48 protein-coding genes, 2 tRNA genes, 3 rRNA genes and 1 riboswitch (2 of these 54 running past the window's edge) are annotated in these 57,671 nt (G+C 40.8%); of the genes, 11 read left to right on the forward strand and 42 right to left on the reverse strand.

Translation table 11 applies throughout. The features are described from left to right. From dnaE to ACJ7Z2_RS10270, 4 genes are all read right to left on the reverse strand, one after another. Window positions 1–413, reverse strand: the beginning of a protein-coding gene (gene dnaE / locus ACJ7Z2_RS10255) for a DNA polymerase III subunit alpha (RefSeq protein WP_409500230.1). It extends 3,064 nt beyond the left edge of the window; 413 of the gene's 3,477 nt are visible here — the first part of the coding sequence; the start codon lies at window positions 411–413; its stop codon lies off the left edge, out of view. 147 nt (window positions 414–560) lie between these two features. Continuing rightward, window positions 561–1,658, reverse strand: coding sequence for an LPS export ABC transporter permease LptG (gene lptG / locus ACJ7Z2_RS10260; RefSeq protein WP_409500231.1), 1,098 nt, complete (start codon window positions 1,656–1,658; stop codon window positions 561–563). After that, a complete protein-coding gene (gene lptF, locus ACJ7Z2_RS10265) occupies window positions 1,658–2,767 on the reverse strand; it encodes an LPS export ABC transporter permease LptF (RefSeq protein ID WP_409500232.1) in 1,110 nt (369 codons plus the stop codon). The genes lptG and lptF overlap by 1 nt, the downstream gene beginning before the upstream one ends. Window positions 2,768–2,940: 173 nt before the next feature. After that, window positions 2,941–3,738 (reverse strand): hypothetical protein, encoded by a 798-nt coding sequence (locus tag ACJ7Z2_RS10270; RefSeq protein ID WP_409501142.1) that lies wholly within the window; start codon window positions 3,736–3,738, stop codon window positions 2,941–2,943. A gap of 244 nt (window positions 3,739–3,982) precedes the next feature. Here ACJ7Z2_RS10270 and pepA point away from each other — a divergent pair, with 244 nt between their 5' ends. The 3 genes from pepA (at window position 3,983) to rho (ending at window position 8,048) form a co-directional block, all read left to right on the forward strand. Next, complete coding sequence (gene pepA, locus ACJ7Z2_RS10275; protein ID WP_409500233.1) at window positions 3,983–5,479, forward strand: leucyl aminopeptidase; 1,497 nt, start codon at window positions 3,983–3,985, stop codon at window positions 5,477–5,479. A 173-nt stretch (window positions 5,480–5,652) separates the two neighbouring features. Next, window positions 5,653–6,600, forward strand: coding sequence for a cysteine synthase A (gene cysK, locus ACJ7Z2_RS10280; RefSeq protein ID WP_409500234.1), 948 nt, complete (start codon window positions 5,653–5,655; stop codon window positions 6,598–6,600). Between the two features lie 185 nt (window positions 6,601–6,785). Further along, a complete protein-coding gene (gene rho / locus ACJ7Z2_RS10285) occupies window positions 6,786–8,048 on the forward strand; it encodes a transcription termination factor Rho (RefSeq protein ID WP_126301779.1) in 1,263 nt (420 codons plus the stop codon). Window positions 8,049–8,092: 44 nt separating this feature from the next. Here rho and napF read toward each other — a convergent pair whose 3' ends face one another. From napF to ACJ7Z2_RS10345, 12 genes are all read right to left on the reverse strand, one after another. Then, window positions 8,093–8,611, reverse strand: coding sequence for a ferredoxin-type protein NapF (napF, locus tag ACJ7Z2_RS10290; protein ID WP_409500235.1), 519 nt, complete (start codon window positions 8,609–8,611; stop codon window positions 8,093–8,095). Window positions 8,612–8,615: 4 nt separating this feature from the next. After that, window positions 8,616–9,215: a Tat proofreading chaperone DmsD gene (gene dmsD, locus ACJ7Z2_RS10295; protein ID WP_409500236.1), complete on the reverse strand. Its 600-nt coding sequence runs from the start codon at window positions 9,213–9,215 to the stop codon at window positions 8,616–8,618. Between the two features lie 50 nt (window positions 9,216–9,265). After that, window positions 9,266–10,102 carry a DmsC/YnfH family molybdoenzyme membrane anchor subunit gene (locus ACJ7Z2_RS10300; RefSeq protein WP_409500237.1) on the reverse strand — a complete coding sequence of 279 codons (837 nt, stop codon included), beginning with the start codon at window positions 10,100–10,102 and terminating at the stop codon, window positions 9,266–9,268. Window position 10,103: 1 nt separating this feature from the next. Then, a complete protein-coding gene (locus ACJ7Z2_RS10305; protein WP_409500238.1) occupies window positions 10,104–10,721 on the reverse strand; it encodes a DMSO/selenate family reductase complex B subunit in 618 nt (205 codons plus the stop codon). A 9-nt stretch (window positions 10,722–10,730) separates the two neighbouring features. Further along, entirely contained in the window at window positions 10,731–13,154 is a 2,424-nt protein-coding gene (locus ACJ7Z2_RS10310; protein WP_409500239.1) for a DMSO/selenate family reductase complex A subunit, read from the reverse strand. Window positions 13,155–13,365: 211 nt separating this feature from the next. Continuing rightward, the gene (locus ACJ7Z2_RS10315) at window positions 13,366–14,550 is read right to left on the reverse strand and encodes an aspartate aminotransferase family protein (protein WP_409500240.1); all 1,185 of its coding nucleotides are present in this window, start codon (window positions 14,548–14,550) and stop codon (window positions 13,366–13,368) included. 12 nt (window positions 14,551–14,562) lie between these two features. Beyond that, on the reverse strand, window positions 14,563–15,417 hold the full coding sequence (gene argB, locus ACJ7Z2_RS10320; RefSeq protein ID WP_409500241.1) for an acetylglutamate kinase: 855 nt from the start codon (window positions 15,415–15,417) through the stop codon (window positions 14,563–14,565). A 141-nt stretch (window positions 15,418–15,558) separates the two neighbouring features. Next, window positions 15,559–16,500 (reverse strand): N-acetyl-gamma-glutamyl-phosphate reductase, encoded by a 942-nt coding sequence (gene argC / locus ACJ7Z2_RS10325; protein WP_409500242.1) that lies wholly within the window; start codon window positions 16,498–16,500, stop codon window positions 15,559–15,561. A gap of 142 nt (window positions 16,501–16,642) precedes the next feature. Then, entirely contained in the window at window positions 16,643–17,260 is a 618-nt protein-coding gene (locus ACJ7Z2_RS10330) for a glutathione S-transferase family protein (RefSeq protein WP_409500243.1), read from the reverse strand. A gap of 83 nt (window positions 17,261–17,343) precedes the next feature. Continuing rightward, a complete protein-coding gene (locus tag ACJ7Z2_RS10335) occupies window positions 17,344–18,468 on the reverse strand; it encodes an NADH-dependent flavin oxidoreductase (protein ID WP_409500244.1) in 1,125 nt (374 codons plus the stop codon). Window positions 18,469–18,533: 65 nt separating this feature from the next. Next, a complete protein-coding gene (locus tag ACJ7Z2_RS10340; protein WP_409500245.1) occupies window positions 18,534–19,208 on the reverse strand; it encodes a nitroreductase in 675 nt (224 codons plus the stop codon). Between the two features lie 19 nt (window positions 19,209–19,227). Then, window positions 19,228–19,659 carry an organic hydroperoxide resistance protein gene (locus ACJ7Z2_RS10345; RefSeq protein ID WP_409500246.1) on the reverse strand — a complete coding sequence of 144 codons (432 nt, stop codon included), beginning with the start codon at window positions 19,657–19,659 and terminating at the stop codon, window positions 19,228–19,230. A 114-nt stretch (window positions 19,660–19,773) separates the two neighbouring features. Here ACJ7Z2_RS10345 and ACJ7Z2_RS10350 point away from each other — a divergent pair, with 114 nt between their 5' ends. Then, window positions 19,774–20,625 carry an AraC family transcriptional regulator gene (locus tag ACJ7Z2_RS10350; RefSeq protein ID WP_409500247.1) on the forward strand — a complete coding sequence of 284 codons (852 nt, stop codon included), beginning with the start codon at window positions 19,774–19,776 and terminating at the stop codon, window positions 20,623–20,625. Between the two features lie 78 nt (window positions 20,626–20,703). On the opposite strand, the gene deoD is transcribed toward ACJ7Z2_RS10350, so the two are convergent. The 3 genes from deoD to ACJ7Z2_RS10365 form a co-directional block, all read right to left on the reverse strand. Next, complete coding sequence (deoD, locus tag ACJ7Z2_RS10355; protein WP_154704573.1) at window positions 20,704–21,420, reverse strand: purine-nucleoside phosphorylase; 717 nt, start codon at window positions 21,418–21,420, stop codon at window positions 20,704–20,706. A gap of 20 nt (window positions 21,421–21,440) precedes the next feature. After that, window positions 21,441–22,217, reverse strand: a complete 777-nt coding sequence (gene deoC / locus ACJ7Z2_RS10360) for a deoxyribose-phosphate aldolase (protein ID WP_409500248.1) — start codon at window positions 22,215–22,217, stop codon at window positions 21,441–21,443. 141 nt (window positions 22,218–22,358) lie between these two features. Further along, complete coding sequence (locus ACJ7Z2_RS10365) at window positions 22,359–23,621, reverse strand: NupC/NupG family nucleoside CNT transporter (RefSeq protein WP_154704575.1); 1,263 nt, start codon at window positions 23,619–23,621, stop codon at window positions 22,359–22,361. A gap of 177 nt (window positions 23,622–23,798) precedes the next feature. Here ACJ7Z2_RS10365 and msrA point away from each other — a divergent pair, with 177 nt between their 5' ends. Continuing rightward, window positions 23,799–24,305 carry a peptide-methionine (S)-S-oxide reductase MsrA gene (gene msrA, locus ACJ7Z2_RS10370; protein WP_409500249.1) on the forward strand — a complete coding sequence of 169 codons (507 nt, stop codon included), beginning with the start codon at window positions 23,799–23,801 and terminating at the stop codon, window positions 24,303–24,305. A gap of 40 nt (window positions 24,306–24,345) precedes the next feature. Here the strand turns inward: msrA and ACJ7Z2_RS10375 are convergent, their stop codons facing one another. The 10 genes from ACJ7Z2_RS10375 to ACJ7Z2_RS10420 are packed head-to-tail and all read right to left on the reverse strand — an operon-like array spanning window position 24,346 to window position 34,342. Beyond that, window positions 24,346–25,146, reverse strand: coding sequence for a glycosyltransferase family 2 protein (locus ACJ7Z2_RS10375; RefSeq protein ID WP_409500250.1), 801 nt, complete (start codon window positions 25,144–25,146; stop codon window positions 24,346–24,348). Beyond that, window positions 25,146–26,030, reverse strand: coding sequence for a glycosyltransferase family 2 protein (locus tag ACJ7Z2_RS10380; protein WP_409500251.1), 885 nt, complete (start codon window positions 26,028–26,030; stop codon window positions 25,146–25,148). Before ACJ7Z2_RS10380 ends, ACJ7Z2_RS10375 begins: the two co-directional genes overlap by 1 nt. Then, window positions 26,023–27,210 (reverse strand): hypothetical protein, encoded by a 1,188-nt coding sequence (locus ACJ7Z2_RS10385; protein ID WP_126301758.1) that lies wholly within the window; start codon window positions 27,208–27,210, stop codon window positions 26,023–26,025. Before ACJ7Z2_RS10385 ends, ACJ7Z2_RS10380 begins: the two co-directional genes overlap by 8 nt. Window positions 27,211–27,220: 10 nt before the next feature. After that, complete coding sequence (locus ACJ7Z2_RS10390) at window positions 27,221–28,006, reverse strand: glycosyltransferase family 25 protein (protein ID WP_126301757.1); 786 nt, start codon at window positions 28,004–28,006, stop codon at window positions 27,221–27,223. Between the two features lies 1 nt (window position 28,007). Continuing rightward, complete coding sequence (locus ACJ7Z2_RS10395; RefSeq protein WP_409500252.1) at window positions 28,008–28,946, reverse strand: glycosyltransferase family 52; 939 nt, start codon at window positions 28,944–28,946, stop codon at window positions 28,008–28,010. Further along, window positions 28,943–30,148, reverse strand: coding sequence for a flippase (locus ACJ7Z2_RS10400; RefSeq protein WP_409500253.1), 1,206 nt, complete (start codon window positions 30,146–30,148; stop codon window positions 28,943–28,945). The genes ACJ7Z2_RS10395 and ACJ7Z2_RS10400 overlap by 4 nt, the downstream gene beginning before the upstream one ends. Before the next feature lie 9 nt (window positions 30,149–30,157). Next, a complete protein-coding gene (gene neuC / locus ACJ7Z2_RS10405) occupies window positions 30,158–31,342 on the reverse strand; it encodes a UDP-N-acetylglucosamine 2-epimerase (RefSeq protein ID WP_409500254.1) in 1,185 nt (394 codons plus the stop codon). Beyond that, the gene (locus ACJ7Z2_RS10410; protein ID WP_409500255.1) at window positions 31,342–32,601 is read right to left on the reverse strand and encodes a cytidylyltransferase domain-containing protein; all 1,260 of its coding nucleotides are present in this window, start codon (window positions 32,599–32,601) and stop codon (window positions 31,342–31,344) included. Before ACJ7Z2_RS10410 ends, neuC begins: the two co-directional genes overlap by 1 nt. Before the next feature lie 59 nt (window positions 32,602–32,660). Then, window positions 32,661–33,698: an N-acetylneuraminate synthase gene (gene neuB / locus ACJ7Z2_RS10415; RefSeq protein ID WP_409500256.1), complete on the reverse strand. Its 1,038-nt coding sequence runs from the start codon at window positions 33,696–33,698 to the stop codon at window positions 32,661–32,663. After that, window positions 33,698–34,342 (reverse strand): acetyltransferase, encoded by a 645-nt coding sequence (locus ACJ7Z2_RS10420; protein WP_409500257.1) that lies wholly within the window; start codon window positions 34,340–34,342, stop codon window positions 33,698–33,700. The genes neuB and ACJ7Z2_RS10420 overlap by 1 nt, the downstream gene beginning before the upstream one ends. A 125-nt stretch (window positions 34,343–34,467) precedes the next feature. Between ACJ7Z2_RS10420 and ACJ7Z2_RS10425 the strand changes: the two genes are divergently transcribed. Beyond that, entirely contained in the window at window positions 34,468–35,211 is a 744-nt protein-coding gene (locus tag ACJ7Z2_RS10425; RefSeq protein ID WP_409500258.1) for a YdcF family protein, read from the forward strand. Between the two features lie 76 nt (window positions 35,212–35,287). Here the strand turns inward: ACJ7Z2_RS10425 and priA are convergent, their stop codons facing one another. From priA to ACJ7Z2_RS10440, 3 genes are all read right to left on the reverse strand, one after another. Beyond that, window positions 35,288–37,486, reverse strand: coding sequence for a primosomal protein N' (gene priA / locus ACJ7Z2_RS10430; RefSeq protein WP_409501143.1), 2,199 nt, complete (start codon window positions 37,484–37,486; stop codon window positions 35,288–35,290). Between the two features lie 75 nt (window positions 37,487–37,561). After that, window positions 37,562–38,461, reverse strand: coding sequence for an EamA family transporter RarD (rarD, locus tag ACJ7Z2_RS10435; protein WP_409500259.1), 900 nt, complete (start codon window positions 38,459–38,461; stop codon window positions 37,562–37,564). A 148-nt stretch (window positions 38,462–38,609) separates the two neighbouring features. Continuing rightward, window positions 38,610–39,827 (reverse strand): pyridoxal phosphate-dependent aminotransferase, encoded by a 1,218-nt coding sequence (locus ACJ7Z2_RS10440; RefSeq protein WP_409500260.1) that lies wholly within the window; start codon window positions 39,825–39,827, stop codon window positions 38,610–38,612. Window positions 39,828–40,014: 187 nt separating this feature from the next. Between ACJ7Z2_RS10440 and ACJ7Z2_RS10445 the strand changes: the two genes are divergently transcribed. After that, window positions 40,015–41,310, forward strand: a complete 1,296-nt coding sequence (locus tag ACJ7Z2_RS10445) for an isochorismate synthase MenF (protein WP_409500261.1) — start codon at window positions 40,015–40,017, stop codon at window positions 41,308–41,310. Window positions 41,311–41,371: 61 nt separating this feature from the next. Here ACJ7Z2_RS10445 and ACJ7Z2_RS10450 read toward each other — a convergent pair whose 3' ends face one another. Genes ACJ7Z2_RS10450 through queC form a run of 3 tightly spaced genes read right to left on the reverse strand, consistent with a single transcriptional unit; the run spans window position 41,372 to window position 43,081 of the window. Then, window positions 41,372–41,998: a 7-carboxy-7-deazaguanine synthase QueE gene (locus ACJ7Z2_RS10450; RefSeq protein WP_154704590.1), complete on the reverse strand. Its 627-nt coding sequence runs from the start codon at window positions 41,996–41,998 to the stop codon at window positions 41,372–41,374. Next, the gene (queD, locus tag ACJ7Z2_RS10455; RefSeq protein WP_154704591.1) at window positions 41,998–42,420 is read right to left on the reverse strand and encodes a 6-carboxytetrahydropterin synthase QueD; all 423 of its coding nucleotides are present in this window, start codon (window positions 42,418–42,420) and stop codon (window positions 41,998–42,000) included. The genes ACJ7Z2_RS10450 and queD overlap by 1 nt, the downstream gene beginning before the upstream one ends. Next, window positions 42,413–43,081, reverse strand: a complete 669-nt coding sequence (gene queC, locus ACJ7Z2_RS10460; protein WP_409500262.1) for a 7-cyano-7-deazaguanine synthase QueC — start codon at window positions 43,079–43,081, stop codon at window positions 42,413–42,415. The genes queD and queC overlap by 8 nt, the downstream gene beginning before the upstream one ends. A 3-nt stretch (window positions 43,082–43,084) precedes the next feature. Then, window positions 43,085–43,129, reverse strand: a riboswitch (PreQ1 riboswitch). Between the two features lie 123 nt (window positions 43,130–43,252). Between queC and ubiK the strand changes: the two genes are divergently transcribed. Next, window positions 43,253–43,501 (forward strand): ubiquinone biosynthesis accessory factor UbiK, encoded by a 249-nt coding sequence (gene ubiK / locus ACJ7Z2_RS10465; protein ID WP_409500263.1) that lies wholly within the window; start codon window positions 43,253–43,255, stop codon window positions 43,499–43,501. A 32-nt stretch (window positions 43,502–43,533) separates the two neighbouring features. Continuing rightward, complete coding sequence (pgi, locus tag ACJ7Z2_RS10470) at window positions 43,534–45,174, forward strand: glucose-6-phosphate isomerase (protein WP_409500264.1); 1,641 nt, start codon at window positions 43,534–43,536, stop codon at window positions 45,172–45,174. A gap of 395 nt (window positions 45,175–45,569) precedes the next feature. On the opposite strand, the gene rrf is transcribed toward pgi, so the two are convergent. The 6 genes from rrf to recD form a co-directional block, all read right to left on the reverse strand. After that, a 5S ribosomal RNA gene (gene rrf / locus ACJ7Z2_RS10475) occupies window positions 45,570–45,685 on the reverse strand. 123 nt (window positions 45,686–45,808) lie between these two features. Continuing rightward, window positions 45,809–48,706, reverse strand: a 23S ribosomal RNA gene (locus ACJ7Z2_RS10480). Window positions 48,707–49,030: 324 nt separating this feature from the next. Next, a tRNA-Ala gene (locus ACJ7Z2_RS10485) sits at window positions 49,031–49,106 on the reverse strand. Window positions 49,107–49,162: 56 nt separating this feature from the next. Further along, a tRNA-Ile gene (locus ACJ7Z2_RS10490) sits at window positions 49,163–49,239 on the reverse strand. 75 nt (window positions 49,240–49,314) lie between these two features. Beyond that, window positions 49,315–50,854, reverse strand: a 16S ribosomal RNA gene (locus ACJ7Z2_RS10495). The 16S, 23S and 5S rRNA genes sit together here with 2 tRNA genes alongside, the layout of an rRNA operon. Before the next feature lie 352 nt (window positions 50,855–51,206). Beyond that, complete coding sequence (recD, locus tag ACJ7Z2_RS10500; protein ID WP_409501144.1) at window positions 51,207–53,168, reverse strand: exodeoxyribonuclease V subunit alpha; 1,962 nt, start codon at window positions 53,166–53,168, stop codon at window positions 51,207–51,209. A 129-nt stretch (window positions 53,169–53,297) separates the two neighbouring features. Between recD and alr the strand changes: the two genes are divergently transcribed. Further along, a complete protein-coding gene (alr, locus tag ACJ7Z2_RS10505; RefSeq protein WP_409500265.1) occupies window positions 53,298–54,422 on the forward strand; it encodes an alanine racemase in 1,125 nt (374 codons plus the stop codon). A 62-nt stretch (window positions 54,423–54,484) separates the two neighbouring features. On the opposite strand, the gene sodA is transcribed toward alr, so the two are convergent. Further along, window positions 54,485–55,126: a superoxide dismutase [Mn] gene (sodA, locus tag ACJ7Z2_RS10510; protein ID WP_409500266.1), complete on the reverse strand. Its 642-nt coding sequence runs from the start codon at window positions 55,124–55,126 to the stop codon at window positions 54,485–54,487. A 442-nt stretch (window positions 55,127–55,568) separates the two neighbouring features. On the opposite strand from sodA, the gene thrA reads away from it, so the two are divergent. Continuing rightward, window positions 55,569–57,671 carry the 5' portion of a bifunctional aspartate kinase/homoserine dehydrogenase I gene (gene thrA, locus ACJ7Z2_RS10515; RefSeq protein ID WP_409500267.1) on the forward strand. 354 nt of this gene lie beyond the right edge of the window, so only the first 2,103 of its 2,457 coding nucleotides appear in the window; the start codon lies at window positions 55,569–55,571; the stop codon falls past the right edge of the window.

Here is a 57,671-nt window from a genome sequence, read left to right on the forward strand (position 1 = left end):
ACATCGCCCATTCGCCCGCCAGAAAGAATGATGATGCCTTCATTCAGCTCTGCTAACCATTCACGTTCCACCATCGGAAATTCCACATAGCCTTGCTGATAGGCTTTGGATAAAATTTGGGTAATATTATGGTAGCCTTTGTTGTTCTTCGCCAGTAATGTCAGCTCAAAATAATCTTCATTGCCGCTCTCGGTTCTAACATAAACATCCGCCCCGATAATCGGCTTAATCCCTGCTCCCAATGCTTCGCCATAGAATTTCACCAACCCGCAAAAGTTAGTAAAATCGGTCAAGCCCATCGCCACCATATTATTGGCAACCGCCGTTTTGACTAACGATTTGACCTTGGCTAAACCATTAATCATTGAGAAATCACTGTGAACTTTTAAATGAACAAAACGACAATCTGACATAGGAATATAATCTAAGTAAAGCAGTTCCCCTCTTTAGCAAAGAGGGGTTAGGGGAGATTTGGCAGAAATAATTTTACGCTCATAAGAAAATTAACATCGAAATCAAATCTCCCCCAGCCCCTCTTTATCTAAAGAGGGGAGTAAAAATCAATCACGTTTTTTGCTTAACAGCCACCAAACGATGATCAAACATAGTAGGCTTGGAATTAATGCTCCGACCGGCACAGGTAACCAAGTGGCAATTAAGCTTAAGTTACCAAACACAATATTTGCTACATAGAACATAAAGCCGGCAACGATACCAATCACAATTTTCGCCCCCATCGTACTGCTACGAAGTGGTCCGAAAATAAAGGAGATCGCAAGTAGCATCATCACCGCCATGGAGATTGGTTGGAATACTTTTCGCCAGAAAGTGATCTCAAAACGTTTTGGATCTTGTCCAGTGTCTTTTAAAAAACCGACATAATCCGCCAGCCCTGAAATCGAGAGCGATTCCGGTTTGAGTGAAACAATACCTAACTTGCTTGGGGTTAAGCTGGTTTGCCAAACTTGATCGGGCTGTTTGGCTTGTTGGATCTGATTTTCTCCAACACTCGATTTTTCTACTTTAGAGAGTACCCAACCTTTCTCATCGCTGTAATTCGCCACCCCAGCTTTTAAGATAGATTGTAATTCACGCTTATTATCGCCTTCGCCAAATTCATAAACCAGTACATTACTCAAACTTTTTTCGTTATTGATACGATTAATGTAGATAAACGAATTACCATCTTTTGCCCAAAATCCGTCTTTTGTGGCAAGCATTGAGCCACCACTTTGAGCAATCGAACGCATATTACGGGCAAATTGTTCGGTTTGTGGTACGCCCCATTCGCCGATAATCATCGTGAAGATAACCAATGGTAAGGCGGTTTTCATTACCGCTAAGCCAATGCGGAAACGGGAAAAACCGGAGGCTTGCATCACCACCAATTCACTGCGGCTCGCTAGATTGCCTAAGCCGAGTAATGAGCCAAGTAAAGCTGCAATCGGGAAAAAGGTTTCGACATCTCGTGGAATAGTTAAAAAAGTATAGTATGCCGCTTTTAAGCCATCGTAAGAGCCACGTCCTACATCACGAAACTCTTCCACAAATTTAATAATCGCCCCAAGCCCAATCAACATAAACAGGGTTAAAAAAATCGCGGATAAAATCGTTTTGCCGATATAGCGTTCTAAAATATTCATTGAGAAAAATTGCATTATGCCACCGCCTTATTGGTTAATTTTTTCCCACCAAATTGATAGCGTAACTTAGACATAAATTTACTATCCCACGCATTTAAAATAATACCTAAAGCTAAGAAGGCAACTGACACCAACGGCATTAACACTTCCGCATTCAACTTGCCTGATGCCCCTGACGATTTTAGCGAGCTTTGGAGTAAAAAGTAAATCAAATATAACAATAACGCCGGTAGTAGTTTGGCAAAACGTCCTTGACGAGGGTTTACACTACTCATCGGCACCGCCAATAACGCCATTAACGGCACGGCTAAAATTAAGGCTAGTCGCCAATGAAGCTCGGCTTTTGCTTCAGGCGTTTTGGTTTCGATTAACTTTTTGAAATCGGCTCGTTGCACCAATTTCTCATCAGACTCAACGTCTTGGTAGCCTAAATAAGCAGAATAATTCTCAAAATGCGAAATACGGAAATCGGCACTTTGTGGTGTGCCTTCAAAACGCTTGCTCTCCGCCAAGGTTAAGACTTGATCGCCATTTGGCAAACCTTGCAGCGTGCCGGATTCAGCAACCACCACAGAAGGTTTGTTTTTCTTCTGCTGTTCCGGCTGGAAAACGTAAATATCATTTAGGCTGTTATTTTCAATTTTATCAATAAATAACACATAGCCACCGGCAGACATAAATTGTCCGGCTGAAAGAGCCGCAAAACGTGGATTGGCTTTCGCTTCCGCTAACATTTCACTCTGTTTATTAATTGCCCAAGGCGTAAGCCAAAACACGTTATAAACCGCTAATGCAGTGGTAAAAATCGAGAGAAACATCGCCACTTTAACCAATAGCCCTTGCCCGATACCACAAGCCCGCATTACGGTAATTTCACTTTCGGCATAAAACCGCCCGAGGGTTAATAACAAGGCGATAAACAGCGAAAGCGGCAGCATTAATTGTGCCATTGTCGGCATACCTAAGCCTAATAGGCTCACCACTAAATCTGCCGGCACTTTACCACTCACAGCAGAGCTTAGAACACGCACTAATTGCTGACAAAAAAAGATCAGCAATAAGATAAACAATATCGCTAATTGGCTTTTAAATATCTCTTTGGTTAAATATCGGCTTAAGATCACGTTTTTTCTCTATAACATTTACAAATCTGAATACCGCTAAACACAAGCGGTCTATTTTTGTTAATTTTTTGCAAAGAGCGCAAAATAACTTATTCGAATCGCTAATAATACCTTTTTCATACAAAAAAATCACCTATAGAAAATATCACGCACGGCAAAACCGTGCGTAAGTATTATTGTTTTTTCGATTTTTTCGATGATGTTGCTTTATGAGCTTCAAGAATTAATTTCTTACCTTGGCTATCTTCAATTTCAATCTTAGGAGGTGCTTCCGTATTTTGATGAAGGATAGCTATAATATTTTCACCTTGTGCAATATCTTCAAAGTTTCCTTTCACACGTAACTTAGCCGCCTCAACACTAGTGTCAAATACTAAGAATGTACCTAATGCGGTAACTCTAATATTTTTAAGCCCTATATTGTCCTTCGTTACCGTTTTATATTGAGGTGCTTTTTTCCCTTTTGCAGCCATAATCTTCTCTTGATTAGTCGCAATATTAAGAATATTTTGAACTTTAGTCGCTTCTGCTGTAGATTGTGCCTGTTCTGTTAAATTTGGTTCTCCATCAAAAATAACATCCCCAACAAATTGCACCTCTTTAGGCTCATTTTGCAATAATGGTGCAACGTCTTTAGCTGAAACAACCAAAAATAACCGTTCACCTATTTTTTCAAAACGGACATCAATATTGGTTAATTGTGATTCAATTTGTTCATTAATTGTCTTGATCGCAGTTTCTGTCTCATTTTGAAGCGATATTTTACGTGTAATATCAACATCATAAGTAATAAAACCAACTTTTAAACGTTGTGATAACTGCTGAAGTAAATTGCCCACATTTCCATCATAAGAAAGACGTAACTTTGCCTGCTCATAGCGACTAATTTGAGCATCATCATTAGCGAAAATAGTGTTTTGAGTCCCTAAGCCGATTAGACCAACAACAAACGTTTTGCCCCAAAAGCGCATCATTTTTATCTCCAATTATTCTCTTAAATCTAAAAAACTCTTTTAGTATTTTAGTATAAAGTAAGCAAACTAAAAGAAAAACCAGTAAAATTATCTATACGACCGCAAAAACATTCAATATTTGCAAATAAAAAGTAAATTATTTTAAATAATGATTTACATCAGGGTATATCTATATTTTACTTATCATTGATGATTATGTTGGCATTATAAAATCTGTAGCAATAAAAATTAAGGAGGAAAAATGGAATTTAGTGTCAAAAACGGCAGTGTTGAGAAACAAAGAACCGCCTGTTTGGTTGTTGGTGTCTATGAACCCCGCCGATTATGTTCTGCCGCAGAACAGCTTGATAAATTAAGTAACGGCTATATCAGCACATTACTGAGAAGAGGAGATTTAGAAGGCAAAGCAGGGCAAACCTTACTCTTGCATAATGTGCCGAATGTACTCGCTGATCGAGTATTATTAGTCGGCTGTGGAAAAGAGCGTGAATTAACTGAACGCCAATACAAACAAATTATTCAAAAAAGTGTACAAACTATTAATGAAACCGGCTCAATGGAAGCTGTCAGCTTTTTAACCGAACTGCACGTTAAAGGTAGAACACCTTATTGGAATGTGCGATTTGCGGTAGAGGCAATCCAAGAACAACTATATGCCTATAACGATTTCAAAAGCATCAAACCTGAAGTTCGCCGTGAATTACGCCGTGTGATTTTTAATGTCGCACACCGTAAAGATCTTCCTGATGCCGAACGAGCTTTAGAACACGGAAAAGCCGTAGCATTTGGAATCAGCCACGCTAAAAATGTAGCAAATTGTCCGCCTAATGTGTGTAATCCTCGCTATTTAGCCGAATTGGCTAAGGGTTTAGCCTCCGACTATCCTGCCATTTCAACTACCATTATTGATGAAAAACAGATGGCAGAATTGGGAATGAATGCTTACTTAGCGGTTTCCAGAGCCTCTGAAAATGAGGCCTTTCTTTCAGTGATTGAATATAAAGGCAACCCGAATGCTGAGGCGAAGCCGATTATCTTAGTCGGCAAAGGAATGACCTTTGACTCTGGCGGTTTATCCATTAAACCTGCGGAGGCGATGGACGAAATGAAATACGATATGTGCGGAGCTGCTACTGTTTACGGTACAATCAAAGCAATTGCCGAGATGAAATTACCACTCAATGTTATCGGCTTACTCGCCGGCTGTGAAAATGCGGTTGATGGCAAAGCCTATCGACCGGGGGATATTCTCACTACAATGTCTGGTTTAACCGTTGAGGTACTCAACACCGATGCAGAAGGACGTTTAGTGCTATGTGATGCTCTCAGCTATGTAGAACGTTTTGAACCGGAATTAGTGATTGATATTGCTACCCTAACTGGTGCTTGCATGATTGCCTTAGGTAATCATAACAGCGGGCTGATATCACCTCATAACGGTTTAGCAAACGAACTCTTAGCTGCCGCAGAGCAAGCCGATGACAAAGCGTGGCGTTTACCTTTAGGGGAAGAATATCAAGAACAGTTAAAATCTAACTTTGCTGATCTTGCTAATATCGGCGGACGTTTAGGCGGAGCCTGTACTGCCGGTCAATTCCTCTCTAACTTTACCAAGAAATATACTTGGGCACATTTAGATATTGCCGGCACGGCTTGGAAATCTGGGGCAGCCAAAGGGGCGACCGGCAGACCGGTATCCTTACTAACACAATTTTTGATCAATAAAGCCCACGTCTAACCCTCACAAGAGGTCTGATTTTATCGAGTTTTTGCAAAAATAAAATCAGACCGATCCTCTTCATACGACCCTATATTCTTTTTAGTTATATCAAATAAATTCCAGCTACTAGAAAAGCGATTAAAAATAAGTATGATAAATCCCAATCTCAATACTTATTAAGGAATATCACTATGACTATCTATGCAGACAACTCATACTCTATCGGCAATACCCCACTGGTGCGTTTAAAGAATTTTGGCAACGGCAATATTGTGGTGAAAGTGGAAGGTCGTAACCCGAGCTTTAGCGTGAAATGCCGTATTGGAGCCAATATGGTTTGGCAGGCAGAGAAAGACGGTATTCTCACCAAAGACAAAGAAATTGTAGATGCTACCAGTGGTAACACCGGTATTGCCCTTGCTTATGTGGCAGCCGCTCGTGGGTATAAATTAACTTTAACGATGCCTGAAACGATGAGTACCGAGCGTAAACGCTTATTGCGTGGCTTAGGGGTAAATTTAGTATTAACCGAAGGGGCAAAAGGAATGAAAGGAGCGATTGCGAAAGCCGAAGAAATCGCGGCTTCCGACCCAGATCGCTATGTTACCTTAAAACAGTTTGAAAACCCGGCAAACCCGGCAATCCACCAACAAACTACCGGCCCTGAAATTTGGGAAGCAACTGAAGGTAAAATTGATGTATTAGTAGCAGGCGTAGGAACAGGTGGTACTATTACCGGTGTTTCCCGTGCAATTAAGCAAGATAAAGGCAAGCAAATTATTTCAATGGCGGTAGAACCGAGTGAATCGCCGGTCATTACGCAAACTTTAAACGGTGAAGAAGTCAAACCGGGCCCGCACAAAATTCAAGGTATTGGAGCTGGTTTTATTCCAAAAAACTTAGATTTATCACTGATTGACCGTGTTGAACAAGTTTCAAGCGAAGAAGCGATTACAACCGCACGCCGTTTAATGGCAGAAGAAGGGATTTTAGGCGGTATTTCATCAGGAGCAGCCGTTGCCGCAGCAGATCGCATCGCTAAATTACCGGAATTTGCCGATAAATTAATTGTAGTAATTCTGCCTTCAGCCTCAGAGCGTTATTTAAGTACGCTACTATTTGAAGGGATTGAAGCGTAATATTAAATTAATATAAAAATGCCGACTGATGTCGGCATTTTTATTGGAAACAAGCGGTCATTTTTTATAAAAAATTTGCAATTTGTCTTCTATTGGGTTATTCTTCGCCACATCTTTACGGTTTGCCGTATCTAATCAATATCAACAAATCCAATCTTAGTTAATCACAATTTTACATTCAAATTATGCATCTTACTCAACTTAAAAATACCCCTGTTTCAGAGCTTGTGGAAATGGGTGAAAATCAAATGGGCTTAGAAAATCTGGCTCGTTTGCGTAAACAAGACATTGTATTCGCTATTCTTAAACAACACGCAAAAAGCGGTGAAGACATCTTCGGACAAGGCGTGCTTGAAATTCTGCCGGATGGTTTCGGTTTCCTCCGCTCATCGGATAGCTCATACTTAGCCGGCCCTGATGATATTTATGTTTCACCAAGCCAAATCCGCCGTTTTAACTTACAAACCGGTGATAAAGTAGAAGGGAAAATCCGCCCGCCAAAAGAAGGTGAACGTTATTTTGCCCTATTAAAAGTCGATTCAGTTAATGATGACAAACCGGAAGCCTCTCGCAGTAAAATTCTCTTTGAAAACTTAACCCCTCTGCACGCCAATTCTCGCTTAAAAATGGAGCGTGGCAATGGATCAAAAGAAGATTTAACCGCTCGTATTTTAGATTTAGCCGCCCCAATCGGTAAAGGTCAGCGAGCGTTAATTGTTGCCCCGCCAAAAGCTGGTAAAACCGTGTTACTGCAAAATATTGCACAAAGCATCACCCATAATCATCCTGAATGTGAGCTTATCGTATTATTAATTGATGAGCGTCCGGAAGAAGTAACAGAGATGCAACGCACCGTACGTGGTGAAGTAATTGCCTCAACCTTTGATGAGCCTGCAACCCGACACGTTCAAGTTGCAGAAATGGTAATCGAGAAAGCAAAACGTTCGGTAGAGCATAAAAAAGATGTGGTAATTTTATTAGACTCCATCACACGTCTTGCTCGTGCTTACAACACCGTTACCCCGGTTTCCGGCAAAATTCTTTCCGGTGGTGTGGATGCAAACGCCTTGCACCGTCCAAAACGTTTCTTCGGTGCAGCTCGTAACGTGGAAGAAGGTGGTAGCTTAACCATTATCGCAACCGCACTTGTGGATACCGGCTCAAAAATGGACGAAGTGATTTTCGAGGAGTTCAAAGGTACGGGTAATATGGAATTACACCTCTCTCGCCGTATTGCAGAACGCCGCATCTTCCCTGCGATTGACTTCAACCGCTCAGGTACTCGTAAAGATGACCTCTTAATGGCAGCAGACGAACTCCAAAAAACTTGGATGTTACGCAAAGTCCTCAACCCAATGGATGAAGTAGATGCTATCGAATGGCTAATCGACAAATTAATGATGGCAAAAACCAACGAAGAGTTTTTTGAGATTATGAAACGTTCGTAGAACATAAAAAAATCAGCACTCTTTAGTGCTGATTTTCTTTTTGGTTAAACTAATTGAATGGCTGACAAAAAGCAACTTATCTTACATTCCCCACAGCCATTACATAATTCATCATTAACTGCTAAGTTTTCAGAAATAGCTTTCTGCGGGCATTTGTCTTGACACATAGTGCAAAACTGATTTTGTTTAACTAAGCATTTGCTAGAGAAATTTGGACGAAGCTCTGTATCTTGTTTAAATACGCTATTTAACGCATTGGTTGAACAACTTTCGGCGCATTTTCCACATAAATTACAACTCATATAATCTAGCTCTAAAACAGCTTTTTGTTGCTGAATTTGAATTAAATTATATGGGCAGACCTGAGTGCAATCACCACAGCCAGTACAAACAGCCAGAAATAGATGTTCTTCTGCAGCAAAAGGCGGACGATGAGCTAAACGAATATTGTGTTCTTTTTGCCCTTTATCTACAGAGTGAAAGAGTGTGCGTAGTAGCCCTCGCCTTGAAATCTGTTTATGATTTAAATAAGCCTCATAATATTGTTCATTTCTAGGTTGCATATTCTTACCGATAGAATTGAGATTGGATAACCTCTATGTTCGTCTGCTCTTGCCAAAAAAGTAATGTATCTTTGGCAAGTAGTGCCAGACCTTGATAAAAAGGATAATCTTGTTGAACACTTAATAAATCTAAATATCGATAAGCCCAATTTAATAGATAGCCTTCTAAATATTCAGCTAACAGTTCTGGCTTATTTTCAGCTAAATAGGCGGATAACATTAACATCAATCCAAAATGGTCTTCAGGTTCATTTGTACCAAGTGAAAAGATAATCCGATGCTTTTGCAAAAATGCTCTTAAATTTAATAACGATTCACCAAAAATAACTGATTCTTTATCTAAATAAACAGAACTCCAAGGTGGTGCAGCCAGTTCATTTGGACCGATAAACAATACTTGATAATCTCTAGGAAGATTTTGTTTTAGCCCTTTAGCTATTAAATCTTGCGTTTCTGAATGCTGAATAAACCATTGCTGTTGCCAATCAGGAGCAGAAAATAGAGATAATACAGTTTGAGACTGCTGTTCATTTGGCGAATAATAAAATAGTGTTCCCAATAATCTTCCACTTAAGGAAATCCACTCTAATAATGCTTTATCCATACCACCTCGAATATAAAAATTCTTAAAGGGCGAATAGTCCGCCCTTTATTTTATCCTGAAACTGCTATTCCAACAGTCATATGTAAGCCGTAAAATACTGTTCTACTAATCATTTCACCAAATAGCACCATTATAACTACTAGTCCCAGAAATACGGTATTTTTACTCTTAAATAACAAAACACCTGCTAAACCTAGTAAGCATAATCGTACTGTGTGCATAATGGCATAATCCGGCACTAATGCTGTTGCTTGCATAGCTGAACTGTGGATTTGGCTTAAATTGAAGCCTTGATAAATAACCACAATAGCTGCTAAAAATATGGCAATAAAATAAATCCAAGAACAGTAGTAAAGTGAATATTCTTGATGAGGATTACTTTTTAATAATGCATACCCTAACGCACTACCACCAATAACAACTGTTAAATAAAAGTGCCACGAGGTAAATACGGTATTCCAAGTTGGTACTGTGCTGATATGATAGAGATTATTCATCATATACATAAAGAGTAAGCCGATACAAGCGGTCAAAATTAGCCAGATTTTTGCAATTCCTCTTGGCATCTTACCTAACATTGCTAATAGCCAATACAAAGCGGCTAACGCAAAGAAAGCAGCTCCGCTTGCAATTTCATTGCTTAGCATTGATTGCCCAACACGATTTAAACTATTAAATGCTCTTAAAGGCGAACCTAGGTGCATAACTGATGCAATAAATCCCATTGCTAATAAAGCTAAGGGAATAAACATTACTTTATGCAAATAAGAGCGGCTTTGTTCTGAATTATCACGGCACAGAATAAAACTAAATAATAGCCAACACCCCACCACTGCTTGAGTAAGAACAGTAAAAATAATTAAAGGCAATTCGTGTAGTCCGTTCATATTACACCTCCCTTGCATTTGCTAAGAAGCCGGTTTTATCGCCACTCGGGCGAGCATTCTTATTCGGTTTTACGACCAAATTCGGTTTAGTAAAATCTGCTGGTGGTAATGGAGCAATAGAAGCCTGCTCGCCATATTTTTTGCGAAGTTCTGTAACCGGAGCAAAATCCAACGCACGCAATGGGCAAGCATCTACACAAATTGGCTTGTTACCCTCTTTTACTCGTGAATAACATCCGTCGCATTTCGTCATTAATCCTTTTTTCACATCAAACTGCGGTGCATCATAAGGGCAAGCCATACTGCAATAACGACAGCCAATACATTTGGCATCATCAACTAAAACGAAGCCTTCAGCATTTTTATGCATTGCTCCTGTCGGGCAAACTTTGCTACAAACAGGATCATCGCAGTGGTTGCAAGAAATAGACATATAGTAAGTAAAGATATCTTGATTCCAACAGCCGTGATTATCTTGTATCCAATTACCGCTAGCATATTCATAAATACGGCGGAAATTCACCTCTGTATCCAAATCTTTATAATCCTTACAGGCGAGTTCACAAGTTTTACAGCCAGTGCAACGCTCAGAGTCGAAATAAAAACCATATTGTTCCATAGCTTACTCCTATAATTTTGCAACTTGAACCAAATTAGAATGTTGTGGATTACCTTTAGCTAAAGGAGATGGGCGCTGTGTTGTTAACACATTCACACAACCTCCGTGATCGATTCCTTTATTATCAGGGGCGTACCAACCACCTTCACTTAAAGCCACTACACCCGGCATAATACGAGGAGTAACCTTGGCATTGATATGGACTTCACCACGATCATTAAAAATTTTCAGCATATCGCCGTTTTTTATGCCCCGAGGTTCTGCATCAATCGGATTAATCCAAACTTCTTGCGGTGCTGCAGCTTTCAACACATCCACATTGCCATATGTTGAATGTGTACGGGCTTTATAGTGAAAACCACACATTTGCAGTGGGTATTTTTCTATTAACGGGTCTCCGTAATGCTCAAAACTATCGACATGAATTGGTAATGGATGGATAACCTCATCTTTGTCTAACTCCCACGTTTGAGCGATTTCTGCTAGGCGTTCTGAATAAATTTCAATCTTACCTGATGGTGTTGCTAATGGATTAGCCTCTGGGTTTTCTCGAAAATCTTTATAAGCAATATAGAAACCATTCGGATCGACTTTTTTGAAAATACCTTGTTTTCTAAAATTCTCAAACGTGGGTAATTCAGGGAGTCGTGCTCTAGATTGTTCATAAATATGGCGTAGCCACTCCTCCTGTGTACGACCTTCAGTAAATTGCTCTTTTACTCCCAATTTTTCTGATAAATCACTCAACATATCGTAAATATTACGGCACTCAAATGGTGGCTTGACCACTTGATCTGCAAAAATGATGTAGCTCATATTGGAAGTGAAAGCATCTAAACAGAAGTCCATTTGCTCAGATGTGGTGCAGTCAGGTAACAAGATATCGCTATATTTCGCTGTTGAGGTCATATGGTTGTCGACAGTAATAATAAGCTCACACTTAGAATCATCCTGTAGAATCTGATGAGTACGATTAATATCCGCATGTTGGTTAATTAAACAATTACTCGCATAGTTCCAAATAACTTTAATTGGAGCAGTCAAACGTTCTACACCACGAATACCATCTGTTTTGTCAGTCATTTCCGTTGCACGAATGATCGCATCCGTCCAAAGGAACATTGGAATACTGGCCTTTACCGGGTTAGTTAAAGTCGGCATACGCACGAACGGAATACTGTAAGTACTTTCACGAGCACCTGTGTTACCACCACTGATTCCCACATTCCCAGTCAAAATAGGTAACATCGCAATCGCACGAGAAAGAATTTCACCATTACTACGACGTTGCGGCCCCCAACCTTGTGAAATACAAGCTGGTTTCGTTAAGCCTATTTCTCTAGCTAATTTCACTATACGCTCTGCCGAAATACCGGTGATTTTCGATGCCCATTCCGGGGTTTTAGCGATACCATCTTCTCCCTGCCCTAAAATATAGGCTTTATAGTGCCCATTTTGGGGCGCACTTGCTGGCAAGGTCTTCTCATCATAGCCAACACAATATTTATTAAGGAATGGCTGATTAACCAAATCTTCCGTAATCAACACATAAGCAAGAGCCGACACTAACGCCGCATCTGTACCAGGACGGATAGGAATCCATTCATCTTCTTTACCTAAACCGGTATCCGTATAGCGGGGATCAATAAGAATTAATTTCGCATTAGATTTTGCTTTAGCTTGCTGAATACAATAAGTTAACCCTCCTCCGCTCATTCTAGTTTCCGCAGGATTATTGCCAAATAATACAATAAGCTTAGAGTTTTCTATATCAGCCATTCCATTACCTAATGCCCAACCTCCACCATAGGTGTAATCTAGCCCAACAGCAATTTGTGCTGTACTATAATCACCATAATGATTGAGATATCCCCCTATACAATTCATCAACCGTGCAACCATAGTTGAACCAGGAGGCCATGATTTTGTCATAGTTCCCCCTAAAGTACCTGTACCATAGTTTAAATAAATACTCTCATTTCCATATTGAGCAATATTTTTCTTTAGTGAAGCCGCTATTATTGTTAAAGCCTCATCCCAAGTGATACGTTCAAATTTTCCTTCGCCCCGCTTGCCTACACGTTTCATCGGATATTTCAAGCGATCAGGATTATAAACCCGACGGCGCATTGAACGGCCACGTAAACAAGCTCGTACTTGGTGATCAACATTATAAGTTTCTGTCCCCGTATTATCGGTTTCTACATAAGTAATTTGCTCGTCTTTAACGTGCATACGCAAAGCACAACGGCTACCGCAGTTTACTGTACAAGCACTCCAAACAATTTTTTCATCATTTACTGTTTTAACAGGGATAGATTCAGCTTTCGCTGTAAAAGGAAGAGATAAGCCGGAAGCTGCAGCAGTCAAACCCGCTGCTGATGTGGTTTTCAGAAAATGACGACGATTTAAGCTAAGATTAAAATCACTCATATAATTTCCCCCACTTAGATTAAGTAAATTAAACTTTAACCCAAAAGAAGTATAAATAAATTGACTTACATCAAAACAAATATAAATACCAATAAAATCAATAACTTAAAAATAGAAAGCATTCTCATTAACCTGATAAAATACTCTAAAATAAACAAGGACTACTTATTAGTAGCCCCTGAATTTATCAAACCAAAACGATATAAAAAAATTAATAACTTTTTAAAACCTCTCTCAGTATGTTCACAGCTTGCTCAATTTGCTCCTCCGATATAATCAGCGCTGGGAGTAATCTTAACTTGCTTTTGGCTGTTAAAAACAGCACGCCTTTTTCGATACATTTTGCAACAACGTCAGCGGCTAAAATGCCTTCCTCAAATTCTACGCCGAGCATTAAACCTAAGCCTGAAACGGATTTAACTTTTGGTAAGCTCGCTAAGCGTTGCTGTAACAACTGCCCTTTTTGTTGCACTTGGGAGAGAAATTCGGCGTTGATTTTATCGATTACTACATTTGCAGCAGCACAGGAAACAGGATTGCCACCAAAGGTCGAGCCGTGGTCGCTTTTGCCTAATGTCATTTCCACTTTTTCGCCTAACAAGAAAGCTCCAATCGGCAAACCTCCGCCTAAGCCTTTAGCGAGCGTGACTAAATCAGGCGTTAAATCAAATTGTTGATAAGCGAAGATTGTACCTGTTCTCCCAATGCCGGTTTGCACCTCATCAATCATAAATAAAATATCTTTTTCTTGGCATAGGCTTTGCACAGCGTGCAGGTAATCAGCCTCTAATGAACAAACACCGCCCTCGCCCTGCACTACTTCCAGCAAAATCCCACAAACGTTCTCGGTTTCCAAGCGAGCTTTCAATGCCTCAATGTCATTTGCAGGTAAATATTCAAAGCCCTCGGTAAAGGGGAAAAAATGCTTGTGGAAAACATCTTGCCCGGTAGCAGCAAGGGTTGAAATAGTTCGCCCGTGAAAAGAATTGACGAGAGTTAAAACTGTTGAACGACCGGCTTCGTATTTGTCGAAACTATATTTACGGGCGGTTTTAATTGCCCCCTCATTTGCCTCTGCCCCTGAATTGCAAAAAAATGCTCGTTTTAGACCGCTTGCAGCCACTAATTTTTGGGCTAATTGGCTTGCCGGTTCGGTAAAAAACAGGTTCGAGGTGTGAGCCAATTTGCCGGCTTGTTCAGTAACGGCCTGTAGCCAATCCTCATCTGCCCAGCCTAAACTGTTTACCCCAATGCCACTGGTAAAATCGAGATACTTATTGCCCTCAAAATCCCACACTTCACAACCTTTTCCGTGCGACAGTGCAAGGTCAAATCTGCCATAGGTTTGGGCGATATAATCCTTATCTAATTGCTTAATCGTATTACTGCTTGTCATTTCACTTTCCTGTTATTTTTTATAAAACCGTGTTCCGTTTTTGCCACCGAACATTTCTACCAAAATTACGTGGTCGATTCGCCCGTCAATAATATTTGCCTCAGAGCCACCCTCCTTGATGAAATCGGTACAGCACGCAATTTTGGGGATCATCCCACCGGCAATAATGCCTTGCTCAATCAGGGACTGCACTTCGCTTACTTCCACTTCCGGAATTAAGGTGCTTTCATCAAAGCGATCTCGCAATAAGCCCGCAATATCGGTCATCGAGACCAATTTCCCTGCTTGTAACGCAATCGCAATCTCGCTGGCGGCGGTGTCTGCATTAATGTTATAAGCCTGCCCGTTTTCATCAACGCCCACCGTGGAAACAACCGGAATGAAACCTGCATTAAGGGCAATTTCAATCACGGTTGGATCGACTTTCACAATATCGCCCACAAAGCCATAATCCACCTCTGCCTCTAATTTTTTGCATTGCAACATCGCCCCATCAATCCCGCATAGCCCAATGCCTTTCCCTTTCAATAAAGCAACAAGGCTTTTATTAACTTTGCCTGCCAACATTTGCAAAACCACGTTAATCGTATCACTATCGGTAACACGCAACCCGTTGATAAATTGCGGTTCTTTGCCTAATAATTTCACGCCTTGTGAAATCTCCGGCCCGCCACCGTGTACCAGCACCACTTTTACGCCTAAACGATGAAGTAACAGCAGATCTGCCATCACCGATTTTTTCAGCTCTTCATTAATCATCGCGTTACCGCCATATTTCACCACGATAATTTTACCCTGCCATTTCGCCAAACAAGCGGTGGATTTTTCCAATAAATTTGCAAATTGATCGATTTCTTGTTGTTGCATACTTTCCTCACTATAGAGTTCCCCTCTTTAGAAAAGCGGGGGTAGGGGAGATTTGATTACAATGCCTAAATCCTTATGAGAGTAAATGATTTCTGCCAAATCTCCCCCAGCCCCTCTTTGCTAAAGAGGCGAGATAAATCATTAAATATTTAACCCCTCAACCTCATCTCTCCCCAACATAATATTCATACATTGCACTGCGGCACCTGATGCCCCTTTGCCTAAATTGTCAAAACGGGCGGCGAGTAAAAGTTGGGTGCTATTGCCGTAAATAAAAATCTCTAAGCTGTCTTTGCCTGCATAAGCATTAGCAGCAAGCATTCCGTCTTCGGGTAGTGCTTGGAAAGGGTGAACGTGAATTAGTCGGCTGGTTTGGTAGTAATCGGCGAGCAAATTTGCAATTTCTTCGCCGGATTTGACCGCTTGCAAGGCAGAGATCGGCAATGGCACAGTGACTAACATCCCGCTGTAATAATCGGCAACCACAGGAGTGAAAATCGGCGGGTTTTGCATTTGAGTAAGTGCTTGCATTTCAGGCAAATGTTTGTGTTGGAGAGCTAAGCCGTAAACACGAGGGGCATTGAACGCATTTAGGCGGTTTTCATTTTCATAGTCGGCAATCATCGCTTTGCCACCACCTGAATAGCCGGTTAAAGAGTGACAACTTAAAGGGTAATCGGCAGGCAAAATCCCTTTTTCCACCAATGGACGAACCAACGCAATATAGCCTGTGGCGTGGCAACCCGGCACCGCAACACGCTTGGCATTTTTGATTTTTTCACGTTGTCCGCTTAATTCTGCAAACCCGTAAACCCAATCAGGATCCACTCGATGAGCGGTTGAAGTATCGCAAATTCGGGCATTTTCCGGTGCATTGGCTACCAATTCTTTCGAGGCTTCATCCGGCAAACAGAGGAAAGTTAAATCTGCCTCCGCTACTTTTGCCACACGGGCGCTCAAGTCTTTCCGTTGTGCTTCCGGCAAGGTTAATAATTCAATATCGTCCGCTTGGCTTAACCGTTCATGAATGCGTAGTCCTGTTGTTCCTACTGCTCCATCAACAAAAATCTTGTATTTGCTCATTAAAAATCCTTCTTTGACTTTTTCTGCTCAGTAGTCTAAGACTATTTAAGGCTAAACTCAAGTTTATTTTTGAATAATTATTCATATTAATTGATTTTATATTCAAAAATCCCTAACAAAATGTTAGGGATTAAAAAGAGTATTAAAATCTATTCATATCAAGCTTCAGGGCTTTTTGATTCGCTTTTTGATAAGCAGGGTGATTTTCCACCTGTTCTAAATAGCGTGCAATATTCGGGTAATTTGCCATTTCAACAAAATTACGCCCCCATTGTAGTGGGAAACAGAGAGAAAAATCCGCACCGGTTAGTTCATCACCCACAATCCATTTTTTATCTGAAAGTGTTTGCTCAATATGGTTAAAATACAGCGGAGTCTGCGCTTTTGCGTAGTCGCCAAAAGCTCCGAGATCAGAGCGATTAGCCAACATTGTCACAAGGTTTGCCGAGAATAATGAAGCAGAAATCGACAACCAGTAGTGATACATTGAATAGGCTTCGCTACCACGAGTCGGCTCAAGTTTCCCTTCGGCGTAACGGGCAATCAGATGCTGGATAATCGCATTGCCCTCGGCAAGCACCAAATCACCATCTTGTAGCACCGGTGCTTTACCAAGCGGGTGTAAGGCTTTCATCTCCATAGGTGCAAAACCGCTCTCTTCACGATGGTAGATTTTTAGCTCGTAATCCAAGCCTAAGGCTTCCAACAACCAAACGATGCGGTGAGAGCAGGAATTGTTCAGGTAATGTAACGTAATCATAATTTTTCCCTTCAGATAATTGAAAAAATGCGGTCACTTTAATTGCAAATTTTCACAAAAAAATGACCGCTTGTCTGTAATGATTAAATATCCATTGGTTGCCAGCTTTGTCCTTTAAGCGGCGGTAACCAAGCACCACCTTGCACGCAGTAGCCCCATAGTCTGTCCGGAATGCCGTAGTGGTCGGCTTGTTGCGGGTCAAGCTCGCTGACGATCTCGCTGTCTCGATTTTCTTTCAACAAGGTCGCTACATTCGGGTTGATCATTACCGCTTTACCTAAGGCGATAAATTCTGCCCAGCCTGTTGCATAAGCGTTGCGGATCTGTTCGCCGGTTAATAAGTTACCCACGCCGATCAGCGGTAAACGCCCGTTGATGTGTTGGTGTACCAGCTGCATACGGGTGAGGTTGGTATCTGCACCACGGCGGGCTTTTTTGCCGAAATCCCACAGTGAAATGTGCAAATATTGCAACGGTTTTTCACAGAGTGCATCAATTAAGACATAAGTATCGGTCATCGTTAAGCCCTGTTCGCCCGGCTCTTCCGGTGAAAAACGGTAGCCGATAATAAAATCAGGGCGTTGGTGTTTTTCACGCACGTTGACTGCCGCATCAACCACAGCTAACGGGAAACGCAAGCGTTTTTCAAGACTGCCGCCCCATTCATCGTGACGCAGATTAAATTCAGCCGAGAAGAATTGTTGAATTAAATAGCCGTTAGCCCCGTGAATTTCCACTCCGTCAAAACCGGCTTGAATGGCTAACTCGGTGGCGTTGGCAAAGGCTTGGATCATTTGGTTTACTTCATCTGCCATCAGGGCTTTAGCACCGTTGGCGTGATCAGACGGAGCAACCGCATTCGCCCCGTCAAGTAAGGCTGGAATGGCTTGTGCACCACCGTGGAAAATTTGCAAAATCGCTTTGGTGCCTTGATTTTTCAAGATATTGGCAGTTTCAGTCAGGCTTGCTAAATGGCGTTCGTCAAGGGCTTCCGGCTGGCCGTAAAACGCCTTGCCGTTACGCATTACCCCGGTTGCTGCGGTGATAAATAAGCCCATATCCGCCGCACGATTATGCAAAAAATGGCGTTCTTGTTCGCTAATTGTGCCATCATCGTTCGATGAAGAATGGGTCATTGGGGCAACCACAAGGCGGTTTTTAATTTCTACATTGTTATTCAGGGTGTAAGGGGTAAATAAATTTGTCATCGTATTCTCCTCAAAAAGTACGGTTGATTTTTGCAAATTTTTGCGAAAAATCAACCGCTTGTTCATTACCAATGTAAGGTCGCACTCTCTTCCACCGGCACACGCCCTAAATGGTGTTTGTTCTGCATTGCGTCCCAGTCCGGGTGTCCGAACGAAATGGCGTGGAGTAATTTGTAGTTATCCGGAATGCCTAACTCTTCACGCACATCTTTAGCAAACATCGCAATCGCAAGTTGCGGAATGCCGCCAAAACCACGAGCGGTGAGTGAGAGCAAGAAAGTTTGCGAATACATACCGACATCGCTGGCAATATTGACATCGTGTCCGTCAATGCTTGGCATAAACAGGAATGCCATATGCGGAGCTCCGTAACCAATTATATTGTCATCATACACCACTTGGCGACCGGCTTTGTCTTCACGGGGAATGCCATAGCTGGTGGTGAAAACGTGGCTGTATTGATTACGCCAACGTGGTTCGTAGTCACCGGTAAATTTCGTTTGATTGAACTCAAAATCGGCATCATTAATGCCTGCTTCAAAAGTCTTTTTAAAACGAGCTTTTAAGCGTGCTAGCGTTTCACCAGAGGCAACGTGTACTAACCACGGCTGTGTATTACAAGCCGAAGGGGCATTTTGAGCATCGACAAGAATTTGTTTGATTTCAGTTTCCGTCATAGGAGTCGGTAAAAACTTGCGGATTGATTGACGTGTTTTAACCGTTGTTTCAAAATCTAACATTTTCGCATCCTATCTTCTTTTATAAATCAAATTCACTCACGACTTTAACGTGTAAACGCACATCTACATTACCACGGGTTGCATTTGAATATGGGCAAACTTCGTGGGCTTTGCTGATTAAGGTTTTCGCTTCTTCCGCACTAATGCCCTCAACGGTAATAGTGATGTCTAAATCTAAACCGAAAGCACCGTCAGCTTTTTGACCAATCCCCACTGCAACAGTGGTACTGGATTTGGTTGGCTTAATGCCTAAGGTTGGGGCAACGTGATTCATTGCACTGTCAAAGCAGGCAGCATAGCCCATTGCGAATAATTGTTCCGGATTAGTGCCTACTTTGCCACTTTCATTTTGGAAACCGACTAAATCAAAACCGATAGAACCGTCATCTACACGAGTATGGCCATCTCGTCCGCCTGTTGCTGTTGCCGAAGTGCGATAGAAAATTTTCATATTTTGCTCCTATTAAATGCTTTATTTGATTGGGGATATTATCCGCTTTTTGCTATTTGTCGTCTTGCCTGATTTTCTATAAAATATGCCTAATTTTCTAAAAGTGAGATTATTATGCAAGATCATCGAGCTATTATTGAATCTATTTTTACCCTCGCTCCAAAAAATGAACTTTGGGCTACTCCCATTTCAGGGCTAACCGTTCACGCTGCCGATCGTTCTATTAGATTTAACGGTTATATCCAAGACCCAAGTTTATGTGTAGTATTATTAGGCGAGCGGCAAATCTGTACCAATGGACATTGCCAAGTCTTCGGTAATCAGGAAATGATGTTTTGCCCTGTGAATTTGCCGATTGTTACCCAAACCTTATCAGTTGCAGAAAATCAGCCTTATCTTGCGATTTCACTACGCTTGGATTTTGATCTTATTGCCAAAATTATCACGCAGCTTCCCCCACAGAAAATAAGTGAAAACATTAATCAACGCACTAAATGGGAGCTGGAGAATGAAATTAAAGACTGTTTGTTACGCTTACTAAATTTGCTTAATTCTCCAAATCATATTCATTTTCTTGCACCATTGATATTAAACGAACTCTATTTCTATTTATTACAATCTGAGCAAGGTGGCTATATACGCTCTCTACTCTCTCAAGATGGCAATATTGCTAAAATTGCCAATGCAACAAAAATCTTAGAAAGAAAATTTGCCGATACACTAAATATGTCAGCACTGGCTGAAGAGGTAGGAATGAGCGTGGCGGGGTTTTACGCTCATTTTAAAAGCGTAACTTCAATGACACCACTGCAATATCAGAAATCGTTAAGACTAAATGCGGCAAGGGAAAAACTACAAGCAGGAGTAAGCGTGAGTGAAACCGCCTATCAAGTCGGCTATGAAAGCCCAAGCCAGTTTAGTCGAGAATATAAAAGACAGTTTGGCGAAAGCCCGAAAGGAAGATAAAGGAAGAATCAAAAATAACAAGCGGTCAAATTCTGCAAATTTTTTGCAAAATTTCACCGCTTGTCAGGTTAGAAATTACTACTTATCGCCAATTAATACTGACTCTAACGCAATTTCAATCATACCATTAAAGGTTAATTGACGTTCTTCAGAGGTAGTTTGCTCACCGGTGCGGATATGGTCTGAAACGGTGCAAATTGCTAATGCTTTTGCTCCATACTCTGCCGCTACCGCATAAATGCCTGCTGCTTCCATTTCTACGCCTAAAATGCCGTATTTTTCCATTACATCAAACATTTCGACATCAGGTGAGTAGAATAAATCGGCTGAGAATAAATTACCGAAACGAGCTTCAATGCCTTTCGCTTTAGCTGCTTGGTGAGCAGCTAATGTCATATCAAAATCAGCAATCGCCGCAAAATCGTTATCACGGAAGCGAATACGGTTTACTTTAGAATCGGTACAAGCCCCAACACCGATTACAATATCACGCACTTTGACATCGTTACGTACCGCACCGCAAGAACCGACACGAATGATTTTCTTCACACCATATTCGGTAATTAGCTCTTTAGCGTAAATCGAGCAAGATGGAATCCCCATACCATGCCCCATTACTGAAATACGACGACCTTTATAAGTGCCGGTATAGCCTAACATATTGCGAACATTAGTTACTTCTTTTGCATCTTCTAAAAAAGTTTCAGCAATATATTTAGCACGAAGCGGATCGCCCGGCATAATTACAACGTCTGCGAAAGCACCTTCAGGTGCGTTAATATGTGGAGTTGCCATTTTATTTTCCTCTTTACTAATTAATAACCTTGAGCAGCTTGTTGCTGCTCATCATTCAATGTCGCTAATAAATTAGCTAATAAACTTGATGCACCGAAGCGAAAATGTGCAGCATTCACCCAATCATTACCCAAAATTGACTCTGCGAGTGCTAGATATTGTGCCGCTTCTTCTGAGGTTTTTACCCCTCCGGCAGCTTTAAAGCCAACAGTTTCCGCAACATTTAAATCCCGAATGGTTTCAAGCATAATACGAGCTGAGTCTAATGTTGCGTTCACCACAACTTTACCGGTAGATGTTTTGATAAAATCCGCACCTGCTTGAATAGAAATCTCACTCGCCTTGCGAATTAATTCTTCAGTTTGTAATTCACCAGTTTCAATAATAACTTTAAGTAACACATTATTAGCCGCACAAATGGCTTTACATTGTTTTACCAGTTCAAAACCGACCTTTTCATCACCGCTAATCAATGCTTTGTATGGAAAGACAACATCAACTTCATCAGCCCCATAAGCGATAGCAGCTTTCGTTTCAGCAACGGCAATTTCAACATCGCTATTACCGTGAGGAAAATTAGTCACCGTCGCAATTCTCACCTGTTCAATACCTTCTGACTGTAATGTCTTACGCGCAATCGGCACAAAACGGGGGTAAACACATACTGCAGCAGTCGTGCCATATAATGTTTTAGCTTGCTGACACAGCGAAATGACTTTTTCATCTGTATCATTTTCGTTCAGTGTCGTTAAATCCATCAAAGATAACGCCAATTTTGCCGAATCTTTCAATGTCATTATTTCCTCCTTTTCATTCTTCTTATTTGTAAAATAATATAAAAATTTAACCGCTTGTAAATAGCATACAGTAATGCAACCGTTTACGTTGAGCTAAAAAGATTAAAACCACTATTTCTAGTGGTTTTAATCAGAGTGTTTTTATAAAACTGCGCCGCCTAAGCCGATAAATAAACCTGCAATAGTTGCACTCATTAAGTTTGCAAGTGAACCTGCAATAACCGCTTTAATACCTAAGCGTGCAATATCTCCACGGCGATTAGGTGCCATTGCACCAATTCCACCGATTAGAATCGCAATCGAGCTGAAGTTTGCAAAGCCACAAAGTGCAAAGGTAATAATTGCAACTGTTTTTTCACTTAAATGCACGGTTGACTCAGGAGTTAAATATTTAGCAAACTCTAAATAACCAACAAATTCATTCACCGCAAGTTTTAAACCAATCATTTGACCTGCAATTTCAGCTTCTTCCCAAGGTACACCGATTACCCATGCAAGCGGTTTGAAAATCCAACCGAAAATTTGACCTAAGTTTAAGGTTTCGTAGCCAAACCAGCCACCTACACCACCTAAAATACCGTTAATTAATGCAATTAATGCGACAAATGCAATTAACATTGCCCCTACGTTTAAGGCAAGTTGCATACCAGAGCCTGCACCAGCTGCTGCCGCATCAAGAATATTTGCCGGTTTTTCTAAATCTACCGATTCTAATTCATCACGGAATTTTTCAGTCTGTGGTACCATAATCTTCGCAAATAATAAACCTGCTGGAGCAGCCATAAAGGAAGCAGCAATCAAGTAAGTGAGTGGCACCCCCATTCCAGCGTAACCTGCCATTACCGAACCAGCAATAGAGGCTAAACCACCTGCCATAATCGCAAAGAGTTCAGATTCAGTCATTTTACTAATATACGGTTTTACTACCAGTGGTGCTTCAGTTTGTCCTACAAAGATATTCGCTGCGGCAGACATTGATTCCGCTTTTGAAGTACCTAATGCTTTTTGTAATAAACCACCTAAAATGCGGATCACCCATTGCATCACACCAATATAGTAAAGCAAGGAAATGAGAGCAGAGAAGAAAATAATGGTTGGAAGCACACGGAAGGCAAACACAAAACCACCTCCGCCAAATACTTCAAACATTTTATCGCTGACTAAGCCACCGAATAAAAATGAAATCCCCTCATTACCATAAGAAATCACTTTTGACACACCATTTGCCATTGCATTTAAGGCATCACGTCCTGCCGGAACATAAAGCACTAATGCACCAATAGCAACCTGTAATGCTAACGCACCTAATACTGCACGTAAGCTAATCGAACGCTTATTAGTTGAAAATAAAAATGCAATAAGCAGTAAAACAATAATGCCTAAAAGGCTATTTAGCGTACCCATAGAACCTCTAATATAAAATAACTAAAAAGTGCCGATACTATACCTATTTTTACGTAAAAAATCTTGCGAAATTATCATCAATTAAGACAAAAATTGACAAAAACCAAATTATGGTATTTTATTATTCATCACAAGCGGTTAAATTTTAAAAAAAGTTACACAAGATAGAGAGGTAATATGCAAAATATTCGTGAAATTTACTTAGCCGGAGGCTGTTTCTGGGGTGTGGAATCTTTTATGCAACGGATTAATGGTGTACTTAAGGCTCAATCAGGCTATGCTAATGGCAATACTGACAATCCGACTTACCAAGATGTGTGTGCAGGCAGCGGACACGCTGAGGTGGTAAAAGTAACTTATGATGCCAACCAAATCAGCTTGGTAACATTATTAGATTATTTCTTTAAAGTGATTGATCCTGTGAGTATTAATCAGCAAGGTGGCGATATTGGCATTCAATATCGCACCGGCATTTATTATACTGACCCACAAGACGAACCGGTGGTAACTGCTGCACTTACCCAATTGCAGACCCAATTTGATAAACCGCTGGCAGTAGAAAACCAAATGTTAGAGCAATATTTCCCTGCCGAAGAGTATCACCAAGAATATTTAGTCAAAAACCCAAACGGCTACTGCCATATTGATATTCAGCTGATGAATGAAATTTTGAAAAATCAATAACAAAAAAACCACAGAGCAATCTGTGGTTTTCTTTTATAACTTACTTTCTCAGCAGCCCATAGACTTTCTTCAACGCAGAAAGTGGCAATAAACGTGGAATTGCACGCATTAGAAAAATCCCAAAACCTGAAATCGGATCGTGAATCTGGCAGCGGTTTTTTAATTTATATAAACGCCATTCTGCCTCTGCTTGGGCCATTCCACGCCGTCTGCCAACCATTCCGTTGCCGACTCGGGCATAGACTAATAAATCCGGTAAGTTTGCCACTTGTTTAAATTGAGCAATGAGTTTGATCCATAAATAGTAATCTTCTTGCAGATCTTGATAGCCGCCTACTTCCAACACTTTGGATTTCTGATAAGCAACTGTCATATGGTTAAACGGACAACGCAAGCGAGTGAATCTGACGATTTCCTCTGCCGTGGTTGGTACATTGCGGTAAGCGACAATATCGTGAATATCTTGCCCAAACTCAGCAATTTGCCCGCCAAAAATCACGGTTTCAGGATTCTGTTCAATAAATGCCACTTGTTTCTCAAAACGTTCCGGCACACAAATATCGTCTGTATCCATTCTGAAAACCCATTCATTCTTACAATGGGTTAGCCCATCATTTAGCGTTTTACCTAAACCTCGATTTTGTGGGAATTTCACCGCATTAATCGGCAAAATTGCACTATATTCTTCTACAATCGCCTCTAATTCAGGCGTAACTGCACCATCAAAACAAACGACAATTTCATCAGCCTGCACAGTTTGTACTTTCAAGCTTTCAAAACATTCTCTTAAATATTGCGGTTGCTCTTTAATGTATAAAGACATTAAAACGGAAAATTTCATTACATAAACCTTTTCAAATTAATCGCCAACTTCGGCGAAATAAAAATAACCAACGCAATAATCAGTTGTTTGATATTTTTAGTCTGTTTAAACATCTCAAAATAATAACCGGCTGCCTTGCGGGATAAATTCATTACGTGTGGATAACTTAAAATATAAAGCGAATTGAGCTTAAAATTATTCGCCTGCTCAGATGTTTTGATATAAGTTTGTTGAATATACTCAATCGCCTTTTCGGTATTAGTGGTATCGGTTGAAACACTAGAACGCTTGGTATGGAAAGTACAATAGGTCAAGGCTTCATCCACATACAATGGCTCAAAACTCGGCTCTTCCAATAATTTCAGTAAGAAATCATAATCTTCAAGTGATCGTAAGCGGTTAGATAATCCACCAATTTTGCAAAAAAGTGATTTCTTCAAACCAATCATCGGCATACCGCCAATTTTATTCGCTTTCAGAATATTCTCTTTAGTTAAGTCACTTTTGTGTTTAAACGGCTGGGTAACGTAGGTAAAACCTTCATTTACCATTTCACATTTTGCCGGGTGATACACAAAATTAGCAGTTGGATTGTTCGCAATCTCCACTGCTAAACGTTGGCATTTTTCAGGCATAAAGCGGTCATCATCATCTAAAAACAACAGCCATTCTTGTGTGGCATTAGCTGCCCCTACATTTCGGCTTTGTGCTGCCCCTACATTTGGATTATTTCGAATAACCTTTACCTCAAAAGGATAATTTTTATTCACTTCCACAGGATCTTTTGAGAAATCATCAACAATGATCACTTCAAAATTATACGCTGTTTGTTGCTTTAAACTCTCAAGCAACGCATTGATTTCTTGATTGCGGTTATAAGAAGGCACAATAATACTAAACATTTTCAGCCTCTTTGTTTTTGCAAAAAACTGTCACATTCCGACCGCTTGTTCCAAACAGCGATAAGAACATTAAAAACAGCATCATCAGCCCCGGGAAGGCAAAGGTATCCGCCTTAATATTTAAAATAGCTAAAATGCCGATAGTGGATAAGGTAAAAATCCAACTACCTTCAAACCAATTCACTGCCACTTTGCGTACAAAATAGCAAGTGAAGACAAAACACGCCAACATATAGCTTACCCCACCATATAATACTTGGCGAATATAGCCGGAATCCGAGCCACCATAATAGCCCCCTGTTTTGGTGTAATATAAACCATCACCGGCAATAAACTGATTTAAAGTCGGTAAAAACAGATGGTTTTTCACTAAATTATCGGTTGAAGAGCTGACTTTTCCAGTGCCGGATAATAAATTAATTACCGGTTCTAAGGCGTGTTCAACATAACGATTTTCCGGAAACACAATCGCCAAAAATAGAATTAAAGCAGTAAATGCAATCAGCGGTAATATATATTTCCATTTAAAATAAAGGGCGATACTGATAACCGATATTAATAAAAAAGTTCGACCTGAAATTAAGCCGATACATAATAGTAAAAATAAAAACCACTCATTCACCGCATCTGTTTTTTTATTATATGCCAATAAAAAATGTAATAGCATTAAATAAAAAATACTTAATTGGAAAAAGGCAGAAGAGGTGATGTTATATAAACGGTATTCTTGTTCCGAACCAAAAAAGCGAGGCATCATTGCATTGCTAGATAATAAAAAATCCACCATAAACGGCAAACCTAATAAGGCTGTTACACCACAAATCCATTGAATAACAATGCCGATTTTTAAATCACGAACGAATAAAGTTTTACCTTGTTGGTTATGATAAAAAACATTATAAATGGCAATCCCGAATACAAATAAAATCAGCATTTTGACATACATTGCCAGCACACCAATTTCTTTTGTACTGTTAATCAATAATGGAATAATACTAAAGCCGATTAATGCAATAATTACAATCAGGCTATCTTTAGGAATAATAATGCCATTCGATTTGCCCTTGATTATTTGGAAAACCAAATAGCCACAAGCAACAAGCCCTGCTACAAACGCCATTCTTAAAAAATGGAAAAACCACGGGTCGTAAAGATAAAATAAGTTAATGAGTGCTGACATTTCAGACCTATTATGAATTTAGCTGAGTAAAATTACGTTTAATTGCCAGTAATTTTTTAAGTGGATATTTTACGGCTTTTTTAAATAAGTTATTACTTAATGAACCACGCAAATCTTCCAAATTACTAATTAGAACAGGATTTTCTATCGCCATTAACGGGCGGACAATTAACACATCAAATTTGAAATTCTTTTCAAATAAAATAAAATCATCGGCAAGCCAGTATGGATTTTTTCCGGCACATTGTGCTAAAAACTGAAAAGAGGTCGATTTTTTAATTAAATATGCAACCGTACCAGCAAAATAATTCAGGTAAGAATAAGCATATTTATATTGGCTATTCGGAATATTTTTTTGCAAAAAGCCAAAGGTTGATGGGTAATTAAGCTCTAATTCGCTATCGTTAAAAGTTGGAATTTTCGACTGCCCAACTAAAATAATATCGGCTTTTAAATTTTGTGCTAATAAAGCATCAAGATGTTTTTGGAAATCATCGGCAAATAAGGCATCATCTTCACACACTAGGCAGTAATCATCGTCCGCAATAGTGCTATCTTCGGCAATTTTTTGGTAAACGGCTAAATGGCTTAAAGTACAACCTACTTCGCCCTTAGTGGTTTTACGCCCATATCGCTGTTCAAATAGAGCCAAATCAAAACGGTTATTTAATGCCTCCCAATCATTACTCATTGTATTAATGGCACTGAACACCTCAAAATCTTCCGTATTGGGCTGACTAAAAAACAACTCTCGTCTTTTTACATCTTTTTCTAATGAAATTAAATATTTCTTCATTTTATTCTCTAATATCAATAATCTGAACGCCTAATTTTTCAAGCAATTCATAACTTTGCAGATAAGCCGGATTATCTACATTCACTCTCAATGCCACTACTTCAATATGCTTACTTTTATTTAAAATATTAATCACTGCACTACTAAAATAAGTATAAACTCTACATTTTTTATGGCTAAACTCTTGAAAAATATAATCTTCAAAAATTAGATTAGTATTAATATATTCTACATTTTCTAATTGATACGTTTCTCTTGGGTGAGGCAAATATAACTCAATACCAAATCGTTGAATGACTTTTTCCGCTAATGCTATATTTTTTTCATCATCTCGTTCAAAAATAGGCTGCCCTAATAAAATATGGGTAACTTTATCGTTTAATGGTACTGTATCCGCTGGTTCAACATTCTTAATAAGATCAATATAAACCGTATTTTCAATAATATTCGGGAAATCTTTGTAAATCGTATAATGGATTTTAGAGCGTTGTTTTAGCTTTTCCAGGCTATATTTATTACCTAAAACAAGATTAATCAATTTTCGATTTAACCCAATATTTTCAGCTTGATAGAAAATACTGTTTTGTACAATATTAGCTGTGCCATCATCAAAGGTATTGAGTTCTTGAAAGGAAATTGCACTTAATAGGAATTGAATTTCTAACTCATTAATATTTGCCAAAAACACTTTATTAAACTGCTTACCGCCAAAAGTGCGTTTCAAATAAATAATTTCTTTTAATAATTGAATACGCTCGCTATGCTGTTGCATCGCAAAGAATTGTTCGCATTTTTGAGCTAACCTAGCTTGGTAAAAATCAAATTTGGCGTTTTTTACCGTCGAAAGCATCACCCCATAGAATTGCTCATTAGGGTGCATTCCAATGATTTTTTCAGCAATCAATACTTGCAAGGGCGTGCAACAAATAATTAAATTCATACGGTTTTTCCTACTTTTGCCGTCATTATGTAGAGAATCGGAATAATGCTGATTGCACCAATAATACTGGCAAAAGGAATATATTCAATTTTAGTAAAAGTTAAAGCAAATAATGCAGCTAAATAAAAAATAGTAGATAAAATCGAGCAAAGCGAAATCAGCTTATTTTTGCCATAAAAAAATAAATAATTCACTAAAATGAGATAAGGAACAACCAACATTGTCGCAATTAAAAAGAGAATAATGTAGTATTTTGTACCTACAAATTGGCTACCTAGAAGCCATACCACTAATTCTTCAGGAATAAACCACATCACAATAGCCGGCAGTGGCACTATAAATAAAGCATAAAACGCCCATTTGTGGATATGGCGTACATTAATTTTTTTCTGCTTTAAGGCTTCATAAAAATAAGGCAGTGTTGCTTTATTTAAGGCTTGAACAACAATGGCTAAAATCATTGCAATTTGAGCCCCCATTGCATATAAGCCTAAATCATCTTCGCTAAATTTATGGTAAATAAATACTCTGTCTAACTGCCCTTTTAGAAAAATACTGGAATGGTGCAAAATCAACGGAATACCAAAACCTAATAAATACAATAAAGCGGTTTTATGGCGGGCAAGGCTAAATTTCTTCGTTTTTGCTCTTTTAGCATACAAAAAGTAAGCGATTAAAAAGACTAAGCCATTGCTTATCAAAATCGCTAAAATCCGCTTTTCTACTAAATCGGTCTTAAAATATTCCATCATTGCAACGGTAATTACTGCCGAAAAAATCGCCGACATTAATTGAATCGTTGTATAAGCAACCGCCTGTTTTTGGCACTGCCTTACACTAAGCTGTACATTCAGAAACGATTGAAACATCGCCCCAATCGCTACATAAGCAATAATTTCAGACTGGAAATACCAGCAACCCAACAGAATAAGCAAAGTTGCACAAAGAGTATATAAATACCCGGTACTCAAAACTAAATTTAGTGAACGCCTACCATAAAAATAGAAATAGCGAGCAACAGCCCCATCTTGGCTAAGCCCGATAAAAATCACAAATAAAGCGGCGAAGGTTTGGTAATAAGAAAGCTCCCCATAGCCTGCCACGCCAAGTTTGCGGGAAAAGTAGGGTAAGAGTAAGAAAGGAATTGACTTTGAAGCCAATTCCCCAATTAAATAAATCACGCTGTCTTTAACTGCTTTCATAGTTGCAAATTATTTTGATTTTTTGACCGCTTGCGAGAAAGCCACATCATAAAATCCTTTCGGTTGAGTATGGTAACTATCTGCTAAGAATATTTTGATTGCATTGTAAGCCTTTTCCATCGCGTTGTCTTGAAAATATGGATTTTTCATACTCGGTAAACGGTTTTGGAAATCGGCTGAAATCAATTTTCCGATACCATCTATGATAGCTTGTTCATTACTCTCCACATCAATCACACTCTCCCCCCGTACTCGACCTTGCTGGCGATTACCGATATTTAGCGTACCAACGCCGCAACTTGGTGCTTCGATCAAGCCAGATGAACTGTTACCAATCAATCCGTTTGAATATTTAATCAACGCTAAATACTCTTCCGGTTTTACTGAGGTGAAAAACTTAAATTGATTTTCATCGGTGTAATCCTTAAAGCGGGCATAAATTTGCTCTGAATTGGTGTCTGAATTTGAGCCGATAAAAACGAATTGATATTTGTCTTTAAACTGCTCAAAGGCATTGAGCAATGCATCAATCTGATCCAACACGGAAACATCGGTTAAGGTTTCCGGGTGAAACACCACTAAAAAATAAGGCGATGTCGGAATGTCTAATCTCTCGACTAATTCTGCTTGAGTCGGCAGCACTAAATCCAAGCTATTTTCTGCCCCCAACGAACCGGTATTTACCACATTTTCCGGCAACTCTCCCATTTGAATCACACGCTGTCTATATTCTTCAGTTGAAGTTAAATGCAATTTAGACATTTTGGTAATGCAATGGCGAATAAATTCATCGTAATTGCCCAATGTTTGCTCGCCACCGTGTAGGTGAATCAACGGAATATTATGCATCGCCGCAGCTGTTGCGACCGCCAACATCTCGTAACGATCCCCTAGCACAATCACCGCATCATAACGATGTTGCTGGAAATGTTCGCCAAATTGGTCTAAACACTCTGCCATTGAATGAATAACCGCTTGGTTATTTTCGCTATTTAACGTCAATGGAATACGAGCTGCAATCTCAAAGCCATCTTGCTCAATAACAGTCACCGTATTGCCATATTGCGGATCCAAATGCATCGCTGTCACGACCAACGAAAAATTGATGTTTGGATCCTGATCTAATTTCTGTAATAAACGTTTGACAATCCCGTATTCAGCACGAGATCCGGTAATATAGGCAATATTTTTCATTAGTTGAGTTCTTTTTCCAAAATAGCAGTTAATTTCTCATAACCTTTTGCATTTAAATGTAATCCGTCATCGCTGTAGCTTAAATCCAATTTGCCGTATTTATCACTAAATGCCTGATCTAAGCTAATCCATTTCACCGCTAAATTATCTTTAAGATATTGATTTAACAAGCGAATATCGTTGTTATTGCGATCAATTCTAAATGCGGTTGGGGTAATTTCCAAGAAATAGAGGTTAATATCATCACGAATTGCTTTTAACTGCTCGATTAAATGCGTAATATCTGCCAGTATCTGCTCATCGCTCCAGCCATTATATACGATATCATTAGTACCGAGCATCAAGACAACATCTTTTGGCAAGGTAGAAATTAATCCTTGATCTAAAATCAACTCACTATATTGTTTGGTTGAAATCCCTGCAATTCCCAAGTTATTGACTGCTTTACCATTTAAATGTTCAATATCCCAATATTCAATGATGGAATGTCCGATTAAGGCAATCTCTTTCACTTCTCTAAAGTTCTCTTTTTTCATTAAAATTGAACGTTTAATAGTTTCAAGTAATACTTTTTCTTTATTTCGTTGTTGTAGGATAAAGTAGAAATACTCAAAATCTTGGCGGTCATCAATATCAATGGAGACATCTTTGTCCATAAAATATGCCAAACATTTCGCTCCATAGAAATGTTTTTGCGCTAAATAAGCTGTCGGTTTTGCCGAAAAAATTGCACCGTTTGGTGAATACTCCGGACGGAATAACTGGCGAGCATAGTTAGAATAATCCAACTGGAAATGTTTTAAGCTCTCATCTTCTTCAATCACACGGGTTAATGTGGTTGGTTTATGAGCATCAGAAACAGAGACTAAGAAATCAAATTGCTCAAAATTTTTCTCAAACTTCTCGCAAGACTCTTTAATGTGCTGTGCGGTTCTTAACGGAGAAGTCGGCTGAAGTAGCACAAAATAGTCAAAATCTACCGATTTATATTGATTTAACACATCTTCAATTACTACAAAAGAACTGGCTTTATCACTAGCTAAATGCTCGGCACGTTTGATAAATTCAATCGGATAGTGTGAAAGCAAATCAATATATTCTTGAGAATCGGTACTGACAATAATCTTTTCAAATTGCCCCGACTCAATCGCTGCTTCAATAGAGTACGCCATTAACGGCTTACCATTGGCTAATAATACATTTTTATTCGGCAAGCCTTTTGAACCGGCTCGGGCTGTAATAATTGCAATTTTTTTCATAAATTTGACCGCTTGTTAAACACAAAATGATGAGACTTTCGCCCCATCACTATATTATATTACATCTGATTTTGAAAACGAGAATCTTGGATTAATTGATCTTCTTCAAAATCGTGTTGTGCTTCTTTGCCTAGCACATCATACCAAAACATTGGGCTAATGCCATTACCTGGGCGTTTAGTCGTAATATTTTCGGTCGTAAAAATTTCGCCTTTTTTAATTGGGCGTGCAGCAATAATCGATTTTCTTGCCACAATTTTATTTTTTGCTTCCGAATTGGTAACTAATTTCTCGGAAGAACCCAGCGATTTTTCCACCGCTCGAATACCTTCGCACAGTAATTTTAACTCTTCAGGTGTAACCGACGCTTTATGATCCGGACCTTCAAAGTTTTTATCTAAGGTAAAATGTTTTTCGATGAAAGTAATGCCATAAGGTACTGCCGCCAACCCTGCAAAATAACCGGCAGAGTGGTCAGAAAAACCTAAACTATAGTCTCCAAACTCCTGTTTTAGCTGATGGAACGCATTTAAATTCACATCTTCATAAGGTGTCGGGTATTCAGTATTACAATGTAAAATCGTAATATCTTTTTTCGCCATACCGTTATCTTCCAACACTTTTAATGAGGCTTTAGTTTCTTCAATCGTTGCCATACCGGTAGAAATAACAATCGTTTTTCCCTCAATCGGAAGTCGCGCAATTTTTTCTAAATACGGCAAATTGGTTAATTCGCCTGATGGAATTTTCCACACTTTTTGTTGCTGGCTTGCCAAGAAATCGATCGACTCGAAATCGAATGGTGTAGAGAATACCTCTAACCCCAGTGAACGAGCATAAGCCTCTAATTTCACAAACTCATCATAAGGTAACTCTAATTTACGAGTCATTTCTAATTGAGAATCTGCCGTGCCGGTTGTTACTTTTTGATATTCCGCTTTCGGGGCATACTTAGAAATCAGCTTATCTGCTTTGAATGTTTGGAATTTCACCGCATCAACGCCACAGGCTTTCGCTACATCAACCATTTTCTTTGCTAAAGCAGGGTCGCCATTATGATTACAACCGATTTCTGCCACAATAAATACATTTGCCATTATTTTATATCCTTAATATATTTCGCTGGAACGCCCGCCACTACAGTGCGAGGCTCCACATTTCTAATTACCACTGCACCGGAGCCAACCAATGCAGCTTCACCGATTCTTAATTGACCGTTGATCACAGATGAACTGCCCACAAAAGCATAATCTTCGACAATCACATCGCCATTTAGTGTCGTATTGGTTGAAATATTGCAATGATTGCCGATAAAACAACCATGCTCAACCAGTGATTTAGTGTTGATGATCACATTATCGCCTACGGTGACGCCACTGTTTACAATTACCATTTTTCCGACAAACACTCCAATGCCTAGAGTGGAATTTTTAGACACCAACGCTGTTTTATCCACCACATTAATTATCTTACAACCAAACTGCTGTAATTTAAAAAACTTCTCTAGCCTGTGTGCATTATCCCCAATGCTAATAAAATAGCTATACTGTTCACGATTAGCAAAATTTTGTACTGTTGATGCCAATACAGGGTATCCTAGATGAGAACTACCTTCAGGTTTAAAATTATCAATAAATCCACAAAATTCATACTGCTCGTGATCAAGTGAATCTAAAACTGACTTTGCATAACCACCGGCTCCAATCAAAATCAATTTTTCTCTTGTAGATTGCTGTTTCATAGCCATTGCCCTTAACGCATTTTGATTCAAATGGAGCATTTTAATACTTTTCAACCGAGAAAAATAGACAACCCTCCTATAATTTAGGAAAATGAACCATATTTTCTACTTAATAGGCATTATTTATGTTTGAATTCGTTAAACTGATTACCGCTATGATCTTACCACCATTTAATATTATTTTGTTGTGGTTGTTAGCATTAATCCTCTTTTCTTTAGGCTATAAATACGCTGCTTACTTCTTTGCCTTGTTAGGTATTCTGATTTTATATATCTTCAGCATTCCCTATACTTCACAGAAATTAGGGGATTCATTAGTCGAAGCAGAGCCATTTACCATAGAGAAATATAAAAATGCTCAAGCGATTGTGGTGCTAGGCGGCGGGCTACGAGACAGCCAAGAGTTATTCGGAAAACTGGCAATTACCGGTATTCCTCTTGAAAGAATGCGTTATGCCGCTTACTTGCATAAAGAAACCGGCTTGCCGATTTTAGTCACCGGCAGCAGCCCAAATGGGACTTCTGAGGCAAAGATTATGGCAGACGAATTTAAAATGTTCTTCAATATTGAGACCAAATGGCTGGAAAATAAGGCAAAAACCACCAAAGAAAATGCGATTTTCAGCCGTGAAATTTTAGAAAAAGAGAATATTCATAAAATCATTCTTGTCACCAACCAATGGCATATGAAACGGGCTGAAATGCTGTTTAGCCAACAAGGGTTTGAGGTGATGCCTGCAAGTGTCGGTTCTGGCGATACGCCCGATCATTACAAACTCAACTTTATGCACTTTATTCCGCAAGCCGGTGCAATGAATAGCAATATGCTGGCATTAAAAGAGTGGATTGGTTATTGGAAAGAGAAATAACCGAAGATAAATAGCAGCAAGGCAGGTTTTCACCTGCCTTCTTTTTGCAAAAAATCAGCCAAAATCAACCGCTTGTCTAACTAATCTCTTGTGGGTCAATGTCGATATTCAGCCTGATATTATTCGGAATGTTTAAACTTTCCCTTTCTTGATCAAAGGCATCGAGTAGCTGTTGTAATGCTCCTCGGAGAGGGTGTTGAATCAGCAATAACCAGCGGTAATGTCCTGCTTTCTTCGCCATTGGGGCTGAAAATGGTGGAGGGATCTGGAAGCCTTGCCCGTTTTGTTGCTGGATTTTTTGGCTAAAATAATCTGCTAATTGCTCAAGCAGCTGTAAAGTTTGTTGATGATCTTTGCCGGTCGCTTTGAACAAGACTTGAGAGGAAAATGGTGGCAAACCCATTAGTTTCCTCATTTTTAACGCCTCATCAACAAAAGCTAGGTAGCCTTGTTCCAGCAAGGTTTTAAGCAGTGGGTGCTCAGGGTAATGGGTTTGTAGCACCACTTCACCTTTCTTCTCCGTCCTCCCTGCTCTACCTGCCACTTGTATGTAAAGCTGTGCCAATTTTTCTTCCGCACGAAAATCAGTTGAAAATAACGCTGAATCCACATTAACAATCGCCACCAACGTCACATTCGGGAAATGATGCCCTTTTGCCAACATTTGTGTACCAATCAAAATTTGGCTTTTGCCCTCTCGAATAGCGGTCAAATAGTTTTCCAATGCACCTTTGCGAGCGGTAGAATCTCTGTCTATACGAGTCACTTGGTAATGAGGGAATTGCTGATTTAGCACTTGCTCAAGCTGTTCTGTGCCGACACCGGTAGTTATTAAATGGGTTGAACCACAATGTCCGCATTGGCGGGGAATTACCCTTTGAGTGGCACAATGATGGCAACGCAACACTTTTTGCTTTTGGTGGTAAGTAAAAGGCTTATTGCACGCCTCACACTCACAAACCCAACCGCATTCGTGGCAAAGTAATACCGGAGCAAAGCCACGGCGATTTAAAAACAGCATCACTTGATTGCCTTGCTCTAACTGCGTTTTCATCATTGAAAGCAAACGTTCCGACAAACCGGCAGTTACCCGCTGCGTTTTTAAATCAATAATCTGTTGATTTGCCAGTTGTGCATTGCCTGCTCGAGTAGTTAGCGTCAGTTCGATAAATTTACCGTTTTGCACATTGTGCAAACTTTCAAAACTTGGTGTTGCCGAGCCTAGCACAATCGGAATATTCGCATTTTTCGCCCTAACTACCGCCAAATCCCGTGCGTGGTAACGCCAACCGTCTTGTTGCTTAAACGAGCTATCGTGTTCTTCATCTAAGATAATCACGCCCAATTTCTGAAACTGGGTGAATAAAGCAGAGCGAGTGCCGATTACAATCGCACTTTCGCCATTTTTCGCCCGCAGCCACGCATTTAACCGCTCGGTTTCGTTCATATTCGAGTGTAGCACGTCAATTTCAACGTTAAAGCGAGCCTTAAAGCGTTGCACCGTTTGCGATGTTAGCCCAATTTCAGGCACAAGCAAAAGCACTTGTTGCCCTCGCTTAAGCACTGTTTCAATTAACTGCAAATACACTTCGGTTTTGCCTGAACCTGTTACGCCATTGAGCAAAAAGCTCGCAAAAGTAGTTTGTGTGTTTAAACGGCTGACCACTAAGGTTTGTTGTTTATTTAAGGTCAGCCGATTGCCGACATTAACTAACGACAATTCACCTAGCGAGTCTTGCCACGATTGTGCCATAAACGGCAGTTCAATCTTTTCAACATAGCCTTTTTCGAGTAAGCCTTTCCAAGCAGATGGGCTACAAGCGGTCGGTTTTTCAAAATATTTTGCAGATTCGGCAAGCTCGCTTAAAAGCTCAACCTGTTTTTTGGCTTTTTTATTTTCACCAATAATCAGAGACTTCCGCCCTTGCTCCGTCACCACAAAATAATTCGGCTGAACTCGCTCAGTGGAATCTCCATTGCGTAATTTTACCGGTAAAGCCCAGGTTAGCACTTCGCCAATCGGGGCGTGGTAATAACGAGCCGCCCAGTGGAGCAGTTGCCACATTTCTGAGTCAAAAATCGGACTAGAATCCAACACTGCTTTAATCGGTTTGAGTTTTTCGGTTGGCACATCGCTAGTTTGCGGGAAATCGACCACAATGCCGATTTTGGTCTGGCGACCAAAAGGCACAACCACCCGCCCACCTTGGCAGACATTGAATGCCGGCGGTAGCAAATAATCAAAATAACGATGTAACGGCACATTCAGTGCCACACGAATCAATCTCACTTCTCTAACCCTATTTTTATGCCGCATACAAGCGGTCAAAAATGCTCAATGATTTGCAAATCAAATTCTATCCACAAGCCTGCGTTTTTTACGCTGTTTATACAAAATGATGATACCATCTAGCACTAAAAATAAAATCGCAACCAATAAACAAATCATTAAAAGATAGGATTCTTTGGCTAAGGTTTCGCCGATTAAAAATGAAATCATCAACATCACACAAGGTTCAACATAGCCAAGTAATCCTAGCAAATTAAAGGGTAACATCGTGCTTGCCAACGTGTAACTGATTAATGCCGCCCCACTGATTAGCCCCAGTAAGGCAATAAAAAAGTAAATTTGCGAGTTTTGGTTTTCCACATAAACCATATCGGTTTGCCCGATAAAATAGAGCGAAATCGGGATTAAAAACAGAATTTCCAGCACAAAACTATGTAAATGGCTTAGCCCAAATTTACGCCGAAGATAAAAATAGATCGGATAACCGGTGCAAACAAACAGACTTTCTAACGACAGTTTGCCGGTTAGCACAATATTGCTGGCAACACCTACAAAGGCAAATCCAATTGCAATCCACTTATTTAACGAAAGTGGTTCTTGATAAACCATTTTTCCAAAGGCAACCATCACAATCGGCATCAGCAAATAGCCCATTGATACTTCAATCGCTTTACCACTATTCGGCGCCCATAAAAACAGCCACATTTGCCCGCCGACAATCGCCGAAGTGACTAACACCACCAGTAGCAAATAAGGCTCGTTTTTCAACCGTTTTAAAAAAGCGATAAATTCAGTCTGTTTTTTGAGTAAAAATAACGCCAGAAAAAGAAAAGGTAGCGTGACTACCATACGAATACCAAACACACTTACGCCTGAAAGTGGTTTTAAAAAAATCGCCAAATAGTACATACAGCCGAAAAGCACTGAAGCGGAAAGAGATAATAGAATGCCTTTTAACATAGAGACAAATTTTATAGGGACGACTAACGCCCCTTAAATTGGTAAAAATTGAGAGAAAAATAACCGCTTGCAGGCATTATGTGCCATATACAAGCGATTAATTGCCAAACATTCTCTGTTTTAGCTAGGAGAAATTCGGAGAGTTTACCTAATCTTGGCGATAAGTTTTTAAGAAATTAGCCAATCGCCCGATTGCTGCTTCAATTTGGTGTGCATAAGGCAAGGTCACCACACGGAAGTGATCCGGTTTTTTCCAGTTAAAACCGGAGCCTTGCACTAATAGCACTTTTTCTTGTTGCAACAAATCGTAGATGAATTTTTGGTCATCTTTAATGCCATACATTTCGGTATCAATTTTCGGAAACATATATAACGCCCCTTTCGCTTTTACACAGCTAATACCCGGAATTTGTACCAATAATTCGTGCATTTTATTTCTTTGTTCCAGCAAACGACCACCCGGCAACACAAATTCATTGATACTTTGATAACCACCTAATGCAGTTTGAATGGCGTGTTGCATCGGCGTATTGGCACATAAACGCATCGAGGCAAGCATATCCAATCCTTCAATAAAACCTTTAGCTTGATGTTTCGGACCGCTCAGCACCATCCAGCCCTGACGGAAACCGGCAACACGATACGCCTTGGATAAACCGTTATAAGTTACGGTTAATACGTCCGGTGCAAGAGCAGCAATATGGTGATGTACCGCACCATCATAGATAATTTTTTCATAAATTTCGTCAGCAAAAATAATTAAGTTATGCTGACGGGCAAGTTCTGCAATTTCCAGCAAAATTTGACGGCTATAGACTGCTCCGGTCGGGTTATTCGGGTTGATAACCAAAATCCCTTTAGTGCGAGGCGTGATTTTCGATTTAATATCTTCAAGATCCGGGAACCACTCATTTTCCTCATCACACAAATAATGCACTGCTTTGCCACCGGCTAAGGTAGAAGCCGCTGTCCATAACGGATAATCCGGCATCGGAATTAGAATTTCATCGCCATCATTTAATAACGCCTGCATCGACATTGTAATCAGTTCAGATACGCCGTTGCCGATGTAAACATCGTTTACATCCATACCACGCATACCTTTTGATTGATAATATTGCACAATCGCTTTACGGGCAGAATACAAACCTTTTGAATCACAATAGCCTTGTGCGGTTGGAAGATTACGAATCACATCCACTAAAATTTCATCGGGTGCTTCAAAGCCAAAAGGGGCTGGGTTACCGATATTCAATTTTAAAATTTTATGCCCTTCTTCTTCTAAGCGAAGTGCCTCTTTATGAATTGGCCCACGGATATCGTAACGAACCTGAGCTAACTTATCTGATTTGGGAAAACGATCCATTGTAAACTTCCTATAATGTATTATTTAATTGTAGTCTCATCCCGCTGTTCAAAAAATCGGTAATTCGGAATGAATTTGTAAACATTACTCTAATTTGGGAGGAAAAAAAAGAGGAAATACGTTAAAATGGAGACCTTTTTTTCAATCAGCTAAAAACAAGCGGTTTCTTTTTCTGATTTTTTTGCAAATGCTTATTTTTAATCAATTAAAACAAGAACTTACAAAAAGTTACTCAAAAGTGGGAAGAGAGCAAGGATTGGTCGCCATTCAAGCCTCTATGCCGCTATTGGAGGAAAATATTCCGCTACTCGGTTGGTTGAAAACACAAAAAACAAGCTACCCTCACTTTTTTCTGCAATATCGTGATACAGATCAGACCATTGCCACCATTGGCACACTTCGCCAATTTCATACGCTAGAAACGGCACAGTCTTTTATTCAGCAACATCATTTCCCTTTAATCGGCGGGCTACAATTTGAAGGCAATACGCAATTTATTTTGCCTCAATTTTCATTGGTAAAAAATCAGCAAAATTTAACCGCTTGCTTCTACTTCGATAGCGATGATTTTGAACAACAAGCGGTTATTTTTGAGCAAATTCTTGCAAATTTCACTCAAATTGCTGAATTAGGTCTAACAGATAATCAACTCGTTTCAATGAGTGCTACCAGCCATTTTGAACAATGGAAAGCCAATATAGAAAAAGCGATTCTCTCCATTGAGCAAGGAGATTTCCAAAAAGTGGTATTGGCAAATGCGATGCGACTTCAGTTTGAGCAACCGATTTGTGCTTACAGCTTGCTGGCACAAAGCCAAAACACAAATTTAGGCTGTTACCACTTTTTATGGGCGGAAAGTGCGGATGTTGCCTTTCTTGGCTCAACCCCTGAGCGGCTATATCAACGCCAAGGGCTACGCTTTTCTACCGAAGCCCTTGCTGGAACCGCTGCGGTTACCGCCAGTGAAGTGCAAACCGAACTCAATGCCCAATGGCTGTTAAGTGATCCCAAAAATATCTATGAAAATCAATTAGTGGTTGATGACATTGAAAACCAACTCAAAGTGTGCGTGACCGAATTTGCAGTATCCGAGGCAAAAATTAAGCGTTTGCATAATGTGCAACACCTACGCCGCCAAATTCAAGCAACGCTCAAACTGGACACCTCAGATTCAGATTGCTTAAGCAAAATCCACCCAACTGCGGCAGTTGCCGGCTTGCCTCGCCAAAAAGCAAAGGGTTTTATCACCGAGAATGAACCTTTTACCCGCCATTGGTATGCCGGTACATTAGGCGTAATGGGGAACGAGGAAGCCGAATTTTGCGTAACACTCCGTTCTGCGTTAATTTCACAAAATTCAATCACACTTTATGCAGGAGCCGGCATTGTAGCAGGCTCAGATCCACACTCAGAATGGCAAGAAATTCGCCGTAAGGCTCAAGGAATGGCAAAACTGCTGAATATTGATTTAACAGCATTATAGAAGACAGCTTTTCAAACTAGCTCATATAAATAGGGCGAATACTAATCCGCCCTAAACATAATTATTCAATCCCAACGATTTTATGTGTTTGAATACTCAACTGCCACTTAGGTTTATTGGAGCGCTGATTCAACAGACCTAACTGAGTAATGGTTTCCAGCAGGTTCATTTTCCCCTCCACTTCGCAAGGTGAAAGATAATAATGCTCAGCCTTAATTTGGCTTTCTATTTGCTCACAGAAACCCTGTACTTCTCCATCAACGACGATACGAACTTCATTCGCAAATTCAATGCAACGGCGTTGATACTTTTCTTGGTACATTCGCTTTGGGCTGGTCGCAATATAATCAATTTGTGCCGGAACCTCTTTTAAGCCGTTGGTTTCTATCGCTAAAAAATAGCCTTCTTTTTTTAATTGATTAAGTAATAGCGATAAATTGGGCTGAATCGTTGGTTCTCCTCCGGTAATAATCACATTTTTCGCAGAATAGCCTCTTACTTTGGCAAGAATATCGCTTAACGTCCATTGCTCAAATTGGTTATAGTTGGTATCACACCAAGGGCAAGTGAGGTTGCATTTGCCAAAACGTACAAAAATAGCCGGCATTCCGGTATTAAAGCCTTCCCCTTGTAAGCTTTCAAAGATCTCAACAATCGGAAAACGAGGGTTTGAAATTAACTCCGCCATTATTTGCTGTACTCACAATAAGAAGTAGGTGTTTCCCATAAGCGAATTAGGCTAACCGGTAAGCCCACTTTCTCTAATTTTTCAAACATATACTTCGCCATTTCTTCGGCTGTGGTACGAGTCGGCAGACCATACACCTTAGAGTTTAAATCAATTAATAATTGTGCTACTTGGCTTTCACGCTCACTCTGTAAGTCGTAAATAAAAGCGTGATCCATCGGCTCTAAAATATGTTGTTTTACCACTGCTTTTAGATCCGAATAGTCCATTACCATTCCTCTTTTAGCTCCCTCTTGAAATAGCTCACCTGCCACCTCAACTTGCAATTTGTAGGTGTGTCCGTGTAAGTTTTGGCATTTGCCATCGTGTCCATCTAGCATATGAGCCATATCAAAACTAAATTCTTTAGCAATTTTAAACATTACTCACCTCCCTTTCTGCTAAATATTCATTCAAGCCTTTTTCTCGCAATACGCAACTCGGGCAGTCGTGGCAACCACCTTCAACGCCTAAATAACAGGTGTGGGTATGGTCTCGAATGTAATCAAAAGCCCCGAGCTTATCTGCTAACGCCCAAGTTTCTTTTTTGGTTAAATACATCAATGGCGTGCGAATGTTGAAATTATAGTCCATCGCTAAATTTAGCGTTACATTCATTGATTTTACAAAAACATCTCGGCAATCGGGGTAACCACTAAAATCGGTCTCACACACGCCGGTAAAAATAGTTTGAATGCCCTGCCCTTTGGCATAAATGGCGGTATAAAGCAGAAATAAGGCATTACGCCCATCCACAAAGGTATTGGGTGTGCTGCCTTGTTGTTGAATTTCAGCATTATTATCCATTAACGCATTGGTAGTAATCGCTTTAATCACCGAAGTATCAATCAGCGTTTGTTTGACGCCTAAATCGTTAGAAATCCAGCGTGCTTTTTCAAGTTCAATCAAATGGCGTTGCCCATATTGAAAGGTAACGACTTCCACATTTTCTTTGCCAAATTCAGCAATAGCTTGGAATAAACAAGTGGTAGAGTCTTGACCGCCGGAAAAAATCACAACGGCTTTTGGTTTTTGATGAGTCATTTTGTGTCCTTAGTTTTTTTGTGTGGGAGGTTTACGAACCACAAATAAAAAATACAAGCGGTCTTTTTTGCTTGTATTTTGCGAAAGGTGATATTTTACAAAGAATTTGCTTTCTCTTAAACCCAAAATTCAATAAAATTGAGATACTCATTTATAGTAAGGAATTTAAATATGCTCACGCCGAAGAACTTAGAAGCGATTGCTCAACAACTCCACAACGCCTTACCGCAGAGCTTAAAAAATGTCGGTAATGACCTAGATGAAAAATTTAAGCAAATTCTTCAAGCTCAATTAGCCCGCCTTGATGTCGTCACCCGTGAAGAGTTTGACGTGCAATCTCAAGTGTTACTCCGCACTCGTGAAAAATTAACCGAATTAGAAAAACGCCTTGATGAACTCACTCAACAAACAGGCGAATAACCGATTTTTTAATTTAGTATAAGGAAACTCAGATGCAAAAAATTAACCCTGTGCAAACCTTTGCTTGGAATGCCTTAGCGCAACATAAAGCAGATAACCTCACCATTCCTCAACTTTTTGCCGAAGATCCAAACCGTTTCGACAAATATTCCCTCCGCTTTGAAGATCAATTATTAGTCGATTTTTCAAAAAATGCGATCAACGAAAAAACCTTAACTTTACTTCGCCAATTGGCAAATGAATGCGGTTTAGAATCGGCAAAAAATGCGATGTTCTCCGGCAAAAAAATCAACCGCACTGAAAACCGTGCTGTGTTGCACGTTGCGTTGCGTAACCGTGCCAACACACCTATTGCGGTAGATGGCAAAGATGTGATGCCGGAAGTGAATGCGGTATTGGCAAAAATGAAAGATTTCTGCGAGCGTGTCATTTCAGGCGAATGGAAAGGTTACACCGGCAAAGCGCTTACTGATGTGATTAATATTGGCATCGGCGGCTCAGATTTAGGCCCTTATATGGTTACTGAAGCTCTACGCCCTTATAAAAATCACCTGAATATGCACTTTGTATCCAACGTGGATGGCACGCATATTGCTGAAGTGTTACGTAAAGTTAATCCGGAAACCACTCTCGTATTAGTGGCTTCAAAAACCTTTACCACCCAAGAGACAATGACCAATGCTCTTTCAGCTCGTAAATGGTTATTAGATTCTGCCAAAGATGAATCTGCGGTAGCAAAACACTTCGTAGCCCTTTCAACCAATGCCAAAGAAGTGGAAAAATTCGGTATTGATACCGCTAATATGTTTGAATTCTGGGATTGGGTAGGTGGCCGCTACTCATTATGGTCTGCCATCGGGCTTTCGATTGCTCTTTCATTAGGTTTTGAGAACTTCGAGCAACTGCTTGCGGGTGCTCACGCAATGGATAAACATTTCTTAATCACGCCGATTGAGAAAAACATTCCAACTACGTTAGCTTTAGTCGGCATTTGGAATAACAATTTCTTAGGCGCTGAATCCGAAGCAATTTTACCTTACGACCAATATATGCACCGTTTTGCTGCCTATTTCCAACAAGGCAATATGGAATCAAACGGTAAATTTGTAGGGCGTGACGGCAAACCTGTTACTCATCAAACAGGCCCGATTATTTGGGGTGAACCAGGAACTAACGGTCAGCATGCGTTCTATCAGCTCATTCACCAAGGCACTAAACTAATTCCTTGTGATTTTATCGCGCCGGCACAAACACACAACCCGTTAAGCGATCATCACAACAAACTGCTTTCTAACTTCTTTGCTCAAACAGAGGCATTAGCTTTCGGTAAATCAAAGGAAACAGTTGAAAAAGAGTTTTTAGATGCAGGTAAAACGTTGGAAGAAGTAGCTGAAATCGTGCCGTTTAAAGTGTTCACTGGCAATAAACCGACCAACTCTATCTTGGTACAAAAAATCACCCCGTACAGCTTAGGGGCATTAATTGCAATGTATGAACACAAAATCTTCGTGCAAGGCGTTCTGTTCAACATTTACAGTTTCGACCAATGGGGCGTGGAGTTAGGAAAACAGCTGGCAAACCGCATTTTACCTGAACTCGAAACCAATGAAGAAATCAATAGCCATGACAGCTCAACCAACGGTTTAATCAACCAATTCAAGGCTTGGCGTTAAATTATAGTCAATACAATAAAAAGCATAGAGGCAAAAAATCTCTATGCTTTTTTCTAAAATTTTAGCTGAGGGCTGAACTAAGCACCATTTCTACACAAGCCGTTTTTTCTGTATTATTTTTCACTATGACTTTACCTAATACTTCTTTTCTACTTTTCTTTTTTCTAAAATAGGTACAAAATAAACAAACTGGTTAAAAAGGCTTACTATTTTACCTCTACTCTTCACTGAGCACATTCCGACAAGCGGTCATTTTCCGTGCGTTTTTTACCTTTACCACCACAACAAAAAACCGCCTGTATCTCTACAGGCGGCTCTTCTTTTTATTTACTTCTTCTTTGCGCTTCGCTTTTGATTAAGTTTTCGCTTTCACTCAATCTCGCTTAAAATTAAAACCCCGACGATGCTCTACTCTCACATGGCGAATCACCACACTACCATCGACGTCACTGCGTTTTACTTCTGAGTTCGGTATGGGGTCAGGTAGGACCACAGCACTCTTGTCGTCGGGAAAATTCTTTTCTATCTTCAGTTTCAGTTAATTATGCCATTAACTTCACTTTGATTCATTTCTTCTCTATTTTCGTTCTTTCTTCTCAATACAAAAACAAGCCTAAAAACATTTGAGCGTTGTATAGTTAAGCCTCTCGGGCAATTAGTACTGGTTAGCTCAATGTCTCACAACACTTACACACCCAGCCTATCTACGTCGTAGTCTCCAACAACCCTTACACACTTATTGTGTGGGAGAACTCATCTCGAGGCAAGTTTCGTGCTTAGATGCTTTCAGCACTTATCTCTTCCGCATGTAGCTACCCAGCAATGCCTCTGGCGAGACAACTGGAACACCAGTGATGCGTCCACTCCGGTCCTCTCGTACTAGGAGCAGCCCCTCTCAATTCTCCAACGCCCACGGCAGATAGGGACCGAACTGTCTCACGACGTTCTAAACCCAGCTCGCGTACCACTTTAAATGGCGAACAGCCATACCCTTGGGACCTACTTCAGCCCCAGGATGTGATGAGCCGACATCGAGGTGCCAAACACCGCCGTCGATATGAACTCTTGGGCGGTATCAGCCTGTTATCCCCGGAGTACCTTTTATCCGTTGAGCGATGGCCCTTCCATTCAGAACCACCGGATCACTATGACCTGCTTTCGCACCTGCTCGACTTGTCTGTCTCGCAGTTAAGCTTGCTTATACCATTGCACTAACCTCACGATGTCCGACCGTGATTAGCAAACCTTCGTGCTCCTCCGTTACTCTTTGGGAGGAGACCGCCCCAGTCAAACTACCCACCAGACACTGTCCGAGACCACGTTTCGTAATCTTCGTTAGAACATCAAACGTTAAAGGGTGGTATTTCAAGGACGCCTCCACAATCACTGGCGTGACTGCTTCTAAGGCTCCCACCTATCCTACACATCAAAATTCAATGTTCAGTGTCAAGCTATAGTAAAGGTTCACGGGGTCTTTCCGTCTAGCCGCGGGTACACCGCATCTTCACGGCGATTTCAATTTCACTGAGTCTCGGGTGGAGACAGCCTGGCCATCATTATGCCATTCGTGCAGGTCGGAACTTACCCGACAAGGAATTTCGCTACCTTAGGACCGTTATAGTTACGGCCGCCGTTTACTGGGGCTTCGATCAGGAGCTTCTCTTTCGATAACACCATCAATTAACCTTCCAGCACCGGGCAGGCATCACACCCTATACGTCCACTTTCGTGTTTGCAGAGTGCTGTGTTTTTAATAAACAGTTGCAGCCAGCTGGTATCTTCGACCGGTTCAACCTTCACCCGCGAGGGGTTACAATCTACGCCGGCGCACCTTCTCCCGAAGTTACGGTGCTATTTTGCCTAGTTCCTTCACCCGAGTTCTCTCAAGCGCCTGAGTATTCTCTACCTGACCACCTGTGTCGGTTTATAGTACGGTTTATAATAACCTGAAGCTTAGTGGCTTTTCCTGGAAGCGTGGTATCAGTTACTTCATCTCCGTAGAGACTCGTCATCACTTCTCGGTGTTAAGGAAGACCGGATTTGCCTAATCTTCCCACCTACCGGCTTAAACAGACATCCAACAGTCTGCTAACCTAACCTTCTCCGTCCCCACATCGCAGTTATTACAAGTACGGGAATATTAACCCGTTTCCCATCGACTACGCTTTTCAGCCTCGCCTTAGGGGCCGACTCACCCTGCCCCGATTAACGTTGGACAGGAACCCTTGGTCTTCCGGCGAACGAGTTTTTCACTCGTTTTATCGTTACTTATGTCAGCATTCGCACTCGTGATACGTCCAGCAGACTTCTCAATCCACCTTCTTCCGCTTACACGACGCTCCCCTACCCAACAGACTTTCGTCTGATGCCGCAGCTTCGGTGCTATATTTGAGCCCCGTTACATCTTCCGCGCAGGCCGACTCGACTAGTGAGCTATTACGCTTTCTTTAAATGGTGGCTGCTTCTAAGCCAACATCCTAGCTGTCTAAGCCTTCCCACTTCGTTTCCCACTTAATATAGACTTTGGGACCTTAGCTGGCGGTCTGGGTTGTTTCCCTCTCCACGATGGACGTTAGCACCCACCGTGTGTCTCCTGAGTATCACTCTTCGGTATTCGCAGTTTGCATCGGGTTGGTAATCCGGGATGGACCCCTAGCCGAAACAGTGCTCTACCCCCGAAGGTGTCCGCTCAAGGCTCTACCTAAATAGATTTCGGGGAGAACCAGCTATCTCCCGGTTTGATTGGCCTTTCACCCCCAGCCACAAGTCATCCGCTAATTTTTCAACATTAGTCGGTTCGGTCCTCCAGTTAGTGTTACCCAACCTTCAACCTGCCCATGGCTAGATCACCGGGTTTCGGGTCTATACCTTGCAACTAGACGCCCAGTTAAGACTCGGTTTCCCTTCGGCTCCCTTATTCAGTTAACCTTGCTACAAAATATAAGTCGCTGACCCATTATACAAAAGGTACGCAGTCACAGAATAAATCTGCTCCCACTGCTTGTACGCACAAGGTTTCAGGTTCTATTTCACTCCCCTCACCGGGGTTCTTTTCGCCTTTCCTTCACAGTACTGGTTCACTATCGGTCAATCAGGAGTATTTAGCCTTGGAGGATGGTCCCCCCATCTTCAAACAGGATATCACGTGTCCCGCCCTACTTGTTGTTAGCCTAGTATCACAATAAGGTTTTAAGGTACGGGATTATCACCCTCTACGATTGTCCTTCCCAGAACATTCCCCTAACTTCACTGCTATCACTAACTGGCTCTTTCGCGTTCGCTCGCCGCTACTAACGAAATCTCGGTTGATTTCTTTTCCTCGGGGTACTTAGATGTTTCAGTTCTCCCGGTTTGCCTCACACAGCTATGTATTCACTGGGTGATAGTAGGTTCTTCACCTACTGGGTTTCCCCATTCGGACATCTTGGATTAAACGCCTCTTATCGACTCATCCAAGCTTTTCGCAGATTAGCACGTCCTTCATCGCCTCTGATTGCCAAGGCATCCACCTTGTGCGCTTAGTCACTTAACTATACAACCTCAAATGTTTTCTAACACTTCTAAAAAATTAAAAGTAAAAAGTAAAAAACTATGAAGTCAGTTTACAACTAAACACTTGACTGCTTTTGTTCAGTCAAGATTTTTTACTACTCAGACTTTCAATTTATTCGTTATCACTTATGTATAATTACTTATGCGTAACGAACTTGAAATATCTCTCAGTTTTTCAGCTTGTTTCTATATTGTTAAAGAACAAAGATTATGGCTTTCGCCTATCATCATACCTAAAATTGCAAAACATTCGGCATTTTTAACCGCTTGTAATCTTAGGTATGATGACTAAAGTCATGATGATTGGTGGAGATAAGCGGGATCGAACCGCTGACCTCCTGCGTGCAAGGCAGGCGCTCTCCCAGCTGAGCTATATCCCCATTTCATCTTCCGTTTTCTTCACTCATAGTCGCTTCGCTTTCGCTTGCCTTCTGAGTGGTGGGTCTGAGTGGACTTGAACCACCGACCTCACCCTTATCAGGGGTGCGCTCTAACCACCTGAGCTACAGACCCAACGGATGACCTTCGGTTTTGTCTTCTTTTATCAAACAATCTGTGTGAACACTTGCTGTCGTTCTTGATTATCGGTAAGGAGGTGATCCAACCGCAGGTTCCCCTACGGTTACCTTGTTACGACTTCACCCCAGTCATGAATCATACCGTGGTAAACGCCCCCCTTTCGGTTAAGCTATCTACTTCTGGTACAACCCACTCCCATGGTGTGACGGGCGGTGTGTACAAGGCCCGGGAACGTATTCACCGCAACATTCTGATTTGCGATTACTAGCGATTCCGACTTCATGGAGTCGAGTTGCAGACTCCAATCCGGACTTAGACGTACTTTCTGAGATTCGCTCCCCATCGCTGGCTCGCCGCCCTCTGTATACGCCATTGTAGCACGTGTGTAGCCCTACTCGTAAGGGCCATGATGACTTGACGTCATCCCCACCTTCCTCCGGTTTATCACCGGCAGTCTCCTTTGAGTTCCCGACCGTATCGCTGGCAACAAAGGATAAGGGTTGCGCTCGTTGCGGGACTTAACCCAACATTTCACAACACGAGCTGACGACAGCCATGCAGCACCTGTCTCATGGTTCCCGAAGGCACTCTCATATCTCTACAAGATTCCATGGATGTCAAGAGTAGGTAAGGTTCTTCGCGTTGCATCGAATTAAACCACATGCTCCACCGCTTGTGCGGGCCCCCGTCAATTCATTTGAGTTTTAACCTTGCGGCCGTACTCCCCAGGCGGTCGATTTATCACGTTAGCTACGGGCACCAAGCTTAAAGCCCAATCCCCAAATCGACAGCGTTTACGGCGTGGACTACCAGGGTATCTAATCCTGTTTGCTCCCCACGCTTTCGCACATGAGCGTCAGTACATTCCCAAGGGGCTGCCTTCGCCTTCGGTATTCCTCCACATCTCTACGCATTTCACCGCTACACGTGGAATTCTACCCCTCCCTAAAGTACTCTAGTTGTCCAGTCTGAAATGCAATTCCCAGGTTAAGCCCGGGGCTTTCACACCTCACTTAAACAACCGCCTGCGTGCCCTTTACGCCCAGTTATTCCGATTAACGCTCGCACCCCCCGTATTACCGCGGCTGCTGGCACGGAGTTAGCCGGTGCTTCTTCTGTGATTAACGTCAATCGACTGTTCTATTAAAACAATCGCCTTCCTCGTCACCGAAAGAACTTTACAACCCGAAGGCCTTCTTCATTCACGCGGCATGGCTGCATCAGGGTTCCCCCCATTGTGCAATATTCCCCACTGCTGCCTCCCGTAGGAGTCTGGACCGTGTCTCAGTTCCAGTGTGGCTGGTCATCCTCTCAGACCAGCTAGAGATCGCGGGCTTGGTGAGCCTTTACCTCACCAACTACCTAATCCCACTTGGGCTCATCTTATGGCAGGTGGCCAAATGGTCCCACCCTTTAGTCCTAAGACATTACGCGGTATTAGCTACCGTTTCCAGTAGTTATCCCCCTCCATAAGCCAGATTCCCAAGCATTACTCACCCGTCCGCCACTCGTCAGCAAAGAAGCAAGCTTCTTCCTGCTACCGTTCGACTTGCATGTGTTAAGCCTGCCGCCAGCGTTCAATCTGAGCCATGATCAAACTCTTCAATTCAAAAAGTTTAATCGCTCAATACTGCTGACATAAAATCGCACTTTCAAATTTAAACCTAATTAAAATCAGGTTAAAAGAAAGTAATGAATTTCTAGTTAGCACCTATTAAGACTTCAAAATTAAAAAAATATTTTCAATCAAGTCAATCAACAAGTGCCCACACAGATTGTCTGATAAATTGTTAAAGAACAAAAAGAAACGACGCACTGGAAATCAATTTTAAATCATTCACAACAGTGCGTCGTTGTGTGGTGCGTATTATAGGGAAAAATTAAAACCTTGCAAGCGCTTTTTGTAAAAATTTTGAAAAAAATCATCGCTTGCGTATTTTTACGGCAAAATGAGCGTTAATTTAGCTAAATTTGTCACTTATTTGTTCTTTTAGCCCACTTTGTCTTTCTGTTTTAGCTCCAACACTGTATTTCCACACTTTTTCGCTACCAAATAAGGTAAATTTATCCTTCGCTCTTGTGATTGCTGTGTAAATTAACTCTTTCGTCAGCACCGGAGAAATTGAATGCGGTAACACCAATACCGTATGTTCAAATTCAGATCCTTGCGATTTATGCACCGTCATAATATAAGCCGTTTCATAATTTGAAACCCTACTGAGTGGCAAACTATGGTGTTCTCTATTTTCTTGTAACGAATCAAAATAAACTCGGCTTTCCCCATTTTCGTCAGGCAAAATGATTCCAACATCACCACTGGCAATGCTATTTATCGGCATATTTTCTGTCATTAAAATCGGTTTCCCTATATAACGATCTCGGCTATGATTAAATTTCACCAACCCAGCTCTGCGTAATCCCTCTGCAATCGCAATATTAAGGCGTTCAACACCGAGTTCACTTACCCTTAAGGCTGATAAAATGCGGACTTTTTGAAATTTCTCAAAAATCGCTTTCACACTCACTGAGTGTGGATTTTTCTCCCGTTTTTGAACCGCTTGCAAATAATCACGATAAAGTTCAACTGCCTTATCCACTACCATTTGCACACTTTTTTCAATCCAACTTGATTTATCTGTTACCTCTTTCGTTTCCGGATAACAGAAGTTTTCTAACTTATTGCTGCTTTTATATTTAGCAAAAATCTCCCACGAAAGATTAATTTTTTGCTCATTTACTGCATTTGCCAGCTCGCCAATCCACGCTTTTTCACCAAATCGATAACTATGCTTTAAGTGCGATAAACAGTCACCAATCGGCAACGTATTACCTGTTTCAATTTGATAACCGGTAACCTCTTTCAGGTAATCGCAATGTGATTGGCTATAACCATTCTCGATAAAAGAACCCAGCTCTCCCATAATCGATCCTGCCTCTACAGAGGCAAGCTGATCTTTATCCCCCAGCATTATCAAGCGAGAGTTTGGTTTGAGCGCTTGAACAATTTTCTCCATCATTGATAAATCAATCATCGAAGCCTCATCTAATACGACTAAATCATAATGCCACGGGTTTTTGGCATGATATTTGGTTTCTTCACTCAATGGTCTAGCGCCAAGCAGACGATGAATTGTCACAGCTTGTGTTGGAATAGCCTGTTTTAACGCCTCAGATAAGCCCTTCTCTTCCGCCAGCTTACTTTCCAGCGACTCCTTCATTCTTGCCGCTGCTTTTCCTGTTGGTGCAGCCAGAGCTATTTGCAAATATGGTTTTTGTAGTGCTTGCTGTTTTAATTGCAGCCCGAGTAATAATTTTACTACCGTAGTTGTTTTTCCGGTTCCTGGCCCACCTGAAATTAAGCTAAACTGCTTTTCTAATGCTGTTGCAACGGCAATCTTTTGCCAGTCGATAGTTTGAGCTTTCCCAGTGAATAGTTGGTTGAGAATGCTTTGGCTTAATTCGGTATTTGCAAATTTTTCCGAAAAATCAACCGCTTGTTGTAAATAACCGGCAATGCGATGTTCCGCTTGCCAGTAGCGATAAAAATAGAGCAAACCGTTTTGGAATAACATCGGTTTAATTGTTTCGGGGGAATGGCTAAAAGCGATATGATTTTTCAGCACGCTCTGCCATTCAAGCGGTGGAATTTGCTCAATTTTTTGCAAAATTTGTTCGAGCAAATGATAAGTTTGTGGCTTGCTATTTAATTCAAAAAGAGAAGAAAGGCTGAGATTTTCCAAACGTAATGCCGTATGCCCAAGCCCCACTTGGTAAGAAACCAACGCAGCAGCTAACACCGCTAAATCTTGTTCCAAAGGTGAATAACCATAGGGCTTCTGTTTGTTATCAATAAAACGGGCAAATTGATAATTTAAGTCAGAAATCACCTTTTCTTGTTTAAGTTCCAATAATAAATTCAGCATAATCAAACCTTGAATCAACCACCTTGCATTAAGCGATAATACTAATCTTTTTTGCATTATTTTCTAAGGGATTTTTTATTTTAGGCGTATAATTTAGCCTTTCTTGTGATTTTAACTATGTAGATAACTATGAAACCAGCAACAGCAACCATTGATAGCCAAGCCCTCCGCCATAATATTCGCCTGATCAAATCTTTTGCACCAAAGCAAAAATTATTGGCGATGATCAAAGCCAATGCTTACGGGCAAGGCTTATTGCCGGCTGCCGGCACATTAGCGGATATAGTTGATGGCTTTGGAGTTGCCCGTTTGCGTGAAGCCTTAGAAATTCAAGAAACCGGCTACACAGGCAAAATTGTGCTAGTTGAAGGTTTTTTCGACCGAGAAGAGTTGCTCAAAACCCTTTCCCGTAAGTTTGATACCGTGATTCATAATATCGAACAACTGGAATTACTCGAGCAAGTAGCAAAAGAATGGCAGGCAGAGCAACAAAAAGGCTTTTGGGCTCGTAAAGCCAAAATCTATTTCCCAATTAATATTTGGCTAAAAATCGACACCGGAATGCACCGTTTAGGCATTCACCCAGAACAAGTCGATCATTTTGTTGAACGTTTGAAAAATTGTGTGCTGGTTAATTCAATCAGCTTTGTCAGCCATTTTAGCCGTGCCGATGAACTCGATTGTGGCTATACCGAAAAACAAATTGCGGTGTTTGAGCAAGCTACGCAAAAATATCACGATCACGCCCGCAGTATTTCTGCCTCAAGCGGTATTCTTTATTGGAAACAGGCTCATTATGATTGGGTTCGCCCGGGTATTATTATGCACGGCATTTCGCCACATTATACGCCGATTACCGATTTAGGTTTTAAACCGGTAATGACGCTTTCATCTTCCCTGATCGCCGTGCGTACCCATAAAGCCGGCGAGCCTGTAGGCTATGGTGGTGCTTGGGTAAGCCCTAAAGATACCAAACTCGGCGTGATTGCAATGGGCTACGGTGACGGCTACCCTCGCAATGCTCCTGAAGGTACCCCTGTGTTGATTAACGGCAGAATAGTGCCGATTGTCGGTCGGGTTTCGATGGATATGCTGACGGTCGATTTAGGTGCAGAGAGCCAAGATAAAGTAGGCGATAAAGCCATTTTTTGGGGAGAGCAACTATTAATTGAAGATGTGGCGAAACACATTGGCGTGATTAGCTATGAGCTGATTACTAAACTCACTCCTCGTGTGATTTTTGAGTATAAATAGACAACAAGCGGTAAAATTTTCAACAAATTTTACCGCTTGTAGCTTATTCAAGATCGAAAATATTATTTCGCACAACCGCAGGTTGCCACTTTCTCTTCAAAACGGCGGGCGGCTTCGTCCCAGTTTACCACGTTCCAGAATGCTTTAATGAAATCCGGACGGCGGTTTTGGTAGTTTAAGTAGTAAGCGTGTTCCCAAACGTCTAAGCCTAAAATTGGGTAGCCTGAAACACCAGCCACTTCTTTGCCCATTAGTGGGTTGTCTTGGTTAGCGGTTGAAACAACGGCTAATTTACCCTCTTCTAATACTAACCACGCCCAGCCTGAACCAAAACGAGTAGTCGCTGCTTTTTCAAATTCTGATTGGAAAGCTTCAACTGAACCGAAATCACGCTCAATCGCTTCTTTTAATGCACCTTGTAAGGTAGTGCCTGTTTTTAAACCTTTCCAGAATAAAGTGTGGTTTACATGACCACCTACGTTGTTACGCACTGCGATACGTTTTTCTGCAGGCACTTGGCTCAAATCTTTGATTAATGCACCTGGACATTTTTCTAATAATTCAGGGTGAGCTTCTAATGCTGCATTTGCATTGTTGATGTAAGCTTGGTGATGTTTAGAATGGTGGATTTCCATTGTTTTAGCATCGAAATGTGGCTCTAACGCATCATAAGCGTAGCCTAATTCTGGTAATGTATATGCCATAGTTAATTCCTTTCAAATAGTAAATAGGTTAATCAGAGTTAAACTCCGAGTACATTTTATCAAGAAACACACAAAAAATGCACATTTTTTTGATCTAGAACAAAATTATTTCACTATCTATTTAGAAAGGTTCCTAATCAAATTCTTGCTTTTAATTGTTTTATATAGAAAGACAAAGAAATTTAAAAAAATGTGGTGAAAAACAGCGTTAAGCCCATTGACAAAGGCATTATTTTCACGCATTCTTGAACCATTATTCACTCTCTTGACCGAGATTCCGCCAATGAATTGTTTTAATATGATGACAACGATTATTACCACCATTATGTCTCCAACATAGTGCGGGTGTTGATTGGCTGAAACAAAGAAAGAATAAAACGAAAACCCGCTACAAGCGGGTTTTTTTGTATAAAAACTTACAAATAATTTATCAGGAGTAACTATGCGAGTTCTTAAATTTGGAGGCACTTCCCTTGCCAACCCTGAACGCTTTATGCAAGCGGCAGAGATTATCGAAAAAGCTCACTTGGCAGATCAAGCTGCCGGCGTATTATCCGCCCCTGCCAAAATCACTAATCATCTTGTCGCTATTGTAGATAAAGCGATTGCCGGTGAATCATTTCAATCTAACCTTTCCGAAGCTACCGAGATTTTCCACAACATCATTAACGGCTTATATGTCGCAAATAATCACTTTGCCAAAGAAGAACTATTAGCCTTAGTGGAAGCGGAATTAAACCAAATTCAACAAGTTGCAGCTGAGTCAGCTCAAACTAAATCGTTGTCAGATAAAATTGCTGCCACTATTCACTGCCGTGGTGAAAAACTTTCTATTGCGATGATGCAAGCGTGGTTCGAGGCAAAAGGCTATGAAGTCACTCGTATCGACCCTGTCGAAAAATTATTGGCTCACGGCAGCTATTTGGAATCTTCGGTCGATATTGCCGAATCCACCAAGCGAGTTGATGCAGGTTCAATTCCAAAGAAAAATATCGTGCTAATGGCTGGTTTTACCGCAGGTAATGAGCAAGGCGAACTGGTGTTATTAGGGCGTAACGGTTCAGATTATTCTGCCGCTTGTTTGGCAGCGTGTTTAAAAGCCGATGTGTGTGAAATCTGGACTGACGTAGATGGCGTTTACACCTGTGACCCTCGTTTAGTGCCTGATGCAGTATGTTTAGAAACAATGAGCTACCAAGAGGCAATGGAGCTTTCTTACTTTGGGGCAAAAGTGATCCACCCTCGCACCATCGGGCCTTTAGTGCCACTCAACATTCCGTGTTTAATCAAAAATACCGGTAATCCGGAAGGAAAAGGCACATTAATTGATGGGAATGTGGCAAACGATAATCTCAAAGTAAAAGGGATTACCAATCTTGATAACGTGGCAATGTTCAACGTTTCAGGTTCAGGAATGCAAGGAATGGTGGGTATGGCAGCCCGTGTGTTCTCAACGATGTCGAAAGCCGGTATTTCAGTAATTTTAATTACCCAATCATCATCAGAATATAGCATCAGCTTCTGTGTGCCGGCAAAATCAGCAGAAAAAGCCTTAGCTGCATTAAATGCTGAATTTGCACAAGAGTTATCTGAAAACTTACTTGACCCGATTGATATTATTAAAGATTTATCTATTGTTTCGGTAGTCGGTGACGGTATGCGTACCGCTAAAGGAATTGCTGCCCGCTTCTTCTCTGCCCTTGCTCAAGCTAACATCAGCATTGTGGCGATTGCACAAGGTTCATCAGAGCGTTCCATTTCTGCTGTCGTGCCGTTAAATAAAGCAATTGAGGCAGTAAAAGCAACTCACAAATCACTATTTAACAGCAAACGTGTAGTGGATATGTTTTTAGTCGGTGTAGGCGGTGTGGGTAGCGAACTCATCGAGCAAGTCAAACAGCAAAAGGAATTTTTAGCAAAGAAGGACATTGAGATCCGAATTTGTGCCTTAGCCAATTCGGACAAAATGTTATTGAACGAAAACGGCTTAAATTTAGAAAATTGGAAAGACGATTTAGAAAAAGCAATTCAGCCGTCAGACTTTGACGTACTGCTTTCTTTCATCAAATTCCACCACGTGGTAAACCCAGTATTTGTAGATTGCACTTCGGCACAATCGGTGGCGAACCTGTACGCACGAGCCTTAAAAGAGGGCTTCCACGTTGTGACACCAAACAAAAAAGCCAATACATCAGGTTACGATTACTACTTAGAAATGCGTGAAAACGCCCGCCAAAGCCAGCACAAATTCCTGTATGAGACTAACGTAGGGGCAGGTTTACCGGTGATCGAAAACTTACAAAACCTGTTAGCTGCCGGCGATGAAGTAGAAAAATTTGAAGGGATTTTATCCGGTTCGCTCTCTTTCATTTTCGGCAAGTTGGAAGAAGGTTTAACTCTTTCGCAGGCAACCTTAATCGCCAAAGAAAAAGGCTTTACCGAGCCTGATCCACGTGATGATTTATCAGGGGCAGATGTAGCTCGTAAACTCTTAATTCTTGCTCGTGAAACCGGCTTACCGCTTGAATTTGAGGATATTGAAATT

This window comes from Mannheimia glucosida, from assembly GCF_046267875.1.
Taxonomy (GTDB): Bacteria; Pseudomonadota; Gammaproteobacteria; order Enterobacterales; family Pasteurellaceae; genus Mannheimia; species Mannheimia glucosida.

Coding starts and splice junctions, on each gene's coding strand:
- lptG (WP_409500231.1), bottom strand. CDS start 1,658: ATGCAATTTTTCTCAATGAATATTTTAGAACGCTATATCGGCAAAACG.
- ACJ7Z2_RS10270 (WP_409501142.1), bottom strand. CDS start 3,738: ATGCGCTTTTGGGGCAAAACGTTTGTTGTTGGTCTAATCGGCTTAGGG.
- pepA (WP_409500233.1), top strand. CDS start 3,983: ATGGAATTTAGTGTCAAAAACGGCAGTGTTGAGAAACAAAGAACCGCC.
- cysK (WP_409500234.1), top strand. CDS start 5,653: ATGACTATCTATGCAGACAACTCATACTCTATCGGCAATACCCCACTG.
- rho (WP_126301779.1), top strand. CDS start 6,786: ATGCATCTTACTCAACTTAAAAATACCCCTGTTTCAGAGCTTGTGGAA.
- napF (WP_409500235.1), bottom strand. CDS start 8,611: ATGCAACCTAGAAATGAACAATATTATGAGGCTTATTTAAATCATAAA.
- dmsD (WP_409500236.1), bottom strand. CDS start 9,215: ATGGATAAAGCATTATTAGAGTGGATTTCCTTAAGTGGAAGATTATTG.
- ACJ7Z2_RS10300 (WP_409500237.1), bottom strand. CDS start 10,102: ATGAACGGACTACACGAATTGCCTTTAATTATTTTTACTGTTCTTACT.
- ACJ7Z2_RS10305 (WP_409500238.1), bottom strand. CDS start 10,721: ATGGAACAATATGGTTTTTATTTCGACTCTGAGCGTTGCACTGGCTGT.
- ACJ7Z2_RS10310 (WP_409500239.1), bottom strand. CDS start 13,154: ATGAGTGATTTTAATCTTAGCTTAAATCGTCGTCATTTTCTGAAAACC.
- ACJ7Z2_RS10315 (WP_409500240.1), bottom strand. CDS start 14,550: ATGACAAGCAGTAATACGATTAAGCAATTAGATAAGGATTATATCGCC.
- argB (WP_409500241.1), bottom strand. CDS start 15,417: ATGCAACAACAAGAAATCGATCAATTTGCAAATTTATTGGAAAAATCC.
- argC (WP_409500242.1), bottom strand. CDS start 16,500: ATGAGCAAATACAAGATTTTTGTTGATGGAGCAGTAGGAACAACAGGA.
- ACJ7Z2_RS10330 (WP_409500243.1), bottom strand. CDS start 17,260: ATGATTACGTTACATTACCTGAACAATTCCTGCTCTCACCGCATCGTT.
- ACJ7Z2_RS10335 (WP_409500244.1), bottom strand. CDS start 18,468: ATGACAAATTTATTTACCCCTTACACCCTGAATAACAATGTAGAAATT.
- ACJ7Z2_RS10340 (WP_409500245.1), bottom strand. CDS start 19,208: ATGTTAGATTTTGAAACAACGGTTAAAACACGTCAATCAATCCGCAAG.
- ACJ7Z2_RS10345 (WP_409500246.1), bottom strand. CDS start 19,659: ATGAAAATTTTCTATCGCACTTCGGCAACAGCAACAGGCGGACGAGAT.
- ACJ7Z2_RS10350 (WP_409500247.1), top strand. CDS start 19,774: ATGCAAGATCATCGAGCTATTATTGAATCTATTTTTACCCTCGCTCCA.
- deoD (WP_154704573.1), bottom strand. CDS start 21,420: ATGGCAACTCCACATATTAACGCACCTGAAGGTGCTTTCGCAGACGTT.
- deoC (WP_409500248.1), bottom strand. CDS start 22,217: ATGACATTGAAAGATTCGGCAAAATTGGCGTTATCTTTGATGGATTTA.
- ACJ7Z2_RS10365 (WP_154704575.1), bottom strand. CDS start 23,621: ATGGGTACGCTAAATAGCCTTTTAGGCATTATTGTTTTACTGCTTATT.
- msrA (WP_409500249.1), top strand. CDS start 23,799: ATGCAAAATATTCGTGAAATTTACTTAGCCGGAGGCTGTTTCTGGGGT.
- ACJ7Z2_RS10375 (WP_409500250.1), bottom strand. CDS start 25,146: ATGAAATTTTCCGTTTTAATGTCTTTATACATTAAAGAGCAACCGCAA.
- ACJ7Z2_RS10380 (WP_409500251.1), bottom strand. CDS start 26,030: ATGTTTAGTATTATTGTGCCTTCTTATAACCGCAATCAAGAAATCAAT.
- ACJ7Z2_RS10385 (WP_126301758.1), bottom strand. CDS start 27,210: ATGTCAGCACTCATTAACTTATTTTATCTTTACGACCCGTGGTTTTTC.
- ACJ7Z2_RS10390 (WP_126301757.1), bottom strand. CDS start 28,006: ATGAAGAAATATTTAATTTCATTAGAAAAAGATGTAAAAAGACGAGAG.
- ACJ7Z2_RS10395 (WP_409500252.1), bottom strand. CDS start 28,946: ATGAATTTAATTATTTGTTGCACGCCCTTGCAAGTATTGATTGCTGAA.
- ACJ7Z2_RS10400 (WP_409500253.1), bottom strand. CDS start 30,148: ATGAAAGCAGTTAAAGACAGCGTGATTTATTTAATTGGGGAATTGGCT.
- neuC (WP_409500254.1), bottom strand. CDS start 31,342: ATGAAAAATATTGCCTATATTACCGGATCTCGTGCTGAATACGGGATT.
- ACJ7Z2_RS10410 (WP_409500255.1), bottom strand. CDS start 32,601: ATGAAAAAAATTGCAATTATTACAGCCCGAGCCGGTTCAAAAGGCTTG.
- neuB (WP_409500256.1), bottom strand. CDS start 33,698: ATGGCAAATGTATTTATTGTGGCAGAAATCGGTTGTAATCATAATGGC.
- ACJ7Z2_RS10420 (WP_409500257.1), bottom strand. CDS start 34,342: ATGAAACAGCAATCTACAAGAGAAAAATTGATTTTGATTGGAGCCGGT.
- ACJ7Z2_RS10425 (WP_409500258.1), top strand. CDS start 34,468: ATGTTTGAATTCGTTAAACTGATTACCGCTATGATCTTACCACCATTT.
- rarD (WP_409500259.1), bottom strand. CDS start 38,461: ATGTTAAAAGGCATTCTATTATCTCTTTCCGCTTCAGTGCTTTTCGGC.
- ACJ7Z2_RS10440 (WP_409500260.1), bottom strand. CDS start 39,827: ATGGATCGTTTTCCCAAATCAGATAAGTTAGCTCAGGTTCGTTACGAT.
- ACJ7Z2_RS10445 (WP_409500261.1), top strand. CDS start 40,015: ATGCTTATTTTTAATCAATTAAAACAAGAACTTACAAAAAGTTACTCA.
- ACJ7Z2_RS10450 (WP_154704590.1), bottom strand. CDS start 41,998: ATGGCGGAGTTAATTTCAAACCCTCGTTTTCCGATTGTTGAGATCTTT.
- queD (WP_154704591.1), bottom strand. CDS start 42,420: ATGTTTAAAATTGCTAAAGAATTTAGTTTTGATATGGCTCATATGCTA.
- queC (WP_409500262.1), bottom strand. CDS start 43,081: ATGACTCATCAAAAACCAAAAGCCGTTGTGATTTTTTCCGGCGGTCAA.
- ubiK (WP_409500263.1), top strand. CDS start 43,253: ATGCTCACGCCGAAGAACTTAGAAGCGATTGCTCAACAACTCCACAAC.
- pgi (WP_409500264.1), top strand. CDS start 43,534: ATGCAAAAAATTAACCCTGTGCAAACCTTTGCTTGGAATGCCTTAGCG.
- recD (WP_409501144.1), bottom strand. CDS start 53,168: ATGCTGAATTTATTATTGGAACTTAAACAAGAAAAGGTGATTTCTGAC.
- alr (WP_409500265.1), top strand. CDS start 53,298: ATGAAACCAGCAACAGCAACCATTGATAGCCAAGCCCTCCGCCATAAT.
- sodA (WP_409500266.1), bottom strand. CDS start 55,126: ATGGCATATACATTACCAGAATTAGGCTACGCTTATGATGCGTTAGAG.